The sequence below is a fragment of the Pseudomonas viridiflava genome (genome assembly GCF_003702045.1).
In the GTDB taxonomy this organism is placed as follows: Bacteria; Pseudomonadota; Gammaproteobacteria; order Pseudomonadales; family Pseudomonadaceae; genus Aquipseudomonas; species Aquipseudomonas viridiflava_C.
Genome location: NZ_RBTP01000073.1, coordinates 1 through 51,005, shown reverse-complemented (window position 1 = coordinate 51,005; position 51,005 = coordinate 1). Strand labels below are relative to the sequence as shown.

Annotated in this window: 41 protein-coding genes; 18 read left to right on the top strand and 23 right to left on the bottom strand. The window is 58.6% G+C overall.

Translation table 11 applies throughout. The features are described from left to right. The 3 genes from ALP40_RS22920 to ALP40_RS22910 form a co-directional block, all read right to left on the bottom strand. On the bottom strand, positions 1-1,710 hold a 1,710-nt coding region (locus tag ALP40_RS22920; RefSeq protein ID WP_147478355.1), incomplete at its 3' end, for an efflux RND transporter permease subunit. Then, positions 1,707-2,816 (bottom strand): efflux RND transporter periplasmic adaptor subunit, encoded by a 1,110-nt coding sequence (locus ALP40_RS22915; protein ID WP_122210436.1) that lies wholly within the window; start codon positions 2,814-2,816, stop codon positions 1,707-1,709. The genes ALP40_RS22915 and ALP40_RS22920, both read right to left, overlap by 4 nt. Beyond that, positions 2,813-4,246, bottom strand: a complete 1,434-nt coding sequence (locus ALP40_RS22910) for an efflux transporter outer membrane subunit (RefSeq protein ID WP_122210435.1) — start codon at positions 4,244-4,246, stop codon at positions 2,813-2,815. Before ALP40_RS22910 ends, ALP40_RS22915 begins: the two co-directional genes overlap by 4 nt. 222 nt (positions 4,247-4,468) lie before the next feature. Between ALP40_RS22910 and ALP40_RS22905 the strand changes: the two genes are divergently transcribed. Further along, positions 4,469-5,785 (top strand): diaminobutyrate--2-oxoglutarate transaminase family protein, encoded by a 1,317-nt coding sequence (locus ALP40_RS22905; protein WP_122210434.1) that lies wholly within the window; start codon positions 4,469-4,471, stop codon positions 5,783-5,785. A gap of 201 nt (positions 5,786-5,986) precedes the next feature. Here ALP40_RS22905 and ALP40_RS22900 read toward each other — a convergent pair whose 3' ends face one another. Together ALP40_RS22900 and ALP40_RS22895 are read right to left on the bottom strand one after the other, a co-directional pair. Beyond that, positions 5,987-7,681, bottom strand: coding sequence for a cyclic peptide export ABC transporter (locus ALP40_RS22900; RefSeq protein ID WP_122210433.1), 1,695 nt, complete (start codon positions 7,679-7,681; stop codon positions 5,987-5,989). A 172-nt stretch (positions 7,682-7,853) separates the two neighbouring features. Beyond that, a complete protein-coding gene (locus ALP40_RS22895) occupies positions 7,854-8,915 on the bottom strand; it encodes a TauD/TfdA family dioxygenase (protein WP_122210432.1) in 1,062 nt (353 codons plus the stop codon). Between the two features lie 331 nt (positions 8,916-9,246). Between ALP40_RS22895 and ALP40_RS22890 the strand changes: the two genes are divergently transcribed. The 5 genes from ALP40_RS22890 to ALP40_RS22870 all read left to right on the top strand — a co-directional run bounded on the left by ALP40_RS22890 (position 9,247) and on the right by ALP40_RS22870 (position 16,029). After that, complete coding sequence (locus ALP40_RS22890) at positions 9,247-11,109, top strand: amino acid adenylation domain-containing protein (RefSeq protein ID WP_122210431.1); 1,863 nt, start codon at positions 9,247-9,249, stop codon at positions 11,107-11,109. Positions 11,110-11,126: 17 nt separating this feature from the next. Continuing rightward, entirely contained in the window at positions 11,127-12,071 is a 945-nt protein-coding gene (syrB2, locus tag ALP40_RS22885; protein WP_122210430.1) for a syringomycin E biosynthesis L-threonyl-[L-threonyl-carrier protein] 4-chlorinase SyrB2, read from the top strand. Between the two features lie 58 nt (positions 12,072-12,129). Beyond that, a complete protein-coding gene (locus ALP40_RS22880; protein WP_122210429.1) occupies positions 12,130-13,338 on the top strand; it encodes an alpha/beta fold hydrolase in 1,209 nt (402 codons plus the stop codon). Between the two features lie 220 nt (positions 13,339-13,558). Further along, positions 13,559-15,568 (top strand): AMP-binding protein, encoded by a 2,010-nt coding sequence (locus ALP40_RS22875; protein ID WP_122210428.1) that lies wholly within the window; start codon positions 13,559-13,561, stop codon positions 15,566-15,568. Positions 15,569-15,645: 77 nt separating this feature from the next. After that, entirely contained in the window at positions 15,646-16,029 is a 384-nt protein-coding gene (locus ALP40_RS22870) for a cupin domain-containing protein (protein WP_122210427.1), read from the top strand. Positions 16,030-16,225: 196 nt separating this feature from the next. Here ALP40_RS22870 and ALP40_RS22865 read toward each other — a convergent pair whose 3' ends face one another. The 6 genes from ALP40_RS22865 to ALP40_RS22840 all read right to left on the bottom strand — a co-directional run bounded on the left by ALP40_RS22865 (position 16,226) and on the right by ALP40_RS22840 (position 24,603). Beyond that, the gene (locus ALP40_RS22865; protein ID WP_122210426.1) at positions 16,226-17,245 is read right to left on the bottom strand and encodes a hypothetical protein; all 1,020 of its coding nucleotides are present in this window, start codon (positions 17,243-17,245) and stop codon (positions 16,226-16,228) included. A 367-nt stretch (positions 17,246-17,612) separates the two neighbouring features. Then, positions 17,613-19,220 (bottom strand): hybrid sensor histidine kinase/response regulator, encoded by a 1,608-nt coding sequence (locus ALP40_RS22860; RefSeq protein WP_122210425.1) that lies wholly within the window; start codon positions 19,218-19,220, stop codon positions 17,613-17,615. Positions 19,221-19,352: 132 nt separating this feature from the next. Then, the gene (locus tag ALP40_RS22855) at positions 19,353-21,107 is read right to left on the bottom strand and encodes an ABC transporter ATP-binding protein (RefSeq protein ID WP_122210424.1); all 1,755 of its coding nucleotides are present in this window, start codon (positions 21,105-21,107) and stop codon (positions 19,353-19,355) included. A 3-nt stretch (positions 21,108-21,110) separates the two neighbouring features. Beyond that, positions 21,111-22,256, bottom strand: coding sequence for a family 1 glycosylhydrolase (locus ALP40_RS22850; protein ID WP_122210423.1), 1,146 nt, complete (start codon positions 22,254-22,256; stop codon positions 21,111-21,113). Between the two features lie 2 nt (positions 22,257-22,258). Next, positions 22,259-23,455: a UDP-galactopyranose mutase gene (gene glf, locus ALP40_RS22845; protein ID WP_122210422.1), complete on the bottom strand. Its 1,197-nt coding sequence runs from the start codon at positions 23,453-23,455 to the stop codon at positions 22,259-22,261. Beyond that, positions 23,443-24,603, bottom strand: coding sequence for a glycosyltransferase family 1 protein (locus ALP40_RS22840; RefSeq protein WP_122210421.1), 1,161 nt, complete (start codon positions 24,601-24,603; stop codon positions 23,443-23,445). Before ALP40_RS22840 ends, glf begins: the two co-directional genes overlap by 13 nt. Before the next feature lie 412 nt (positions 24,604-25,015). Between ALP40_RS22840 and galE the strand changes: the two genes are divergently transcribed. The 4 genes from galE (at position 25,016) to ALP40_RS22820 (ending at position 28,786) form a co-directional block, all read left to right on the top strand. Further along, on the top strand, positions 25,016-26,044 hold the full coding sequence (gene galE / locus ALP40_RS22835) for a UDP-glucose 4-epimerase GalE (RefSeq protein ID WP_122210420.1): 1,029 nt from the start codon (positions 25,016-25,018) through the stop codon (positions 26,042-26,044). A gap of 103 nt (positions 26,045-26,147) precedes the next feature. After that, positions 26,148-26,663: a ferritin-like domain-containing protein gene (locus tag ALP40_RS22830; protein WP_122210437.1), complete on the top strand. Its 516-nt coding sequence runs from the start codon at positions 26,148-26,150 to the stop codon at positions 26,661-26,663. 93 nt (positions 26,664-26,756) lie between these two features. Then, on the top strand, positions 26,757-27,617 hold the full coding sequence (locus tag ALP40_RS22825) for a YgaP-like transmembrane domain (protein WP_122210419.1): 861 nt from the start codon (positions 26,757-26,759) through the stop codon (positions 27,615-27,617). Continuing rightward, complete coding sequence (locus tag ALP40_RS22820; protein ID WP_122210418.1) at positions 27,617-28,786, top strand: zinc-dependent alcohol dehydrogenase; 1,170 nt, start codon at positions 27,617-27,619, stop codon at positions 28,784-28,786. Before ALP40_RS22825 ends, ALP40_RS22820 begins: the two co-directional genes overlap by 1 nt. A gap of 17 nt (positions 28,787-28,803) precedes the next feature. On the opposite strand, the gene ALP40_RS22815 is transcribed toward ALP40_RS22820, so the two are convergent. The 3 genes from ALP40_RS22815 to ALP40_RS22805 are packed head-to-tail and all read right to left on the bottom strand — an operon-like array spanning position 28,804 to position 30,527. Then, the gene (locus ALP40_RS22815; RefSeq protein WP_122210417.1) at positions 28,804-29,370 is read right to left on the bottom strand and encodes a cupin domain-containing protein; all 567 of its coding nucleotides are present in this window, start codon (positions 29,368-29,370) and stop codon (positions 28,804-28,806) included. Between the two features lie 39 nt (positions 29,371-29,409). Beyond that, positions 29,410-30,258 (bottom strand): OBAP family protein, encoded by an 849-nt coding sequence (locus ALP40_RS22810; protein WP_259640742.1) that lies wholly within the window; start codon positions 30,256-30,258, stop codon positions 29,410-29,412. Between the two features lie 44 nt (positions 30,259-30,302). After that, the gene (locus tag ALP40_RS22805; RefSeq protein ID WP_122210415.1) at positions 30,303-30,527 is read right to left on the bottom strand and encodes a metallothionein; all 225 of its coding nucleotides are present in this window, start codon (positions 30,525-30,527) and stop codon (positions 30,303-30,305) included. A gap of 240 nt (positions 30,528-30,767) precedes the next feature. On the opposite strand from ALP40_RS22805, the gene ALP40_RS22800 reads away from it, so the two are divergent. Continuing rightward, complete coding sequence (locus ALP40_RS22800) at positions 30,768-32,927, top strand: TonB-dependent receptor domain-containing protein (RefSeq protein ID WP_122210414.1); 2,160 nt, start codon at positions 30,768-30,770, stop codon at positions 32,925-32,927. 20 nt (positions 32,928-32,947) lie between these two features. On the opposite strand, the gene ALP40_RS22795 is transcribed toward ALP40_RS22800, so the two are convergent. Continuing rightward, positions 32,948-33,496, bottom strand: a complete 549-nt coding sequence (locus ALP40_RS22795; protein WP_122210413.1) for a cupin domain-containing protein — start codon at positions 33,494-33,496, stop codon at positions 32,948-32,950. 103 nt (positions 33,497-33,599) lie between these two features. Further along, positions 33,600-34,361 (bottom strand): gamma-glutamyl-gamma-aminobutyrate hydrolase family protein, encoded by a 762-nt coding sequence (locus ALP40_RS22790; protein ID WP_122210412.1) that lies wholly within the window; start codon positions 34,359-34,361, stop codon positions 33,600-33,602. A gap of 132 nt (positions 34,362-34,493) precedes the next feature. Between ALP40_RS22790 and ALP40_RS22785 the strand changes: the two genes are divergently transcribed. The 3 genes from ALP40_RS22785 (at position 34,494) to ALP40_RS22770 (ending at position 37,768) form a co-directional block, all read left to right on the top strand. Next, complete coding sequence (locus tag ALP40_RS22785) at positions 34,494-35,369, top strand: LysR family transcriptional regulator (RefSeq protein WP_122210411.1); 876 nt, start codon at positions 34,494-34,496, stop codon at positions 35,367-35,369. 358 nt (positions 35,370-35,727) lie between these two features. Further along, positions 35,728-36,735 (top strand): aromatic ring-hydroxylating dioxygenase subunit alpha, encoded by a 1,008-nt coding sequence (locus ALP40_RS22775; RefSeq protein ID WP_183136077.1) that lies wholly within the window; start codon positions 35,728-35,730, stop codon positions 36,733-36,735. An 82-nt stretch (positions 36,736-36,817) separates the two neighbouring features. Beyond that, the gene (locus tag ALP40_RS22770) at positions 36,818-37,768 is read left to right on the top strand and encodes a PDR/VanB family oxidoreductase (RefSeq protein WP_122210409.1); all 951 of its coding nucleotides are present in this window, start codon (positions 36,818-36,820) and stop codon (positions 37,766-37,768) included. Here ALP40_RS22770 and ALP40_RS22765 read toward each other — a convergent pair whose 3' ends face one another. Continuing rightward, positions 37,769-38,479: a GntR family transcriptional regulator gene (locus ALP40_RS22765; protein ID WP_122210408.1), complete on the bottom strand. Its 711-nt coding sequence runs from the start codon at positions 38,477-38,479 to the stop codon at positions 37,769-37,771. It lies immediately after the preceding gene. A 90-nt stretch (positions 38,480-38,569) separates the two neighbouring features. After that, on the bottom strand, positions 38,570-40,513 hold the full coding sequence (locus ALP40_RS22760; protein ID WP_122210407.1) for a bifunctional diguanylate cyclase/phosphodiesterase: 1,944 nt from the start codon (positions 40,511-40,513) through the stop codon (positions 38,570-38,572). Between the two features lie 300 nt (positions 40,514-40,813). On the opposite strand from ALP40_RS22760, the gene ALP40_RS22755 reads away from it, so the two are divergent. Then, positions 40,814-41,818: a nucleoside hydrolase gene (locus tag ALP40_RS22755; protein ID WP_122210406.1), complete on the top strand. Its 1,005-nt coding sequence runs from the start codon at positions 40,814-40,816 to the stop codon at positions 41,816-41,818. Between the two features lie 124 nt (positions 41,819-41,942). Continuing rightward, positions 41,943-43,706 carry a S8/S53 family peptidase gene (locus tag ALP40_RS22750; RefSeq protein WP_122210405.1) on the top strand — a complete coding sequence of 588 codons (1,764 nt, stop codon included), beginning with the start codon at positions 41,943-41,945 and terminating at the stop codon, positions 43,704-43,706. A gap of 8 nt (positions 43,707-43,714) precedes the next feature. Here ALP40_RS22750 and ALP40_RS22745 read toward each other — a convergent pair whose 3' ends face one another. Then, positions 43,715-44,398: an ATPase gene (locus ALP40_RS22745; protein ID WP_122210404.1), complete on the bottom strand. Its 684-nt coding sequence runs from the start codon at positions 44,396-44,398 to the stop codon at positions 43,715-43,717. 151 nt (positions 44,399-44,549) lie between these two features. Next, positions 44,550-45,452, bottom strand: a complete 903-nt coding sequence (locus ALP40_RS22740; RefSeq protein WP_122210403.1) for a LysR substrate-binding domain-containing protein — start codon at positions 45,450-45,452, stop codon at positions 44,550-44,552. 139 nt (positions 45,453-45,591) lie between these two features. On the opposite strand from ALP40_RS22740, the gene ALP40_RS22735 reads away from it, so the two are divergent. Both ALP40_RS22735 and ALP40_RS22730 read left to right on the top strand, forming a co-directional pair. Further along, positions 45,592-46,932 (top strand): MFS transporter, encoded by a 1,341-nt coding sequence (locus ALP40_RS22735; protein WP_183136078.1) that lies wholly within the window; start codon positions 45,592-45,594, stop codon positions 46,930-46,932. 19 nt (positions 46,933-46,951) lie between these two features. Then, positions 46,952-48,226 carry a glucarate dehydratase family protein gene (locus ALP40_RS22730; RefSeq protein WP_122210401.1) on the top strand — a complete coding sequence of 425 codons (1,275 nt, stop codon included), beginning with the start codon at positions 46,952-46,954 and terminating at the stop codon, positions 48,224-48,226. Between the two features lie 183 nt (positions 48,227-48,409). Here ALP40_RS22730 and ALP40_RS22725 read toward each other — a convergent pair whose 3' ends face one another. From ALP40_RS22725 to ALP40_RS22710, 3 genes are all read right to left on the bottom strand, one after another. Continuing rightward, on the bottom strand, positions 48,410-49,078 hold the full coding sequence (locus tag ALP40_RS22725) for a hypothetical protein (protein ID WP_122210400.1): 669 nt from the start codon (positions 49,076-49,078) through the stop codon (positions 48,410-48,412). A 546-nt stretch (positions 49,079-49,624) separates the two neighbouring features. Next, positions 49,625-50,677, bottom strand: coding sequence for a sel1 repeat family protein (locus ALP40_RS22715; protein WP_122210398.1), 1,053 nt, complete (start codon positions 50,675-50,677; stop codon positions 49,625-49,627). Beyond that, positions 50,677-51,005 (bottom strand): phospholipase D-like domain-containing protein (locus ALP40_RS22710; RefSeq protein ID WP_122210397.1); only part of this gene is annotated, 329 nt, incomplete at its 5' end. The genes ALP40_RS22710 and ALP40_RS22715, both read right to left, overlap by 1 nt.

Genomic DNA, 51,005 nt, shown 5'->3' with positions numbered 1-51,005 from the left:
CTGGCGTGCCACCTCGGCCGTCTGCTCCAGCGTGGTGCCGGGCGGCAATTCCAGGGTGATGGTTGATCGAGCGATGTCCTGGGCGGGCAAGAAGCTGGTGGGCAAAAAGCCGATCAACGCCAGCGAACCGGCAAAAAACAGCCCCGCCAGCGCGATACTGGTCTTACGCCACTTCAAACTGCTTCGAATACACGACAGGTAGCGCCGCATCAACCAGCCGTCCTGCTCGACATGTTTGATAGGCCTCAGAAAAGCGGCCGCCATCATCGGCGTGAGCAGTCGTGCAACTAGCAGTGAAAACAGCAATGCCGCCGAGGCTGTCACACCGAACTGCACGAACAGCTTGCCTGCCACTCCGCCCATGAACGCGGTGGGCAGAAAGACCGCTACCAGCGTCACGGTGGTGGCGATGACAGCCAGTCCGATCTCGTCGGCCGCCTCCATCGCCGCCTCGCGAGGGTTCTTGCCCATGCGCAAGTGACGGGCGATGTTTTCCACCTCGACGATGGCATCATCCACCAGAATGCCGATGATCAACGCCAGCGCGAGCAACGAAACGGTATTGAGGGAGAAACCTGCAAAGTACATCAGGCCGAAGGTCGGGATGATCGACAACGGCAGCGCCGTCGCGACGATCAACATGGCGCGAAAATCGCGCAGAAACCACCAGACCACGAGCACGGCCAGCAAAATGCCCTCGTATAGCAGATTCATCGAGTCGTGATAGTTCTCTTGAACCGACGCCGAGCTGTCGCTGATTTCCATCAAACTCACATCCGGATGGCTGGCGACAAAGCTGGCCACGGCTGCGCGTATGGCGGCGGCCATGTCGACATCGGAAAAACCCAGAGAGCGAATGACCTGAATCCCCACGATCGGCCGACCGTTGAGGAAGGCCAGCGACTGACGCTCGGCGTGATAGTCACGAATGCTGGCCAGCTGATTGAGCTTGAACGCACGCCCATCAGCCACCGGCACGTCGATGGCGCCCAGTTTTTGCGGGTCGTCGATACCGCCCAGGGTGCGCACCGCCATGCGGCCGCTGCCCAGCAGCGCCATGCCGCCGGAGTTGTCTATTTGCATCGCCTTGAGCGGTGCCTGAACATCGTCGACACCCAGGGCCAGCCCGGACATCATCATGGGGTTCAGGTCCACCTGGATTTCGCGCCGCACACCGCCCATCCGCAGTACTTCGCCAACCCCCTTGACCTCCTGCAAATGCTTGCTCAACTCATTATCGATAAACCAGGACAGCGCCTCTTCGTCCATGCCCGGGGCATCGATCATGTAGGTCAGCACCGGCTTTTCATAAGTCGTCACCCGGGCCACGCTCGGCGGGTCCAGACTGGCGGGCAACTGCGCCATCGTGCTGTCCACGGCGTTGCGGACTTCGTTGAGCGCTTCATTGCCATCCTTCTCGATGGCGAAACTGACGTTGATCTGGACGTTGCCCGACGTAATGGTCGTGGCCATGTGCTTGAGCAATCGAAGCGACGACAGCCGATCCTCCAGCTTGCGGGCAACCTCGGTTTCCAGCTGCTCAGGAGCCGCCCCTTCCAGCGAAGCGCTGATGGTCACGACCGGCAGGTCAAGATCCGGATAGTCCTGAATGCCCAGACGCTCAAGGCCGATGAAGCCCAGCACTCCCAGCAGGATAAACAGCATGAGCGCCGGAACCGGATAACGGATCGACAGGGACGAAAGCGTCATGGCGTTACGGTCCCCGTCTCCACGGGTGTGACATGGGCACCGTCACTGAGGAACGCGCCTCCGGAGCGCACGATCGACTCGTGTTGATCAAGACCGGAAACGATCTCCACTGCATTGTCGCGACGACGACCCACTTCTACCTGGCGCTGCAAGGCGCGGTCATCGGACCCGACGACAAACACCCAGGACCGACCGTCACGCAGAATCACGGCGCTGTCCGGCACCGTCATCGCCGGTGCGGGAAGCAGCTCGATACGACCGCTGGCGTACATGCCCGAACGTGCAGCGCTTTTGACATCGAGCGCCACGTAGACCAGCGCCCGCCCCGTGTTGTTATCAATAATCGGCGAAACCAGACGGACCTTACCCTCGACCGACTGACCGTCCGGCAGTGTCAGGTGCGCAGGCTGTCCCGCCTGGACCTGGGCCAATTGCCGCGCATCCAGCTCGGCCTGCCATTCGATCCGCCCTCCACGCACCAGGCGAAACAGTTCGGTTCCGGCGCTGACCACATTGCCCAACAAGGCGGCCCGCGACGAAACGATGCCGTCGTCCACCGCCACGATGCGCGTCTGGCCCATTCTGATGCGGATGCTTTGCATATCGGCAGTCGCCGTACCCAGCTCGGCTCGGGCCGTGTCTACCGCGATGTGGTATTGCTCGGTTTGCTGACCGGACAGCACGCCGGTCACACCAACCACCTCGGCGCGCCGCAGATCGGACTGGGCCTTGCGCAGGTTGACACTGGCCTGCGCCACCGTTGCCTGCTGTCTGCTCTGCTCGGCCAGGAGGCTGTCTTGGGCCAGCGTTGCCAGCACCTGTCCTTTGCGTACCCGGTCGCCGATGTCGGCATCGATGCTGGCAATACGCAGGCTCCCGGTTTCGGCGCTGATCACCGCTTCCTGCCAGGGCAGCAGGCGACCGTTTGCCGCCACCTCGTTAGGCCAGGTACGGGGCTGTGCGTGGGTGATTTCGACACTGAGGGCACTGGGAGGTGTGGCGGGCTCAGCGGCCGGGCCGGGCCTGCGATACACCATCACGATCAGCGCCAACGCGACGCCCATGACCGCGAGAATCCAGAGCAGCTTGCGCAGTCGCGGATTCATGATCGCCCCCCGATTGCGGACTGTGCGACGGGATAACCGGCATCGTCTTGCTGCCAGCCGCCACCCAGCGCCTTATAGAGTGCGATCCAGTAACGCACCTGCTCCTGCTGTAGGGTAATCAGCTCGATCTGTGCATCCAGGGCCGTGCGCCGGGCCGTTTCACGGTCCAGGATATTCACACCGCCGGCCTGCCAGGCTTTGTCCACCGCCAGAAAATAGGTTCGGTAACCTTCGGTGGCGCGCTCGACATCGGCCTCGCGACGCCGGGCAGCGTCCAGCCGGACCAGCGCCTGCTCGACCTCGCCCACCGAGGTGCGCAGCGTTTGCTTATAAGAAGCCAGCGCGGCTGCGTAGGCCGCCTCGGCACTGTTGACAGTCGCACGCCCCAGACCGCCATCCAGCAGCGGCAAGGACAACAGCGGGCCTATCGTCCACTGGCGCATTAGCTGACCTTTACTGGCACCCACAGCGAAAGAACCGGACAGACTCAGGCTGGGCCAGCGCTGGGCTTCAGCCACACCGATATCGGCACTTGCCGCAGCCAGTTCTCGCTCACGCGAGGCCAGATCGGGGCGCTGGCGAACCAGATCGGCCGGAATGGCGCGCACCTGCAACTGCGCGGGCACCGGCAATTGCGTAGCGCCCTGCCCCAACGCGTCACGCACCTGTCGCTCGTCAACGCCGGTCAGTTGGGTGAGCTGTTTGAGCAGCACGTCGCACTCGCTGCGCTGGTTGATCAGGGTTGACTGGCTGCTGGCGGCGGACGCCTCGGTCAGGGCCAGGTCCGCCGGCGCGGTGAAACCGGCCTTCAAGGACAGGGCGGTGAGACTGGCGGTCTGGTGTTGCGAATCGAGCTGTTGCTGATAAGCATCGACCAGCCGCTGACAGCCACGGTATTGAACATAGTCATCGGCGACTTCTGCGGCCAGCGATACCCGGGCATCGTGCCAGTCATCGACGCGGGCTTGAATGCGGTTGCGGGAGGCTTCCCGGTCGCGACGAAACTTGCCGAAGAGGTCTATTTCCCAGGCGGCATCAAGGCCTGCCGATGAACTGGAATACGCCTGGTTTGTGGAGTCATCGCGCTGGCCGGTGCGGTTGCGTGCAAGGTTGCCGTTCAGGGTGGGCGAGGCATTGGCCTCACTGACGGCAAGCGTCGAACGCGCCTGCTGAATATTGGCCCAGGCCTGATCCAGCGTCGGGCTGTCGGCTTCGGCCCATTGCAGCAGTTGTTCGAGCTGCGGGTCGTTGAATTGCTGCCACCAGCCGGACAAAGCCTTGATGCTGGCGCCGTGCGGCAGCGGCGCCTGCCACTGCTCGGGAACCTTGACCTGCGGGGGATGGTAATCGGGGCCCAGCACGCACCCGCTCACGATCAGCGCGTACAGGAGCGGCAGAGACCGTTGCGCTGTCGCTTTGAAGATATCCATGGCGTCCTCTTGATGCCCGGACATTGGGTCAGGCGCTCGACTGCATTTCACGGCGCTATTGAAGCGTTTGTCACCTGCACTGTCTGGCGCGGAAAGCGGGGACATTGCGGTACGGGAAATTGTCGCTGTATCCGCTGTGCAGCAGAATCGGACACTCATCACGCGAGTCGCGCACAGGCCTCGCCACCGATGCCATTTCTCAAGGCAAACGAGTACCCGACTATGCAAGAGCTGAGCTATCTGAAAAAAGTCGAATCCAATGCAAGGACCTACGCGGCGACGTTTCAGCGTTTGTTCGTCAGCGGAAGCGGCTCACGTTTGAAGGACGATCAGGGGCAGGAATACCTGGACTGTCTGGCCAATGCCGGTACGCTGGCGCTGGGTCACAACCCTGCGGTGGTGCGCGAGGCCGTCATGCGCTTTTTTGAGTCTGGACAATTGCAACAGGCGCTGGACCTGTCCACGCCAGCCAAGCATGAGTTCGTGCAGGCGCTGTTTTCAACGCTGCCTGAACCCATGCGCAACAACAGCAAGATTCTGTTCTGCGGCCCCAGTGGTTCGGACGCCGTGGAGGCTGCCATCAAACTGGCGCGTCATTACACCCAGCGCAGCACGCTGATGGCATTTCATGGCGGCTACCACGGCATGACCGCCGGGGCGTTGTCGGCGATGGGTAACCTCAAGCCGAAGATGAACGTCGGCGCGGTTAACCCTGGCACGCATTTCCTGCCCTTCCCTTACGCGCTGCGCTGTCCGTTTGGCACTGACGGCCAACATACCGATCAGTTGTCCATCGAGTACATCCGCACGGTGCTCACCGACCCCGAAGGCGGCGTGCAAAAACCGGCTGCGGTGATCGTGGAAGTGATTCAGGGTGAAGGTGGCTGTATTCCAGCATCGGCGGCCTGGCTGCGTGAACTGCGCGAGATCACCCGCGAGCAGGAAATCCTTCTGATCATCGACGAAGTGCAGACGGGCCTGGGGCGAACGGGCAGCACGTTTGCGCTCGATCATTCGGGCGTCGTGCCAGACATCCTGGTGTTGTCCAAGGCCATTGGCGGGGGCTATCCCTTGTCGGTGATCGTATTCGCCGAACACCTGGATACCTGGGGCGCCGGTATGCACGCCGGTACGTTCCGAGGCAACCAGATCGCAATGGTGGCCGGCGCCGCGACGATCCGTCATGTGCAGTCACACAACCTGGCAGCCCAGGCCGCTGCGCGTGGCGAGATCCTGGCCAGCGGCCTTAAAGACATCGCCAGTCGCTATCCGGCGCTGGTCGAGGTGCGCGGGCGCGGGCTGATGCTGGGGGTGGAGGTTGCGCACCCGCGTGAAAAAGGCCGCACCGGCCCAGGCCACGCAAAACTGGCCCGCACAATCAAACTCAACTGCTTCGAAAACGGTTTAATGGTCGAAACCGGCGGCCGACACAGCGCCGTTCTGCGGTTTCTGCCCGCACTGACCATTAGCGAGCAGGAAGTGGGCATGGTGCTGGAGCGCTTCGAGTCTTCTGTGGCATCGGCCTGTAACACACACTGACCCGCTTCCCCTTCAGCCGCCCACTGGGGCGGCTTTTTTTCTTCTGCTCGTAGGAGCCCCCGGAGGTTACGACGGCGGCGATGGACTGCGCAGCAGGCCTTTGGGCGTAGCAGGCGCACCGCGTTTACAGGTTTGCTGCCGGTTAAATGCAGCGCAAAAAAAACCCGACCTGAAGGCCGGGCAAAGTGATGAGGATACAGGTCAGGCTTGCTTGTCGCGGATCGTGCAATTGACGTCGGAGACGATCTGGCCGTCGGCAAGCTTGATGATACGGTCGGCCAACTGAAAGTATTGATCGTCGTGGGTGATGATCAGGATCGTTTTGCCACGGCGTTTGAGGTCTGGCAGCAGTTCTTCGTAAAAGAACCGTTTGAACGGTGGATCCTGGTCCGCAGCCCACTCGTCAAGCACATAGATCGGACGATCTTCCAGGTAGGCGCACACCAGCGCCAGGCGCTTCTGCTGACCGTAAGAGAGTGCCTTGAGTGTCGAATAACCGCTGCCTTCGATCTTGATCTTGTCGGCCAGGCCCAGCGTGGTCAGGTACTTCTGTGCAAGCTCGGTGCTGGCTTCCTTTTCGTCAGGGCCGATCAGGCGATTGAACAGGTGGAAGTCGGAAAACACCGCCGAGAACTGATCCCGATAAGCGCTGCGATTCTTGTCACACACGTCCACGCCATCCAGCTGCACCTGGCCTGACTGCGGAATGTAAAGACCACACAGCACCTTGGCCAGGGTGCTCTTTCCGCAACCATTGCCGCCGACGATGTAGATCAGCTCGCCGGCATGGATATCCAGATCGACCGGCCCCAGCGCAAAACCCGAACCCGACTCCGCATTCTGGTAATCCATCTTCACGCCTTTGAGGGAAATGCGATCCCAGGCCTTCTGTGGAAAATGCAACAGCTTGGGCGCATCAACCTCGACCACCTGCGGGTGATCGTCGTTGATGCCGAAACCGAACTGGGCCAGGCGGGTGCTCGCAACGCGCCCTTGAGCCAGAACCGGCATGGCGGCCACCAGCAGCGAGAGCGGGCCCATGATGTAGAGCACCGCCAGGACGCTGGCGGTCAGGACCGCAGGCTCCAGCGCAGCCACGGCAGGGGCGGCAAACAGCAGGCAGCCGATCATGATCGAGAGCGTCAGTTGCCCGACGTTATCACCCGCGGTAAACCACAGCCGCTCGATAAAGTTGTAGCGCGCCACCCGTGTCGAAGAGACACCAATGGCCGAATGGCTGAACCAGTCGCGGCGAATGCCGTTGAGCTTCAGTTCCTTGAGGCCGAAGACCAGCGCGTGGGTGTATTCGTTGAACGAGGTGAATTCATCCCGCACCCGACTCGACACCTTGACGCCACTGTTGAAACAGAACAGGTAAAGCACCACGCCCAAGACCATCAGGCTCAGCGTCAGGGCCAGCACCACCCACGACAGATAGGCCAAGTAGCCGATACCGAACAGAAATACCGTGGTTTCCACCAGCACTGTGGGCATCACGATCAACGTGGTATTGAGCTGCGGAATGTCGTTGGTCAGCATTGTCAGCACGTTGGCCGGTCCGCGCCGGTCAACCTCCTCCAGCGGCGTGCCGAGGATCTTGCGACACAGCGCAATGCGCAGGCGGGTCATGATGCGCATGCTGGCGTAAGCCGGGAAGAACGCCGCGGCGTTGCGGAATATCAAGGCGACCGCGCTCAGCCCGATGAACCAGTACAAAATGTGAGTGCGTGAACCTTCAACATGGATTGCCTGGTTGATGACACTGACCACTGCAATCGAAGCCACACCACTGATGACACCGGTAATCAGGGTAAACACCGTCAGCCAGGGATGGCTGCGCCACAACAGGCGCATGACTGACCCCGGACCGGGCGTTTTCTCTTGCTCGTTGCTCATTGATCACTATCCTTGCGTGGACCGCCCAGACGGCAACGCTGAACGCTGTTCGCTGTCTGGAGGTCGAGGCTCAATCGGGAAATACGGCTCGAATCGTTTTGAGCCAGTGTACGGACGAGGTGTCGCGTGACTGTCCCTGACTCCGAGTACAAGCCTGCAAAATCGCGGGCGCTCATGTGGGTTTCCAGACTGCGTCACGCTCAGTCATCTCGCCCATCGCAACCGCAATGAGCCTGGGCTCCTGATAGGGGTCGCGGGCATGAGCGACAAGCATGTTATCGAGCATGATCAGATCGCCCTTTTGCCAATCGAATCTGACCGCGCACGCCTCATAGGCTTCGCCCACCAACGCCATCACCTCGTCTTCGATAGGCGTGCCATCGCCATAACTGACCATGCGCGGCATGCGGTCCTCACCGAACATGTCCAACAAGTCTTCGCGCATTTCTTCGCCCAGGCAGAACGGATGATGCAGTTGCACCTGATTGAAAAATGCCGCCTGCCCGGTCACCGGATGATGGATCACCGCCGGGCAGTGGGTATAGATCTGCAGCGTGTCGGCATCGAGCCATTCGAAGGCGGTGCCCTGCTCGCGGCACCGTGCTTCGGCCTCGTGCGCAAGTTCGGTGCCGAAAAAGTCCTGCCAGCTCGGCTCGACGCCCATCGTGAACGTGCGGCTGTAGCGCAGGGCCTTGCGCTCGAACGTCTTGACCACTTCGTCAGGCAGTTGCAGCAACATCTGGCGGATGTCCACCAGAGGTGTGGCACCGCCAACCGTCGAGGGCAGCTCGCAGTAGAACCACTGCTTGCGCGGCCAGCTCTGAAGGTGCGAGCTTTCGTTGTGATACAGGATCATTTCCCGTTCAGGATAAGGCGTCGAACGGTACACATTACGTCCGCCCTCCTTTTTGGGAAGGTCGCCATAACCGCCATGCAGCCCCGGCGATAAGGCTTCGGCGAAATCTTCGAACCGGGAAACGGTGTCCAGTCCGAATCCGCGAAACAGAATCGCACCGTGCCGACACAGTAACGACTCGATACGGGCCCGATAACGGCTCGCCCAACTCAGCGGATCCAGACCTGCTTCAACCGGCTCGATCACCACCGGCAGACTGCCCGCAGGGTCGAGCAGAGACAGGCGTACCTGCGGGTCTACGTGATGATCGGGCCAGCTCAGTGGCTCGGCGTGTGTCACCTGCCCGCAGGCAGGCGAATCGATGGTTTCAGGGTTCATGCATCACTCCCGCACGTTAGGGATCGAGGGCGCGCCTGATCGAGAACCGTCCCCTACCAGCACGCTTTGCCTCCAGCATGTAAGCACCGCCCATGACGGCTGTCTGTCACCGCAATCGGGGACAATCCGGCTCCTTCCGCCCGCCTCGCACTCGTCCCGAACTGTCCCTATTTCCCTCGACAGACACCCTTCCGGAATCGGTGCTGAAATGCGATCGCTGCGCTGATACGAGCGGTTCGCAGGCACCTCACACTCTTCGTTATGGGCTGCGGAACCCGGTTTTGAATGCGTCGAGCGCACTGCAACTTGCGACCCAACAGGAGCTTTATTCATGCCGATTACCCCAACTGCCGCCGGGGCAAACACCCTCGCAGCCCCACTCAAGCCAGGCGTTTTGCTGCACGAACTGTTCAGTGCCAAGGCTCGCGAGTTTCCCGAAAGAACTGCGGTCTCCGATGAAACCCGAGCCATCAGCTATGCCGAGCTGGACGCTGCCTCATCCAGTCTGGCTGCCAGCCTGCGCGAACGCGGCGTCAAAAATGGCAGCCTCGTGGGCATGTGCCTCGACCGCGACGCCGACCTGGTCACCTGCCTGTTGGCGATCCTCAAGGCGGGTGGTGCCTACGTCCCGGTCGACCCGTCCTATCCTGCCAAGCGCATTGAGCACATCGTCAAAGACAGCGGCCTGCAACTGATCGTCTGTTCCGAAGCGTTGTGCAGCCTTCCCAAGGATCCCGCGCTGCAAGTGCTGCGTCTGACCGATCTGCTGGCCGAAAAGAGAACCGGCCTGGAGCCGACTCGCGGCCTCAACGCGGCCGATGCTGCGGCTTACGTGATCTACACCTCAGGCTCGACGGGCGAGCCCAAGGGCGTGCTGGTGACACACGCCAACGTGAGCAGCCTGCTGGAAAGCACCCAGCGCGCCTACGACTTCAAGCCCACCGATGTCTGGTCGATGTTCCATTCCATCGGTTTCGACTTCTCGGTCTGGGAAATCTGGGGCGCGCTGGCGCACGGCGCTCAAGTGGCCGTAGTGCCTTACGAGATTTCGCGCTCGCCGGAAACCTTCAGAAACTGGCTGGTCAGCAACAAGGTCACCGTGTTGAGCCAGACGCCGTCAGCGTTCCGCGTCCTGGACGAAACAGACCGTAACGCCACCCAGCGCCTTGCGCTGCGTTATGTGGTCTTTGGCGGTGAAGCCTTGCCAGCCACTGTCCTGCGCCATTGGGTCGAGCGTCACGGCGATGAACAGCCTGCGCTGGTGAACATGTACGGCATCACTGAAGCCACCGTACACACCACCCTCAAGCGGGTTCGTGGACAGGATCTGGAAACCTCGGCCACGGTGTCTGTCGGCAAGCCGCTGGACGGCTGGACGCTGCATCTGCTGGACGAGCATCAGCAACCGGTGGCCGAAGGCGTGACCGGCGAGCTGTACATCGAAGGTGCCGGGGTGACCCTGGGTTACCTGAATCGCCAGACCCTCACGGCCGAACGCTTCGTGACGCTGCCGGGTAGCGGCGTGCGTGCCTACCGGACGGGCGATCTCATGAAACGCGATGCGACCGGTGAGTACCATTACGCCGGGCGCAGCGACCAGCAGCTCAAGGTACGCGGTTTCCGTATCGAAGCCGGGGAAGTCGAAGCCTGTCTGCAACGTAGCGCGCAACTGTCAGCCAGCCATGTGACGGCCCACGACTACGGTCAGGGCGACCTGCGACTGGTGGCCTATGTCGTACCGGCCGACGGTTCTCAGACGTTGACCCCCGCACTGCGCGGTGAGTTGTCGGCACTGGCCGCTCAACACCTGCCGGACTTCATGCGCCCTTCAACCTACATCGCGCTGTCGGCCTTGCCGGTGACCGCCCACGGCAAGATCGACAAGCAGCAACTGCCCTCGCCTGTCGAGCATGACGCTGCTGTACGCGCCGCAACGGCAGCGGTCACGCCTGTCGACTTGTCGGAGCAGGAACGTTTTGTCCTCAAGGTCTGGAACGACGACATCGGCCTCAAGGGAATCGGCCTGAACGACGACTTCTTTGATCACGGCGGCACCTCGCTGGCGCTGATCCGCTCGCTGAGCCTGCTCAAAAACCACTATCGCGTCGACCTCAACCCAGGCGTTCTCGCCAACGGTGCCACTGCCAAAGTACTGGCCGACTGCATTCGTACTTCCCTCGCCAACGCTTCTTGATCGAAAGGAACCAGAACATGTCTGAAGTTGCGACCAAACAATTCCACCTCACCAAAGATGAGCGCGCCACGTTTGAAAAAAACGGCTTCATCGGCCCTTTCACCGCCTATGACCAGGACGAGATGAAGGAAATCTGGAAGCGCACCCGCCTGCGCCTTCTGGACCGCAGCCATGCCGCCTATCAGGATCTGGACGCGATCTCCGGTGCCACCAACATTGCCAACTACGACCGCCATCTGGACGACGACTTCCTCGCCGACCACATCGCCCGGGCAGAAATCTGCGACCGCGTGCAAAGCATCCTGGGCCCGGACGTACTCTGCTGGCGTACCGAGTTTTTCCCGAAATACCCAGGCGATGAAGGCACCGACTGGCACCAGGCGGATACCTTCGCCAACGCCTCGGGCAAGCCACAGATCATCTGGCCGGAAAACGAGGATTTTGGCGGCACCATCACCGTCTGGACCGCGTTCACCGACGTCAATATCGCCAACGGCTGCCTGCAGTTCATTCCCGGCACGCAGAACAGCATGAACTACGACGAAACCAAGCGCATGAGCTACTCGCCGGAAAACGCCAACTCGGTGGTCAAGGATGGCGTACGTCGCGGTTTCTTCGGCTACGACTACCGTCAGTTGCAGATCGATCAGGACTGGAAGCCGGACGAAGCCAGCGCCGTACCGATCCAGATGAAGGCCGGCCAGTTCGTCATTTTCTGGTCGACCCTGATGCACGCGTCCTACCCGCACAGTGGCGAGAGCCAGGACATGCGCATGGGCTTTGCATCCCGCTATGTGCCCTCCTTCGTGAAGATCTACCCGGACTCCGACCACATCGAAGAGTACGGCGGCAAGATCAGCCTCGAAAAATACGGCGCTGTGCAGGTCATTGGTAACCAGACCCCTGATTACAACCGCCTGGTCACCGAAACCACCCGCGGCAAGAAATTCCGCGAAGCGTGAGTCATCCGGTCGCCCGGCTGTCGGGCTATCTCACCTGTCTTGTAAGGAGCGTTTAACCATGTCCAATGTCACCGACGCGGCAACGCGACTGTGCGAGGCAGTCAGGATGCTCAGGCACCTGGCGACCAACCTTCCGGAACCCATTCACATCGGCCTGCTCAACGCCAGCGATGGCCCATCGGTCGTCTCTGGCGCAGGCGTTGCCGCGATACAGCAAACCGTCAGCCAGGCGTTTGCACGCATTGGCGTTCAACAGCTGGAGTACTGCCGGGAATCGACGCAGCAGCTGTCTTCGTTCGAGCTGTTCATCAGCCGCAAGATAAGCGCCGCGTTGAACTTCGATTACCAACCGCCTGCCAGCGCTGAACAGCAACAGGCGCAGCAGGCGATCATCGAACACTTCGAATTCGATGCCCAGATTCCGGGCATCGCCAGATCGAGCCTGATCACTCGCGACGGCGTACTGCTCAATACCTACGCCAGTGCCAACCGACGGTTGACGCCTCTGGTACTGGTATTGCCTTGCGGCCTACCGTTCGAGCTGTGTCGTGAGTGGTTCCTGGCGCTGGGCGAACGCTATTTTGTGATGACCTGGGAAACACGCGGGCTATTCGGCGCCTGCATCGATTTCGACCGGCTGGTCGTGGATGCCACTGCACAGACCGCTGATCTGTTCGCGATCATGGAGCATTTCGGTCATGAGAGCGCTCACGTAATGGGCATCTGCGGTGGCGCTGCCATCGCCTTATACGCTGCTGCAAAACACGATGATCGGGTGCGCTCGCTCAGCCTGTGGCATGGGGACTACAACCTGGACGATGACAGCCTGCGTACGGCGCACCAGCGCAATTTCGAATGGCTGATGGAAGCGGCCGCATCGGACCGCAGCGAGGCCCGTGACCTGCAAGCGCTGTTTGTCGATCAAGCCACACTGGTCACCACCCCGGAACCTATCGCTCACGTAGCGCTGTTTCCTTATGTGAATGTCGAGCTGTTTTATCGGTATTCACGGGTCAATGACGCGCTGAACAAGACGAATATCAATACCCTGCTGAGTGGCATCGATGTTCCAACGCTGGTCGTGGCGGGTGACAGCGACCAGACTACGCACATCGGTGGCTCTCGACACATCGCGCAGTCGGTCGAAGGCGCCCGGTTGCACATCGAAAAAAATGGCAGCCATCTGGCGTTCTTCGAACACTCGACTCGCTCCTGCGCCGCCGCGTTCGAATTCATGGACTCGCTTCTTGAGCCCGCACTGACCTGATTTCAAGGTGTTCTACGGAAACATCCGACCTGCAGCGCGGGATGGCTGGCTCCACCGAACAAGCCAACTGCGCACTGTCGGTTCTTCAGGGGCAATCCAAAGAATGACTGTTATCAATCCATTTCATGATTCGTCACGCCGATGGGCAATGTGCATTGCGCAACCTGCAAGCCCACCTGTAGACGAGCCTTTGCTGACTGCACGATACAGGTGACCCGTTATGGCCTCGTCCACTCCCGATGTGCTTGAACATACACCACATGCGCCCACGCTGTTTACTGAGGCACCACCGCCTCTGCTGCAACAGCGCTTCCCGACGCCCATCAACGGCGCTGCGCGCTATGCCCAAACGAAAGTGACGCTGCCGCGCCCGCTGTTCAGTGATCTGAGCGGCTTTTGCCAGAGCATGGACGTGCCGTTGGCGCACGCATTCGCAGCCGTCATCAGCACGTACTTCTGTCGCACCACGGGTGTCGACTCGATCGTCATTGCCCTGCCCGTGCCCGGCAGCGCCGAAACCATCGGTTCATCCTCTGTTGCAACACGGCTAAACCTCGACTTCGACGGCTCGTTCATGGAATTGATGCGCGACGTCGCCAGCCAGTTGCAAGCCCGCAACGTGCATCAGCGCTGCTCGGAGGCCGACGTGTCACTGGCCTTTGAAAGCCTGAACAGTGACGGGCCTGCGGGCGACAGCGAGAGGGAAGCGGTCTTGCGCAGGGCCGGCTACGAGCCGCCGCCGTTGGAAATCGTTGTCCACGACGCTCATTCGTTCGGTGATCTTTGCCTGGATTTCAACTTCGACACGACGTTTCTCTCCCGTGAAGAAGTCCGGCTCATCCAGCCCCGCCTGATAGCGATGCTTGAAGCCGCTCTCGAACATCACCCGACCTGCGTCGCGCAGTTCCCGATCATGCCGCAGGCCGAGCTGGCCCTTGTGCTGCATACGTTCAACGCCACGCAGCGCGATTACCCTGGCCATGAACTGATTCACGAATTGTTCGAACGACAGACCCAGGCTCGTCCCGACGCTATCGCGCTGGTGGATCTTCACCATGAGTTGACCTACGCCCAGCTCAACCGCCGCGCAAATCAGCTCAGCCAGCGCCTGCTGCTGCATGGCATACAACCCGAACAACGCGTGGCCATCTGCGCCGAGCCTGGTGCCGACATGATCGTCGCCCTGCTCGCCGTGCTCAAGGCTGGCGGCGCGTGTGTGCCCATCGACCCGGATCATCCGGCAGAGCGCATGGCGTTCATCCTCAAGGACAGCGCCGCCCGCCTGTTGCTGTGCCCGCAGGCGCTAACCGAACGCCTGCCGGCCGCTCGCTATCGTCCGGCCCTTATCCTGCTGGACGAGCGCGACGCCAGATTGATCGACAGCGACCCGGAGTACGACGACAACCTTGAGGTCGGCGCTCTGGATCTCACTGACGAGCATCTGGCCTGTGTGATGTATACCTCAGGCTTCAGCGGCCAGTCCAAGGGGGTGATGATCGAACATCGCTCGGTCGTCAATCTTGCCCGAACGCTGGCCCATACCACCCATGCCCACTGCCCGTCCGCTGCCAATGTGGCACTCAATGCAAAGCCCTGCTCCGACCTGTCCATCAAAGGCATTGCCCAATTGATCGTTGGACACAGGCTGGTCATCGTGCCGCCATCGACCCGGGCCGACGGCGCGAATTTTCTGGCGTTTCTGGCGCGCCATCAGGTGCATGTGTTCGATGCCACGCTCTCCCAACTCGACAGACTGCTGGCCGCGGGTCTTACAGAAAGCAGCAGCTATCAGCCGGTCAGTGTGCTGCTTGATGGACTGGCTCTCGACGATGCGACGTGGGAGCGCCTACGCCACTGCCAAAGCATCCGTTTCCACACCCAATACGGCTCACTCGAATGCGCGGCGGCCGCCACGGCAGGCCTGATCCGTGAGTTGGGCGAGAACCCCGGTATGGGCAAACCGCTGCCCAACGTGCACGTGTTGGTGCTCGACGCTCGCGGTCAGCCAATGCCGGTCGGTGTCACTGGCGAGCTCTATCTGGGAGGCATAGGGTTGGGCCGCGGCTACCAGAACGACCCGCAGTTGACAGCGCAACGCTTCGTGCCTAATCCGCTTTCGGCCGATCAGCAGACGAAACTCTACAAGTCCGGCGATTTGGGGCGCTGGCGAGCAGATGGCAGCCTTGAATACAGGGGGCGCGCTGCCTCGCGAGCATTTGACTGTCTATAACTGTTGAGTAAACGGGAGATCGTGCGACGAGCCCCTGATCGTTCCACCCCTGCCCTGATGAGCGCGAGGCATTTTTTATGAGTACACCCCCATCACGTCCCGAGAAGGCAATCAGTTTCAACGAAAAGCTTGCGTTGTTTTCCGAACACTGGACGCCAAAAGTCATTGCCCAGATGAACGACTACCAATTCAAACTGGTTAAGGTCCAGGGCGAGTTCTTATGGCACAGCCATGCCGATACCGATGAAGTGTTCATCGTTCTGGAGGGTGAACTCCAGATTCATTTTCGTGAGGGGTGCGTAACACTGGGTGCGGGGGAAATGTATGTGGTGGGCAAAGGCGTCGAACATAAGCCAAGCGCGAACAAAGAAGCAAAGATTTTATTAGTCGAACCCTGTGGCGTCACTAATACGGGTGAGCACACGAGTGCATTGACGGCAGAGAATGATGCCTGGATCTGAGGTCATGAACAGGCATATTTATAAAGCGACACAGTCGGGTTTATTGTTCGTGCGCAGACATTTACCAGAAGATAACGCAATAAAAATCCAACGTACTGTTTGATACTTCTCTGACTGAATAACCAGAAAGTGAACGATTGATCATAAAAAACGGGAGGCTCTTAAAGTCTCCCGTTTTACGCATCTGCGAATCGGATTAAACCGAAGCTACAACCTTGGCAGGTGGCTGAGTACGACGACCCAGTACGCCCGCACCCGCAGCAACCAGACCCGAGATCACCAGCGTAATCAGCAGAATCCAGGCACCTTGCGAGACGCGCTTGGCAGTGACTTCAGCGGCTTCACGGGCTTTCTGTTCAGCCTGAGCCTTCAATTCCTGATACTTGGCGTACGCCTGACGATAGCTGGCCTGAGCCTGATCGACGATCTGGTTGGCTTCTGCATCCGTCTTGTTGCCACGCGCCTTGATCAGATTGACCAGCGCCTGACGGTCAGCGGCATCCCAGGCCTGATCACCTTTGGCCTTGATGCGATCCATCAAGCCACCCAGTTGCTCATCAGCCTGCTGTGGGTTCTGCGCGCTGCGCTGAGCGGTGTTCTGCGCGTCCTGCTGGGCCGACTGGGCCTCTTGCTTGACGTTGTCCGGGTTCAACTCAGGCTTGCCGGTCTGACGCATGGCGGTTTCGATTTCGCCCTGAATATCGTTCAGGTTGAACTCGATGCCCTGCTGGCGCAGTTGATCCTGAATCTGGTTGCCCAATGCCGGCGCAGCTTGAGCGATACCGCTGCCCAGTGCGGACATGCCGCTGCCCGCCAGGTTCAGGCCGCCGCGCACCACGTCAGTCACTGCGCTGGTCACCAGATAGACCGTGATCAGCGAAACGCTTGCCCACACCAGCAGACCGTGGAAAGCGCCTTCACGCTGCGCCAGACGACCTGCAGCCCAACCGCCCACGAACAGAGAGATGACCGAGCTGACCACCACCCAGATCCCTGCACCCGTGCCAATCCCGGACATGGGGTTGGCTTCCTGCATAGGATCAATCGTGGAAGTACCAATGGCAGTGCCCAGAAGATTTAACAGCAATGAGACAACCATAGCCAGTACCACACCGGCCAGAATCGCGCTCCAGGAAATACGTTTGAGCAAGGGTGCCACGGTGTGGGTATCTGAATAGACAGATGCGCCCGGGGCGATGCGGTCATCGCGAATCATAATGATCATCCTTCGAGTCAGTGGCAGAACACGCTAACGCAGTTGGCGTACACTCCAATGACCTGAGGCGTGTTCAAGAAGTTTAATATTTTCTATAACTTTTTTTGCAGAGCAAATGCTCTACTTATCAAGACTTCAGAACAACGGAACGCAACGGCTCATTCATGTTCCAACTCGCTCGACATTAGGGCGGTTACTGCAAACAGTTTATGACACCGACATATTAAGTCATCGGACGACTGATAGCCTCACTGAATATCTAACTATGACGGTGTAGGACTTTTGCCACGAGTCTGTAGACGTCGCCTTCATACCGCGCATAAAAAAGCCTGATCGAGATCAGGCTTGATTGTTACGGGAGCGACCCTTACGCGATACCGTTCGGCCCGTCGAGCACTTGGCGGACTTTTCGGGCCAGGTCATGGGGCATGCAGGGCTTTGACACCACGTCGAATTCCGAACCACCGATGTCGGTGCGCTCTATCGAGCTTTCAGCGTAGCCGGTGGTCAGCAGCACTTTGATTTTCGGGTAGCGACGCTTTACTTCACGAGCCAGCATCACGCCGTTCATGCCGCCGGGCATGATCAGGTCGGTGAACAACAGGTCATAAGTGCTGCCAGACTCGAACTTTTTCAGCGCCTCACGCGCGTTGAGCACGATGTCCGAGCTGTAGCCGTAATCATCCAGCACCATTTTTGCCAGTTCTGCCACATCGGGCCTGTCTTCGACGATCAGAATCCGCTCGCTGCTACCAAGGCGCTGACGCTGCTCCAGCGCTTGAGGCGACTCGGAGGCAATCGTGGCTTCGTCAACAGGGAAGTAAAGGCGCAATGTAGTACCGACGCCCTCTTCCGTGTAAATGCGCGCCGCGCCGCCGGACTGCTTGGCAAAGCCATACACCATCGAAAGTCCGAGCCCCGAGCCCTTGCCTTCTTCTTTGGTGGTAAAGAACGGGTCCATCACACGATCACGAATACTGGACGGCATGCCAATACCGTTATCCGTAACGGCAATGCTTACATAACGTCCCGGCAACAGCCCGTCATAAGACATGTTGGCCAGTTCATCCACCACCAGGTTGCGTGTTTCGATAAACACCTTGGGATCAGGTCTGCCAATCAACGCGTCACGGGAGTTAATAAAAATATTCAGCAACGCAACTTCCGCCTGGGTCGGATCGATGCGGCAGTTTTTCAGAGCAGGATCAAGATCGGTTTCGATCGTCACTTCAGAGCCAAAGGTACGCTCTATAAGCGGTTCTGCCGTTGATATGAGCCCATTGAGATTGAGCACCCGGCCATGCAGTTTCTGTTTACGGGCAAAGGCCAACAGCTGCTTGGTCAACGTGCTGGCCCGTTCGACCGCCGACTTGGCGTGGTGAACACTGCGCTGAACGCGCGGTATATCAATCGTGGCCTTCTCCGCTGCACTGCCAATCAGGTCGATGTAACCGCCCATGACTTGCAGCAGGTTATTGAAATCATGAGCGATACCGCCTGTCAATTGCCCAAGCGCCTCCATTTTCTGCGCCTGGCGCAGCGCCTCCTCTGCGTCCCGACGGCGACTGATATCCAGCTGAGAGGCAAAGAAATAGATCAGATCGCCAGCGTCGTTATAAACCGGCGAAATGAACAAGGCGTTCCAGAACGAAGAGCCATCCTTACGGTAATTGAGGATCTCGGTCGAGATGTCGCTGCGCTCATGTATCGCGTTGCGAATGGCCTGTACCACCGCACGATCAGTCTCAGGCCCCTGCAGAAAGCGGCAGTTGGAGCCTATGATCTCTTCGGCCCCGTAACCGGTCATTTCCAGAAACGCTTTGTTGGCGAAGATGATCGGGTTGTCTTCGGTATTAGGGTCGGTCACGATCATCGGCATGCGCGTCGTTTCTACCGCAGCGAAGAAGATGTCCTTTCCCTTATGGGAGATGTTTCCGCTCGCCGTATTGTCGACACGGGTTTTGTTTTCCGACACGCCATGACTCCCAGAATAATGTCAGCGTGATTCCACGCGCTTATCCGACTACGACTGCATCACCCCCAAAAGGGTTCTGAGTTATCTCAAAAAATAGAATTATATGCATATGAATGGGCCAGCGAACTTAAATCATTCGCCGACCAGGGTTTGAGCGGCCCAGAGCGATTCATAGACACCGCCTTGTCTACGCAGTTGCGTGGGTGGACCTTCTTCTATGATCTGCCCGTCGTGCAGCACGATGACCCGATCAAAATTCGCCACGGTCGACAACCTGTGGGCCACGACCAGTACGGTTCTGCCCTGCATGAGCTTGGCCAATGCAGCCTGAATCACGGCCTCGGAGTGAGAATCCAGCGCTGAGGTGGCCTCGTCGAGGATCAGGATCGGCGCGTTCTTCAAAAACACCCTGGCCAACCCCAGGCGCTGACGCTGCCCCCCCGAGAGCTTGACGCCCCGCTCGCCGACCATCGTGTCATAACCTTCCGGCAGCGCCCGGATGAACTCATCGCAGTAAGCCTGGCGCGACGCCTGAATCACATCCTCATGTCGAGCGTCTGGCAGCCCATAGGCAATATTCTCGTAGATGGTGCGATTGAACAGCGTCGGTTCCTGGGGGACGACGGCGATCTGTTTCCTGAGACTGTCTTGGCTGACGGTACGAATATCGCGGTCGTCGATCAAAATCGCCCCGCTGCTTACATCATCCAGACGCTGAAACAGACTCAACAGTGTTGATTTGCCCGCACCGGACGAGCCGACAATGCCGACACGCTGCCCGGCAGGGATCTCAAGGTTCAAATGCTCGAAGATCTTGCGTCCCTCCGGGTAACGGTAAGACACGTCGATCACACGAATGGCCCCTCGGCTCGGTTTCAGCTCGGCCTTGGCATCCGTCAATGTGTAGGGCTGAACGATGATGCGCAGGGTTTCGGCAATGACGCCCAGTTGCTGGGAGGTATCGACCAGCGCCAGGGCAAGATCCCGCGAGCCGTGCAGAATCCGAAACGTCAGGGCACTGACCAGCACCACGTCGCCAGCCGTCACGGCCGAGTCGCGCCACAGCAGCAGCGCCCAGCCGAGCATTCCACCCGCCATCACAGACAGGCAGATATCGTGCAGCACCCGCGCCTTTTCCAGGTAAATCCAGCTGCGCCGCTGCGCGCTTGCCTCAACGCCGATGGACGCTTCGAGTCGCTGACGCTCCCGCTCGCGGGCTGAAAACGCCTTGATCGTCCAGATATTGGAAACCAGGTCCACCATCTCGCCTCCGACTCTGGCCGAGTGCGCGGCGAAATCGATGTGTTTCGAACGGCCACGTACACCGACCACTGTGATCAACGCCGCTACCAGCAATACACAGACAATCAGCACGTTCGCCATCGCGACCTTGACGGTATACAGCACGACCACGGCCCCCAGGAAATCGACGCACGGCGGAATGATCTTCCAGGCCAGCCCCCCGTAAATGGAGCCAGCGGCCGCGCCCGCAGCTGAAATGCGATTGGCGAGCGAGCCTGAAAAATGCTGAGAGAAAAAGCGCATCGGGTGGCCGGCCAAGTGGTTGAACAGGTCAACGCGCAGGTCGGCACAGCTGGCAACGACGGTTCTGCAACCCAGCCAGCCACCCAAACGCCAGAACACGTTTTCGACGACGATCAATCCGATGAACAACGCAAACGGAAACCAGATGTGTTCGCTCGCACGGTCACCCAGTGTCATCACATCGACCAGCATTTTCATGCCGTACTGAACCGCCACTGCACAACTGGCGGCGCCGATGATCAACGTCAGCATGGCGCCAAAGTGCCACGGCCTGAGTGCCACGTAACGTGCCAGGAATGCTACAGCGCGCCCAGGCAACGGCATCGATGAAGGTTTTGGCATGCGCTATCGGTCCCTTTCCGCACTCGCCACCAACGCCTGCAAGGCGTCGAACTCATCACGCTCCTTCTGTAGCGCGACCTGCAATGGATGGAACGCTGCGCGCTGCCCCTGACCATCGGCATACCCCAACAAGCCGGCCGGACAATAGCGGCCGTCGTCCCAGCCCGGATAATCCAGAATCGGATACCAGCAAATACCTTCGACAGGCACACCCGCCCGCATCGCCTTCTTGACCTGATCCGTCACGTAATGAAACCAAGGCAGGCGTTGATCGTCTTCGGCACCTGTTTCAGAAATCAGGATCGGCCTGCCATAGCGTGCATGCAGCTCCTTGAGCATGCCGTAGAACGGTCGATACTCATGCTCGCCGCGCATCACCCGAGGGCCGTTGAAGATCCACTGGTTATGGGGATAGAAGTTCGCGCCCAGAATATCCAGATAGTCCGCACGCCCTCCAAGCCCCGGCCATTGGCGTCCGCTCAGCAAATCCCAGGCTTCGAACTGCGCCAGTCGGTAGTTTTCCGCCGCTTCGATTTCGTCGATGCGACGGGTGGCCGGCATGACATGAATCAACGGATCAGCCTGCACAAAGCGGGCGCGGGGCTCGACCTCACGTATCGCCTCGATGGCTGCGATGCTGGCCCTGACCAACTGGTGCTTGAGTTCCATACCCCGGCGTTCTGCGCCGGGGTTGAAATACCCCACGTCTCCTCCCGCCCAGCTCCAGAACGACATCTCGTTGATGGGTGAGTAGAACGGAGCGGTTTCGCCCTCGTCCCGGACCACTTGCGCGACGGCCTTTGAAAACCGGGCGAAACGCTCGACGAATTGCGGTCGCCAGATGTCGAGTTCGTCGGGATAGCCATAATGACAAAGATCCCAGATAACCTGAGTGTTCTGCTGTCGGGCGGCGCGCAGCATGGGCAAAAAGCTGCCCCAGTCATAAACGCCGGGCCGGGGTTCGATCAAATGCCAGCGCAAGCCGCTGCGCACGGTGCGAATGCCGCACGCTGCCAGCGCCGAAAAGTCTTCTCCAGGCCAGCGTGCGTGCCCAGTGCTATGCAGCAGATCAAGCCTGACGCCATCACGTCGCCTGTGGCTTGAACATTCGAACCCGCCCACGAAAAAGCTTCTGAACAGACGCGACATGCTTAACCCCTCGCAGGCTGCTCTACGGCGACCGACTCCACTTGTCCGGGTGTTGCAGGTGCCTGTTCCTGAGCCAGACGCTGATACAACGCCAGCGCCTGCCCCACCACCTGATCCATGTTGTAGTACTTGTACGTACCCAGGCGTCCCAGAAAGGTGACGTTATCAGACTGATCGGCAAGGGCTTTGTAGCGCTTGTACAGGTCGACGTTCTCTTGACGAGGTATAGGGTAATAAGGGTCGCCATCGGCCGTTGGAAACTCATACGTCACGCTGGTTTTGGGGTGCTGCTGGCCGGTGAGGTGCTTGTATTCGGTAATGCGCGTGTAAGGCACCGTTTCATCCGGGTAGTTGACCACCGCCACGGGCTGCAATTGCACCTGATCCACCGTTTCGTGTTCGAAACGCAGCGATCGGTAAGGCAACCGCCCGTAGCAGTGCCCAAAAAATTCATCGATGGGGCCGCAGTAAACCAAGTGCTCATACCGCAGCGTGTCTCGCACTTTCGCAAAATCAATGCCCAGTACGATGTCGATTCGCTGATGGTCCAGCATGCGCTCGAACATCTTCGTGTAGCCGTGCAACGGCATTTTTTGAAAGGTATCGGTGAAGTAGCGACTGTCCGTACTGGTGCGCGTCGGCACTCGCGACGTCACCGACTTATCCAGTTGCGATGGGTCCAGTCCCCATTGCTTGCGTGTGTAACCCCGGAAGAACTTTTCGTACAGCTCACGCCCGATTTGATTGATCACCACGTCTTCGGAGGTCTTGATCACATCGACCGGCTCGGCACGTTCGGCGAGAAAGGCCTCGGCCTGCTGCTCGTTCATCTGCAAGCCGTACAGGCTGTTGAGCGTGTCCAGGTTGATCGGAATGGGCACCAGCTTGCCGTCCACGCTGGCCAGCACACGATGCTCGTAAGTGTGCCACTCGGTGAAACGCGATAAATACTCGACAATACGTTCGGCATTGGTATGAAAGATGTGCGGCCCATAGCGGTGCACCAACACACCTGCGCTGTCCAGATGATCGTATGCATTGCCGCCAATGTGAGCGCGGCGATCGATCAGCAATACACGTTTGCCAAGCCCCTCTGCCAATCGCTCTGCAAGCACGCTGCCGGCAAAGCCTGCGCCCACAATGAGAAAGTCATACGGCTGCGCGGTGTTGATCGCCGATTCGAGTGTTATTTCAGGCATGTGATCAGCTCCTTCATGGACGCGCAGGTTTTATCCCATGACATGTCCGCAAGCACCGCGTCGGCACGTCGGTTGAAATCCTCAGATTTGCCGTTGCCTTCCAGGGCCTGCTCGATGGCCGAGGCGAACGCCTCCGCATTGGCTGCGATGGCAACCAACCCGGTGTCGCCATAGGTCCTGACCACATCGGTGATCGGGGTCGACACCACAGGGCAACCGCCCGCCAGGTACTCGGGGGTTTTGGTGGGGCTTATGAACCGGGTCGATTCATTGAGCGCGAACGGCATCAGCGCCACGTCCCAGCCGGACAGGTAGGCTGGCAGTTCGTCGTAGGCTTTGCCGCCCAGGTAATGGAGGTTGGGTAATTGGGGCAGCGTCTGCGGGTCGATCTTGACCACCGGCCCGATCAACACAAATTGCCATTCTGGGTGAGCCGTTGCCAGTTGCCGAATCAGTTCGATGTCGAAGCGCTCATCGATGACGCCGAAAAAACCCAGTCTCGGATGCGCGAGCTTCTGTTGGTCCGACGGCTCAATCAGGCCCGTGCGTGCGGCGGAGAAATGCGTGATATCGACACTGCTGGGCATCGCGTGAACATTGCCATGTCTTTCTTTTTTTGCCTCCCACAAGCTGTAGCCGCCCGTGAACACGATATCGACCCGCTCCAGCAGGTCTTTTTCCAGTTCAAGCAATTCCGGTGGCGCGCCCTTGAACGCAGAGAGTTCATCCATGCAATCGTAAACAGTCGCCTGCGGCCACAAATGATCGGTGAACTTCAGGCTCATGGGCGTCAAGTACCACAACACCAGACCGTTGGCTGGATGCTCGTGAAACCACTCGTCCAGCAGCGTTCGCTGGAACTCGATCCGTTGATCTTCAAAAGCATCGTGGGGAATGCGGGGCACCAGCACGGTAACGCCACCGGCTTGCGGCAGGCACTCAAGCCAAGGCGTGGAAGCATCCGAGGGTACAGGTTCTTCGAAGAATATCACCTCGTAGTGCTGCGCCATGCGGGACATGATGTGCTGCGGCCGCTGATAGACGAACCCCCAGCGAAGGTGGGAAAGGCACAACAGCACGGGGCGTATTTCAGGCTGGATGTGCGTTGCAGTCGACAAGTCAGAATGAATCGCTTCTACACGGTTCATGGAGTTTCCCTTTTTATGGAAAAGTGCCGGACGAATCTGAAGGACGCCTCGCAAGGCTGGACTTCGACTGCATTCATGAAAAGACGGTAATGCCCAAAAAACAGGCGGCATTTGCGTTCTGAAATTATGGAGCGACCAGGCAGACCGACCGTTCATTTCTTCCGATGAAGTGCACGCACCGCTGGGAAAAATTCGTTGAACTCGTACGCTGCAAAGCGTCCCTATCCATAAGCGAATGCTGTTTTGGCACCTGCTGTGCGTCACGTTCAATGGGTCGATAGGTCCTGATTTTCGCTAGCAACCACTCCATGCGTGTCTCCCTCGTTGCCTCTCTGTAGGACGAGCAAGACGTCGCAGTGGAGTCGTCAGCCAGCCTCTGCCTGAGGCAGCGAAAACCAAAGGAAGGACAACCATGATCCTAGTGACCGGTGGTGCGGGATACATTGGCGCTCACATTGTGCTGGCGTTACTTGAGCACGGCAACGACGTGCTGGTGCTGGACAACCTGTGCAACAGTTCGCGAGAAACCCTTGATCGAGTGGTGAACATCACCGGGGGCCATTTCGACTTCATCCAGGGAGATATTCGCAGCAAGGCCACCTTGCAAGGGCTGTTTGCCGAATACCCCATAGACGCGGTGGTTCATTGCGCGGGCCTCAAGGCCGTGGGCGAAAGCGTTCGGGAGCCGTTGCGGTACTTCGAAACCAACGTCAGCGGCAGCGTCAATCTTTGTCAGGCGATGGCCGAAGCCGGCGTTTTCAATCTGCTGTTCAGCTCCTCAGCCACGGTGTACGGCGAATCCGAGCGCATGCCACTGGATGAAACCTGCGCACTGGGGTTGCCGACCAATCCATACGGGCACTCCAAGCTCATGGCCGAACACGTCATGAAAAGTGTTGCCAGTTCCGACCCGCGATGGACCATCGGTCTGCTGCGTTACTTCAATCCGATTGGCGCGCATCCATCCGGAATGCTCGGCGAGTCCCCTCGCAACACGCCGAACAACCTGCTGCCTTTTCTGTTGCAGGTCGCCAATCGGCAGCGCCCTGCCCTGCATGTATTCGGCAACGATTATCCGACGCCGGACGGTACTGGCGTGCGTGACTACCTGCATGTGGTGGATCTGGCCGAAGGTCATCTCAAAGCACTGAGGAGAATTCGCACTCAGCGAGGTGTGTCGGTCTGGAACCTGGGGACCGGTCGTGGCTACTCCGTGCTTGAGGTGGTGCGCACGTTCGAGCGCGTTTCCGGTGTGACGGTGCCGCTGGCCTTCGAACCGCGCCGCGCAGGCGATGTGGCGGCCTGCTGGTCGGATCCCGGAAAGGCTCGTCGCGAACTGCGCTGGCAGGCCAGGCATGATCTTGAAGCCATGTTGACCGATGCCTGGCGCTGGCAATGCATGAACCCACAAGGTGTTGAGCGACAGGTACTCGTCGGTTGAAGGTCGCTCAATGCCACTCGTCACCCTGCCGGGCAAACCTGGGAACCGGTCCGGCAAACCATTTTTCTACCCTTTTACCACTCACTTGGAAGAGGTAAGCGTCATGACTACGACTACAAAACAGGACAATCTGATTGACTGGCTGCGCGACGCCCACGCGATGGAACAGCAGGCGGAAAAGATGCTGACCGCACAGGCAGAAAGGCTGGAGCACTATCCGGTACTCAAAAAGCGGATTGAACAGCATATTGAAGAGACCCGGGGCCAACAGCAAAAGGTCGAAGCTTGCCTGACGCGCCTGGACAGCAGCCCGTCGACGATCAAGGACATTGGCGGAAAGCTGATGGCGCTTGGTCAGGGGTTAGGCGGCATGCTGATGTCCGATGAAGTCGTCAAAGGTGCGATGAGCGGCTATGTGTTCGAGAATATTGAAATTGCGACCTATACCGTACTCATCGAGGCTGCAGAGGCCGCGGGGGAAGCCCAGATTCGCAAGGATTGCGAGCAGATTTTGAAACAAGAGGTTGCGATGGCGGACTGGTTGAGGGAGCACCTGCCTGAAATCACCCGAGCGTTCCTGAACCGCTCGGAATCGCCCAACGTCGAAGCAAAACGCTGATAAGGATTCCTGAAACCAGACAGTGGTCGAGCGCGTATCACTGCAGTTGCCGCTCGACAGTTGCGCTGTCACTGATTCAACGAGGAGTGACTCATGAATCAATCTCCACTGGTGGCGGTCAAGTCCACGACTTGGCGCGTCAATCATCCTGACCTGAAAACCACTGAACGTGTCGTGTCCATCGCAGCCGGAAGTCTGCTGCTGGTCACCGCCCTGCGCCGCGGCGGTCTGATCGGCCTGTTGGGCGCTGCCGCAGGCGCTTATGGGGTGCTGCGGGGCGTGTCCGGGCGCTGTGCGGTGAAACGCAAACTGGCATCCACGCCCTTTGAACACCAATTTCAGAACGCCCACGGCTGGAAGGCCAGCGAGGCGATCTCCCGCAGTGTCACCATTGGCAAGCCGATGAGCGAGATACGTGCGTTCCTGGAGCAGCCGCAAAACATCGGCCCACTGATCCCTTGGGTCGACAGCATAGAAGCCATCGACACCGAAACCAGCAGATGGACCGTGCGAGGTCCACTGGGCCGCACTTTGAACTGGACGCTGCAACGCTCGCCCTCGTCTGAACACGACAGCCTGCACTGGCAAACCCTGCCTGCCGGAAAGTGGCAGCACAACATCTCGGCCTCTTTAAAGCCGGCCCCCGGCAACCGCGGCACAGAACTTAAAGTCATCGTCGTGTGCGAACCGTCCGGTGGCGACCTTGGTCATGCTCTGGCCAAAGCGATCAGCGCGTTCAGCGACAAGGCGTTGCTCAATCTGTTGAGCAATCTCAAGCAGCAGCTGGAAACCGGCGAAGTCAGTACCAATCAGATGCGCGCCAGCGAAGTGCGCGACTTCATGTTTCTCCACGGTCAGGCAACGGATGCCTCAGCGTCATCTCCTGAACATGAACAGCCGGATGTCATGGCAGTGCAACGTTCACAACCGCAACTGGAAAGGGGGAATGCCTGATGCGTGCTCTGACTTGGCAAGCGCCCAACAAACTGCAAGTCGATACGGTCCCGGACCCGACCATCCTCAATCCCAGGGACGCGATTATCCGCGTGACCTTGTCCTCGGTCTGCGGCTCGGACCTGCACCTGCTGGGCGGCTACGTTCCGGCCATGAAGCCTGGCGATATCATTGGCCATGAGTTTCTCGGCGAAGTCGTCGAAACAGGCTCACAGGTAAAAACCGTCAAGAAAGGCGACAGGGTCATCACCATTTCCATCATCGGCTGCGGCCAGTGTGAACCCTGTAAACGCAGCGACTTCTCGTGCTGCGACAACTCAAACCCCAATCCGTCGACCACCGACATTGCCTACGGCCAGCCTTGCTGCGGCATCATCGGCTACAGCCATGCCTTTGGCGGATACGCCGGCAGCCACGCCACGTACGTGCGGGTGCCCTTCGCCGACGTCAACCTGTTTACGGTGCCGGAAGGCGTCCGCGACGAACAGGCGTTGTTTGTCTCCGATGCAGCCCCGACCGGTTATTTTGCAGCGGATAACGCAGACATCGAGCCAGGCGACATCGTCGCGGTGTGGGGGTGCGGCGGCGTGGGCTTGATGGCGATTCGCAGTGCCTATCTGCTCGGCGCTGAACAGGTGATCGCCATTGATCGTTACCCTGATCGCTTGCGTCTCGCGCAGCAGAAGGCCGGGGCCAGCGTGATCAATTACGAAACCACTGATGTTCACGAAGCGTTGTTGGAACTGACCGGAGGCCGGGGGCCGGATCGCTGCATCGATTGCGTGGGCATGGAGGCTCATGGCACGGAAATCGATTACGCCTACGACAAGGCCAAGCAGATGCTGCGCCTGCACACAGAACGCGGCACCGTTCTGCGCCAGGCGATACGCGCCTGCCGCAAGGGTGGAACCGTGTCTGTGGTCGGCGTTTATGGCGGTCTGCTGGACAAGTTCCCAATGGGGGCCATCGTCAACAAGGCGCTGACGTTACGCTCCGGCCAGCAGCCCGGACAGCGCTATGCTCCCACGCTGTTCAACCACATCCTGAATGGCGAGCTGGATCCCTCCTACTTGCTGACGCACCGAATGAGTCTGGAGGACTCCCCGAAAGGCTACGCCCTGTTCAAGGAAAAATCCGATCAGTGCCTGAGGGCGGTGTTTGCGCCCTGATGAAAGATCGACGGGGCTCAGGCCCCGTCGTGTTCATCGACGATCCAGGTATTGATCAACGAACCGCCCTGCCCCGTGACCGGATCGATACGTGGCGTGGACACTCTGGCGATACGTTTGACTGCCCGATCATGAACCGCCGGGTCGACGCGCTGGATGTCGTAATCTTCCTGACCCCGGGGATAAGCCCCGACCACCAGAAAGTCGTCGCTCTGTTCACGCCGGCAATGGCCCGTTCCAGCAGGCAGAACCAACACATCGCCCGCCTTCACCTCAAGATCGCTGCCATTTTCTCCGCCCAGTCGAAGCGTAGCGTGACCAGTGGCGACACCTAGCACTTCATGAGCCGTTGAATGGTAATGGTGATAGTCGAAAACGCCATCTCGCCAAAGGGGTTTCCATTCGTTACGGTCAAACAAACGCTCGAAAGCGGTCGCCACGTCCAGGTTGGCGCGGACGGGAAGCTCATACACCAGCACCGGAAACGGGCTGTTGGGCGTGGCACCGTCGTCTTCGAAAAACAGAACATGGGGCACCAGTCCAACCATCTCTTCGTTCGTGAAATTTGTACTGAGGTTGCTCATTGCAACAACTCCTCCATCAAATTCAGGCTGTCGGTCATCTCAAGGCGACGGCGAGCGGCTGTTGACGCCTTTATCACCTTCCTGCGCAGGACGGGCAGCCGGGTGGTGTGACGCGGTTCCGCTCGGATCGGGAACCTGGATGACTTTGCCGTTCATCCATGCATTGGCGCCCGGTAGCACCGGCTGGGGCTTGATGTCCTTGCGAGAGTCACGCTCGGCAGCACTGTCCACGCCCATACGCTCGTCACGCGCGTTGACCATGTCCGGATCTGCCTGGCCGTCGCGGGTGAACCCCATCATCAATTGCGGAACGCCCAACGGCAGCGATTTATCCTTGTCGGTGTGCCAGGTATGCCACGTCTTGCCATAGGTATTGACGAGTTTTTCCATCAACGCATGTTCGGCAGGTTCCGGAATGCCCGGCGCAATCAGTTGACCAGAGGTGACCTCGTGGGAATGGCTGTGCCAGTAGGCCTTTTCTCCAGGCGGCAGGCCTTCGAACAGCTTGGCACTGATGATGTACTCGACGCCCATCAGATGCGCCTCTTTGACGTTGCCGTCGTAGATCACGCACTGGATGACCTCCTCGTTGAGAATCGAGCAGTAGTGATGAGCTTCCATTTGTGAGTGCATCATGCCGTTATAAAAATGAAAGCCATCCAGGTAGGTATTCAATGCGTCGAGCGGCGGACGGGACTGCAGCACTGCGGCACCGGTTTCCAATACTGCCGTCGACGTCTGCTTCTCGGCGCCTGGGGACGAAACCGGCGGACGTGTGTCGGTGCCATTGCAGGCTGAAAGCGCTGCCAGCGTGGCCAGCAGCGCTAATTGTTTAGGCGTCGGCGCGTGAATCTTGCGCAAACGGCGGTGGAGCGTTGTAAATATCACTGTCATATCCTTTGGACATTGATGTTGAAATGAAACGAGTGACCTCAAGGCGAAATCGGATCGCTTGCCGGAAAGGTTTCCTCCACGGCCTCGTCCAGTCTCTTCTCCGCTGCCTCTTCGCAGTGACATCCAGACGACTGGCAGTGCTGATGATTGACGTGGTGCTCGGCGCAGGCTTCGCAGCAAAAGCGTTGGCCATCGCGCTCGACCGCCTGATCGCCGGTGGTTGCGCATTCACAGTGTGGGCACGCACAGATTTGTTCAGTCATAAAGCTCTCCTGAGATGGAAACGCGCCAGACTCGACGCCTTCAGTTTCGAAGCAGAGCCACGCCGATAGTTGTCGGAATCTGTCCCGGCACCGACCAGCGGTGGCCTTTGCGTATCCCTACGTGACGCGTCGGACACATCCGGCATCGAACATTCTTTCCCCAGAACACGCATGGCCCCGGCTCTGCGATAGCCGTTGCCTCATGAATGTGTAACGGCCCAAGCCAAGAGGCCCTTGCACGTGCAACACACCCCGCCTTTCCCGCTTTCTGCTTTCAATCGCTCGTTGCAACTGATCGGTTTGACCACCGCCTTCGTCTGCGCAGGTCAGGTCAAGGCGGACCAGACCGTCAACCTGTCCAGCATCGAAGTCGGCGCAAACACCGTCCAAAGTCCGGCCGCCGTTGCCCGGGAGTCCTTACACAGCGTGCCCGGCGCTATCAATGTCGTGGACCTGAACCGGGTCGATCAAGGCCGTGTCGCCACCAACGAAGATGTATTTCGCTATCAGGCGGGCGTCTACGCGAAGGCAGCCAATAATGAAGGCGCGAAGATTTCGATTCGCGGTTCAGGCCTTAATCGAGCACCGGGAGCGCACGCGTCAGGATTGTTTGAAATGCTCGATGGCTTGCCGCTGACCGGCCCGGGTGGCACGCCCTACGAACTCAAGGAGCCGCTGTGGTTGAGTCATGTCGAGGTGCGGCGTGGCGCGAACGGGTTTGAACTGGGCTCATTGGCCTTGGGCGGTGCGGTCAACTACGTCACCCACACCGGGTACGATGCGCCGCGCTTGCAGGTGCGTTACGAAGCCGGAAGTCACGGCTACGCCAAGCGCCAGATCAGCGCCGGCGACGTGCAGGGCAACCTGGACTACTACGTCGCGCTGACAGATTCGAACGACGACGGCTTTCAGGATCAGAGTTCGGGCGGCAGCAAAGGCATGACCGCCAACGTTGGCTATCGCTTCAGCCCCGACCTGGAAACCCGCTTCTTCTTTCGTTACCGCGAAACGGACAACGATTCCCCCGGCCGACTGACCCGCGATCAGATTCGTCATGATCCGCGCGCCGCCAATGCGCTCAATGTCGCTCGAGACTCCAAACGCCTGCAACCGGGCAGCACCTGGCTGGGCAATAAAACCACGTTTTACCTGGACGACAGCTCCCGGATCGAAACCGGACTGGTTTACCACGACTATCCGATGGACCTGCGCGAAGGCACCAATCGCTTGAAGGTTGCGTACACGGACATCAGCGGCACCTTGAATTACATCCGACAAGACACGCTGTCTGGACATCAAAGCAATACGACACTGGGCCTGCGCACGACCAAAGGCCTGCCGAATAACGGCGCCTCTGAATTCGTGCGCGTTCCGGCCGGCAACACCGCCAGTTACGCACCGGGCACACGAACTCGGGATTACAGCTACCTGGGTTCGGACAGCGTTCTGCAGTTGAGCAACGACCTGGAGCTGGTGCCGGACCTGTGGCTCACCACAGGCGTGGCGGCCATCTATACCCGACGCGAAACAGAGGTCACCTACCCCACCAACCAGCAAGCCGTCAGCACCCATGCCTGGGACTATGCCTCGCGCCTCGGCCTGCGCTACGACTTCACACCGCAGTTGCAGGTCTATGGCAACCTGAGCCGTTCGGTCGAGCCACCGCACGCCTGGTCGATGATCTGGGGTTCGAATCGCTTTTTTCCCGCGGGAAGCGGCCCGGCGACGGGGTTACAACAGGTTGGCGTGAAACTTGAAAATCAGACCGCGACTACCCTGGAACTCGGAGGGCGCGGCCAGGGATGGATGGGTCAATGGGAATTGGGGTGGTATTACTCGCAGGTCAGGCATGAGCTGCTCAGCGTCGAAACCCAAGCTGCGAGCGCAACCGCGTCGCAGGTGATCGCCGAATCCAATGCCAGCCCTACCGTTCACACCGGTGTCGAACTGAGTCTCGACAGTCCGCTGTGGCAAGGCGGCGCGGCAGGCAAGGTAGACCTGCGCCAGGCCTATACCTTCAGCGACTTTCACTACCGGGACGATGACCGCTTTGGCGGCAACGCCCTGCCCGGTATCCCAAGGCATTACTACCAGGCGGAGCTGCGGTACAGCCATCCGACGGGTTTTTATGCAGGGCTGAACACTGAGCATGCGTCGAGAACGGCAGTGGATTACGCCAATTCGTTCTACGCCGATGCCTACACCTTGCTGGGAGCAACGTTCGGCTACGCTTCGCCCAAAGACGACTGGCAAACCTGGCTGGACCTGCGCAATCTGACCAATCGGCGTTATGCCAATACGGTCACGCCGGGTTATGACGACAATGGGCGCGACGTGGCACGTTCCACGCCCGGTGATGGCATGGGCGTGTATGCGGGTGTGTCCTGGAGCCTGCGCTGACGAACAGGCTGGGTGGCTGATCAAAAATTGGCGGGGGTGTTGGCGCTGATGATTTCGGCTTCGTCCTGACCGATGTTGCGAAAGCGATGCGGCAAAGTGGTGGGGAAATAATAGCCATCACCGGGACCGAGAATGTTGATCTGGCCATTGATGGTCAGCTCGACCGTCCCGCGCGTCACCAGGCCACACTCCTCGCCTTCGCTGTGTACGATCGGCTCCTCACCGGAGTCGGCGCCGGGCGCGTATTGCTCACGCAAAAAGCGCATCTGACGGCTCGGCAGTGTCGCGCCCACCAGTAGCAGACGAACACCATTGCGGCCCAGATCGGGCTGATCGTTGCCTCGAAAAACGTACTGATCCTGACCCGGGGGCTGGTCGAAGGTAAAAAAGTCGGCCAGTGACATGGGGATGCCTTCCAGCAGCTTTTTCAGGGAGCTGATCGAGGGGCTGACGCGATTCTGTTCTATCAGGGAAATCGTGGCATTGGTCACACCACTGCGTCTGGCCAGTTCGCGTTGCGACAGTTTGTAGCTTTCACGCACCAGCTTGAGTCGTGCTCCCGTATCCATTAGCGGCCTTATGCGAAATATATCCGGTGAAGAGGCTGGACCCCGCGCCCTTACACGCGAGGAACCTCAAAGCCGGTTATTAAATCACGTTTGCCCGTGCTGCTCAGCAGTTGATAGAGGGCCGGCTTCGGGCATAGACCTGACATGCCTGGCGAAAGGCGTCGAATAGTGCAAGTGACACAGGGTTGTCCAGAAACGCCCACTCAGGATGCCATTGCACGCCCAACACAAAGCCTGGCGCGCCTGGCAATGAAACGGCCTCTATCAGACCGTCAGGCGCCAGGGCTTCTGCGCGCAAGTCGGACGCCAGGCGATCAATGCCTTGGCTGTGCAGACTGTTGACCTCAAAATCCGGTGCCAGTCCCAATGCGTCCAGCACGCCACCCTTTTGAACAGACACCGAATGCTGTGGAGCGTACTGCTCAGCCAGCGACTCACTTTGTGGTTCTCGATGGTCCAGATAGCCCGGCAGCTCCTGGACTCGCTGGTGAAGACTGCCGCCCAATGCAACGTTCAGCTCCTGAAACCCGCGGCAGATGCAAATTACCGGTACGCCTTGAGCGATGGCTGCCCTCAACAATGGCAACGTAGTGCGGTCACGAAACACGTCATGTGCGGTGCCTTCGGCGCTTGGCGTACCGTTGTAATGGTGCGGCTCTACATTAGAAGGCGAGCCGGTGAACAGCAACCCGTCAAGGTGCGCCAGAAGCTGCGCGGGTTCCACTGGTGTATCCAGCGCGGGCAGGATCATCGGAATACCGGCATACCCCGCAGCCTCAACGTATTTGTCGCCTGCCGTGTGCGACGAATACTTACCCAATTGCTGGCGACACGCAGTGACACCAATTAACGGAAGTCGGGACATGGGTGGGCTCCTGCAATGACGTCATGAATAACCAGGCGGCCGCTACGACCGCTGTTCGGTTTGGATGAAAGCAGTTTAGGATAGTCATTTACGCAATCGACATGGGCATTTTGACAAAGGAACTGTGCATCGATGCACTATGAAGTCACCTACGCTGATCTTTCTCTGGTACTTGCATTAGTGAGAGGTCGCACGCTGGCGCGAGCGGCCGAACTCATGCAGGTCGACATTTCCACCGCGTTTCGCTCGATCAAACGCCTGGAAGCTGCGTTAGGCCTGGCGTTGTTTGAAAAAAACCGACGCGGTTACATTCCGACCGATACCGCGACCGCAATGGCCGAGCAGGCCGAACGTGCCGAGCTTGCGTTGAATGCTGCACGTGTCGCCTTGCAGCAAGGGGAAGCGGTCGTAAGCGGAACAGTCAGACTGACCTGCACCGACGCCGTGTTGCACAACCTGTTACTGCCCGCCCTCGCCCGTTTCATGCCCGAGTATCCGGCTTTGACACTGGAACTGGCCACGTCGAACTCGTTTGCCAATCTGAGTCGCCGCGACGCCGACATCGCTCTGCGTTTGACTAACACCCCGCCAGAGCATCTGGTGGGCCGCCGTATTGGCACCGCCGACTACGTTATCTGTGGCGTGCCCGGGTTTCGCGACGCTCTGGAAACGTCGCCAAGCTCCGTGCCGTGGATCAGCCCCGACGAATCGATGCCCGACCATACCTCCGTGATCTGGCGCAGCCAGGCATTCCCGGATGCGGTGCCCCGTTACCGTTGCAGCAGCATGTCGGCCGTTTCGCAATTGGTGGCTGCCGGACTGGGGGTTGCGGCCCTGACTGACTTCACCGCGCGCGGCTTGCCAGGGGTTGAGCGACTCAGCGCGCCATTGGAAGGCTGTAGCACCGACCTCTGGCTACTGACTCGCCCCGATAGCCGAGCCCTGCGCTCTGTCCAGACCCTCCTGGATGAACTGGCCCCCTTGCTGCGCGAAGCATTGCAGCCGTGACTCGGCGTTCATAGTGCAGGAGCGCGCTTGCCCCGCGACCTGCCGGGCACCGGCAGCAAAACCTGCGCATGCGGTGCATCAGTTACAGCCAAAGGGCCTGCTGCACAGCACATCGTCGCCGTCGTAACCTCCGGGGGCTCCTGCACCCTGCAGACAGACGCAAACCTTAACGGTCGATCAGCCGCATTTTGCCTGATGAAAAATCAGCGACCGGAGCACCTCAATGGATCCACTAAATAATAGTTAATTAATTTAATCATTTTATTTTCCCTTATCCTGTGGCATTAATATCGACAGCCACCGTTATGGCCAAACCTGATGGATCCATAAGAACAAAACCGGACCGTGGAGAACCCTCATGCATCCGAAAAATACCTGGTACGTCGCCTGCAGCGCAGATGAAGTGAGTGACAAACCCCTCGGCAGGCAAATCTGCAACGAGAAAATGGTGTTTTACCGCGATCAGAATCAGCAGGTCGTGGCCCTTGAGGACTTCTGTCCGCACCGGGGTGCCCCGCTTTCTCTGGGCTTTGTCGAGAACGGACAACTGGTGTGCGGCTACCACGGCCTGGTGATGGGTGGCGATGGCAAGACCGTTGCCATGCCCGGTCAGCGGGTCAGAGGCTTTCCCTGCAACAAGACCTTTGCAGCCGTGGAGCGCTATGGCTTCGTCTGGGTCTGGCCGGGTGAGCATGAAAAGGCCGATGCTGCGCTCATTCCTCATCTGGAATGGGCCGTGAGTGATGACTGGGCGTATGGCGGCGGGCTGTTTCATATTCAGTGTGACTACCGCCTGATGATCGACAACCTGATGGACCTCACCCACGAAACCTACGTACACGCCTCCAGTATCGGTCAGAAGGAAATTGACGAAGCCCCGCCTGTCACCACAGTCGAGGGCGAAGAAGTCGTGACGGCCCGCCACATGGAAAACATCATGCCGCCGCCGTTCTGGAAGATGGCGCTGCGGGGCAACAACCTGGCCGATGACGTCCCAGTGGACCGCTGGCAGATCTGCCGCTTCACCCCGCCCAGCCATGTGCATATTGAAGTCGGTGTGGCCCACGCAGGGAAAGGCGGCTATCACGCCCCCCAAGAATTCAAAGCCTCAAGCATCGTCGTCGACTTCATTACCCCTGAAACCGACACCTCGATCTGGTACTTCTGGGGCATGGCGCGCAACTTCAATCCGCATGACGAAGCACTGACCGCCAGCATTCGCGAGGGCCAGGGCAAAATCTTCACAGAAGACCTGGAAATGCTTGAGCGCCAGCAACAGAACCTGCTTCAACACCCACATCGCAACCTGCTCAAGCTCAATATCGACGCGGGTGGCGTGCAGTCACGCAAGATTCTGGAGCCCTGATCGCCAGTGAACAGGCAGCAAGCGACAGCCAGATTTCCGTGACCCACGTGCAGTAAATCAACAGTACGACTTGAGGTGCGACATGATTGACGTAACCGTGCTATCGCGTACTGACGAGGCGCTGGGCATCTGTAGCTATGAGCTGGTTCGATCCGACGGCGGCCTGTTGCCGCCCTTCTCGGCCGGTTCACATATCGATGTGCACCTGCCTGACGGCCTGATTCGGCAATACTCGTTGTGCAACCCGCCCAACGAACGCCATCGCTACCTCATTGGCGTGCTCAACGATCCTGCCTCGCGAGGCGGATCCCTGAGCCTTCACCGGCAGGTTCATCCCGGCACTCATTTGCAAATCAGCGAGCCAAGGAACCTTTTTCCGCTGGCGGAAAATGCCGGCCGAACTCTGTTATTCGGGGGTGGTATTGGGATCACGCCTGTGATCTGCATGGCTGAACAACTCACCGAGGACGATCAGCCATTCGAATTGCACTATTGCGCCCGCTCTGCCGAACATGCCGCCTTTTCCAAGCGCCTGCAGCAATCGGAATTCGCCGACCGTGTGCATCTGCACTGGGATGACCAACCCGATACCCGGCTGGATGCACTCGCCGTTCTGGCCAACCCGCAGAGCGACGCCCACCTGTACGTCTGCGGGCCGCCTGGCTTCATGCAGCATATTCTGGACAGCGCCCGCGCCCAGGGCTGGACGGAAGAGCAACTGCATCGCGAATACTTCACCGCAGCGCCGATGGACACCAGCAACGACGGCAGCTTTTCCGTCGAAATCGGCAGCACCGGCCAAGTGTTTGCGGTGCCGGCAGACAAGACGGTTGCGCAGATACTGGAAAGCAATGGCATCGACATACCGCTGTCATGCGAACAGGGCGTATGCGGCACCTGCCTGACGCGCGTCTTGAAAGGTGTCCCCGACCACCGCGATCTGTTTCTGACCGAGGCCGAGCAAGCGCTCAACGATCAGTTCACGCCTTGCTGCTCACGCTCGAAAACACCCGTGCTGGTGCTCGACATCTGATCAGTCAGGGCGGTGAATGACCTTCATGCGCTCATGCGCACCAGCGCCGAAAATCTCGGCGTAACGCAGCGTTGCATTGGCATGCTCGCGCATGATCGCTTCGGCCCGAGCCCCCTGGCCGTTGACCAGCGCGTCCACCACCGCATGGTGCTGCATGTGCGCAAAATTGAAACGTCGGAATTCACGCACCAGGTCATTGCGGTCCACCGCGAGCGCGGTGACTGAAGCAAACGGAAGATGGTCGTTACGGGCCAGGGCATCGGCGATGGCGGGGTTGCAACTGCCTTCGACGATGACCCGGTGCAGGCGCATGTTCATGTCGTGATAGGCCTCAAGGTCATCCTCGGTCAAGAAGCCTTTGGCGAACAGGGCATCCCCTTGAATCAGACAGGCCTGGAGCTCTTCGGAGGCCTGCGGGGTGACGCCGCGCTCGGCCATCTGGCGGGCCGCCAAGCCCTCGAGCACACCCCGGACCTCGACAGCCCCGGCGATATCATCAGCGCTGATGGAACGCACCTGAAAGCCGCGCCCGCCGAACGGCACCAGAAGCCCCTCCTGCTCCAGCGTACGAAACGCCATGCGCACCGGCATCCGCGACACACCAAACCGCTCGGCAGTCGGCACTTCCATCAAACGCTCCCCCGCTGGCAGCTCGCCGGAGGCGATCATTTTGCGCAGTGCGACGAGTACGGTCTGGCCGGGTCTACTCATGTAAGGCGTTCCGCAAGGTTAAGGCGTGCATCATAACCTTGCAGAGGCGCTTTTCGTTACCACCGTCTCCACAAGACCGATCACGTTCGCTCAACCGAAACTGCGCTCCTCGTCAGGCGTTTCAAGCCACTTCAAGGTGGCTTCAAAGCTGATCGGCGGGCTGTAGAAATAGCCTTGAACCAAGGTACAACCCAACGTTGCAAGCGCGTCGAGCTCTTCCTGAGTTTCGACCCCTTCAATAACGCAGCCCAGCGACATGTCCAGGCTGAGGGCCACCAGTGACTTCACGATCTTGTAACTGGCCGGGTTGTCATGAACGCCTGTGACAAAGCTGCGATCGATCTTGAGCTTGGTCAGCGCCAGTGCGTGCAGTTGGCTGAGACTCGAATACCCGGTGCCGAAGTCATCCAGCGAAATTCCGCAGCCTAACTGACGGAATTGGGTAATCGCCTGCTGCACCTGGGCGATATCCTGCATGACGGCCGTCTCCGTGATTTCCAGATCCAGTCGCGATGGGTCGAAACCACTGTTTTCAATGATCCCGACGATCAGGTTCACCGTCTCGCAGGTGGCGAAGTCGTGGGCCGAAAGATTGAATGACAGCCTGATCGGTGCCGGCCATGACCGCGCTTTCTGCAACGCGAGCGCCAACAACGGTACTGTCAGCCTGTTGATCATGCCAATGCGTTCGGCAATCGGAATGAAACGGGCCGGCGAAACAGCGCCCAGCTCAGGGCTGTTCCAGCGGGCAAGGGCTTCAAACGCGACGGTTTCACGGCTGCAGCTCTCCATGATGGGTTGAAACAGCACGTAAAACTCGGTGTCCAGATTGGCCCGCCGCAGCGCTTGCTCCGTGACCCCATCGGCATGCAGCTGTTCGCGATGGGCGGTGGAGAACAGGCAGGCAGTGCCCGGATTGTGATTCTTGCCCTGATAAAGCGCGTAATCTGCGTACTCGAACAACTGAGTGGCATTGTCGGCCGTCGCCGGGTAAGTGGCGATGCCAAACGTAGCGCCGATCTGGATCGGCATGTCGAGCAGTTCGAAATTCTCGTGCATCTGCTCGCACAACTGCCTGCCAAACGACAGCAATGCTTCGTTACTGATGTCGCCCTTGATCACCAGTGCAAACTCATCACCACCCAGCCGGGAGACATGCACGGTGTCGCTCACCACCGTCATCAAACGCTCGGCGACCAGAATCAATAACTGGTCACCCGTACGATGGCCGTACAGGTCGTTGACCGGCTTGAAGCCATCCAGATCCAGAACGCCAACCGCAAGCCCGGAGCCCTTTTCCAGCGCTTCGGTCATGGCCATGTCCAGCGTCTGGAAGAACCGACGCCGGTTGGGCAGCCCGGTGAGGCTGTCCTGGTTGGCCAGCAGCAGATTTTCGTTGCTCAATCGTTCGGTCTGTACCTGAACGCTCACAAGGCTGACGAAGTCGCGGTACTGGTGACGCAAGATGATGAGCATGCCAATCGACACCAACACGATGTTGGCCGCCGTGGCGATGAAGGTCATGTTGTGGGTCGAGGCAAAGAACACCACGAAGGCGGCGTTGACCACCACCGTTGTCGTCAGGGCTGCGGGCTGCAAATGCATCATGCAGAAAATGCACACGATCACGGTGATGCCCATGAAAAACGCGACGTGCGCCTGCGCATACGCATCCCCATAGGGGTATAGCGCCAGTGACCACCCGGCAAAGGTGGCCGCGATGATGCCTGCCAGAGCATTGGTGCTGCGCAGCGTGGCCAGAATCATTGATTCGGAGGGGATTCGGTTGACGGTGCGCAACCACATGCGCGCGCGGATACCGCACACCAGTGTCAGCAAGCCGGGCACTAACAGCGTCAGCCACATCGGCGCGGAACGGTGGGTAAACGCCAGCGCCCAGGTGTTGACCAGCAAGACGAAATACATCAACGGTAGCTGACGCGACAGGGCGACGTATTGGGCCTGGAGTAGCCTGGGGTTATCGGTGGGAACTGACATCAGGGTGCGCATGGCGCCCAACAGTTTTTTCAGCATCGCAAGGCTTCTCTGTTACCACAGTCAAAGCGCACATGGCTTGCTGTCTATCATGCGTGCCGGGCAACGTTCGGCTCGCTTGTCATGCTCTCGGCCAGTGCGGCTGTTTCTTTAACGCAAATTCTGTTTCTCGTTTTTTTAAATCAAATAATTCTCCCGTAGCTACAGGGCACTCCCTCGACGGACACTGACAGCTGTTGTATATATCAGCCCTGCTTTTAGAACACGTTATTTAATGAACCCCGGCCAAGAAGAACGGTCGCTTGACAACTTCGTTGTCCTGCCTCACGGAGAAGTTACATGAACAGGAAAGTTATCATCGATACCGACATGGGATGGGACGACGTACTGTCCATCGCCTACCTGATGAAAAGGCCGGACATCGACATCATCGGCGTCACCGTCACCGGCTGTGGTGAGACGGATCTGGGCTGGGGTGTGATCATTGCCCAGCATCTATTGGGTATTGGGGGCCGACTCGATACCGTCGTCGCGCGCGGCACCGACACACCGCTGGAACACGACTACCGCTTTCCTCAAGACTTCAAGAACGACATGAACGACGTCATGGGTCTGCTGGGGTCGTTGAACCCTTTGCAGTTACCACCGTTGTCGGATACCCCGGCCTGGGTGTTTCTATTTGAAACAATCAAGAACAGCCCCGACCCGATCACGGTTCTTTCACTGGGTGGTTTTACAAACATCGCAAAGATGCTGTCACTGAGCACGGTTGAAGATGATTTTGCAAAGCTCGATGGTATCTACGCGATGGCGGGCGCGGTGTATGTAGACGGCAACGTGGCCGCTTTGAACAATGCACAAGCCATTTGGGATCAAGGCCCTGCGTATAGCAGTAACGTTTATGCAGAGTGGAATGTGTTCGTGGATTCGGTCGCCGCCAATACCGTATTCGGCTCGGCGCTGCCACTGACACTGGTGCCATTGGATGCGTGCAATCAGGTCGTGCTCGATCCGTCGTACTCGGCACTGATCACCGCCACAGACCCGGTGGCGACCCTGGTGCGCCAAGTGCTCGAAATCAAATCCGGCAGTCATGCCGAAGGCAGCCTGCCAGTACCCATCTTCGACCCGCTGGCAACGTTGCTGATGGCGGGTGGTATTAGCGCCACGAAAGTCAATGCCGAGTACCTTGCGGTCGACACGACCGGTTCCGAACGCGACAACCACTGCGGGCAGATTCTGGAAAAGGACAGCGGCTCGCGACGTATCTCGTTTGTCACGGGCGTTTCGCAAACCGCTTTCGCCAGAAACTTTGCCCAGGTCGTGAACCGTCCGCTGAATTGACGTTGCACCCCGTGCCCGAGCGATGCGCCCGGGCATGGCCAAAGGCAGGGTCCCTGCCTCATGAACCATGTGCGGCATGCGGCAGTCAGAAGCGTACTTCACGCCCCCTGTTCAGGATTCCCGCATGTTCAGCCGTACCCTGCTTGTCGCTGCCGCCCTGGCCTGTTCCTCTTTCGCTTTTGCTGACGACACGTTGCGAATCGAACGGCTGCAGCGTTGCGACGACCGGCTCGATCGCCAGCAGCAGACGTTCTGCCTGCGTGCGGAAGGCATGGACAACGGCCCGGTTGAAATCAGATTGAGCGGCAAACTGCTGCCTGACTCAACCATACAGCGCGACGGGGACCGCCTTCGCGTGCAACTGAATGACGCCGACTGGAAAAGCGGCCCGCTGTGGTTGCAGCAGGCAGGCAACAGCAGCAATCCGGTCTGGCTGAGCATGGCAGGCAGTTACGTCCAGGCCGCCACGCCGGATGAAGTCGCGAAAAACATGGATGGGCTGACCACCTACGTCAACCTGATCAGCCTGATCATTGAGGAGCGCTTCGACGGACGCAAAGAGGCAGAGCGTATTGCACAGAAATTTGGCGCAACCGTTGTGGGTTCGATCGCCCCGCTCAACACTTGGCAACTGCGTTTGCCCGCCAAGAACCTCATAGAGCGCGACGCCACGGTACTGCGCATGGGCAGCGAAGTCAGCGTCGACGCAGTGGTCATCGAAGAGTCCCAGGCTGAAGCCGCTGAAGGCGAGGCACCGCCGTCAGACGGCAAGCAGGAAAAACCGACCCGAGAGCAGTGGACCGCCAACCGTTTCATGGACGCGGTCAATTACTACCAGCGCCGAATACCCGGCAAAGTCTCACCAATCACGCCCGCCCCTATTCGCGTGGGTATCATCGAGCGCAACGTTGATTTCGACACCCCGGACTTTGCCGATTATCGTGGCGACTGTCACAGCGGCGCGCCACGCACCTGCGTATTCGCCCGGGACGCCCGCAAACCTGACGGACATGGCACCACGGTGACCGGCATTCTGGCGGCCAATACCGCAGAAGGCGGCAATACCGGGTTTCTGAGATCACTGGATGGCGCAAGTCAGGGTTTCGACGTAATCGTCGAGCGTAACTCCGACGCAGGCATCACTGCCAACGTGGCAGCCTCGGTCAACCTAGTCGAGGACGGCGTCAGGGTGTTGAACTGGAGCTGGGGCATTCACCGGATCGGCGCCAAGAACATTCAGGGCGACGATGTCGACTCACTGGTGCGATCAGGGCTTGCGATGTCCGGCTATGAGGAACTGCTGGAGGAGTTTTTCCTGTGGTTGCGCGAAAAACACCCGGACGTGCTGGTGGTCAATTCGGCAGGTAATGGCGCGTCGTTCTCGAGCACCGATGAATACCGGCTGCCCTCCTCCTTTATTACCGACCAGTTGCTGGTGGTGGGCGGCCACCAGCGTACCGAACGCGACGACGTCGCCGTGGACGACCCGGACTACGTTGAAAAACGCGCATCGTCCAACGTCGACATGCGTGTAGACATCATGGCCTCTGCCTGTACCCGAGCGTCCACCGTCAAGGCGGGCGAACAGGGTGACGTCCACTGTGGCACGTCCTACGCAACCCCTATGGTGACAGGTCTGGTCGCCGCCATGCTGTCAATCAACCCCACGCTCACACCTGAACAGATCCGCATGCTGCTGCGCCGCAGCGCCATGACCATCGGCAGCAACTATGATTTCGAACCCGTAGGGGCAGACGACCTGACCGCGCCGATACTGCCGTCAGAGCGTGAATTCAAACTGCACAACAAAGATGTGGGCCGCTCGGCGCGGCTGGACATGCAGAAGGCTCTGGACCTTTCAGTGCAGAGCCGGGACCGCGTGAGGTAAAAACGCTTTCAGTTGGCTGCGACTTGATCCCGTGCCGCCTGCATGACCAATGCCTTGAGCGATGCATCGAACTGTTTCAAGGCAGTGACTTGCAGGTCGCGCTGCTGATCGATCTGCGCAGCGATTTCCGGCGCCGCCTTACCCTGAACCCAGACCGAAGGTAGTTGCTTGCCGGTCGCGCCTTCTGCCTTACCGATGTATTGCAGATCGGCGTCGTAGAACCGCGCCAAATAGCGCGCCTCGACCTGGTTGTTGCGCTTGCTCACCAACTGGTTGTACGTGTCCAGCATCACCACCACGTCAGGCCGCGCCTGAATGACCGCGTCCAGATTTTCATAGACCGTCACCGACGCGAACTCCTTCTGCAGAGAGCCGGTCAGCCAGTCGATGGCCAGCTTCGGATCGGAGCTGTTGATGAACGCATCACGGATGCGCGAGTCCAGCGCGTTATTGCGAGCGGTGCGCTGGGCAACGGCGTGATAGTCAGTCAGGTATTGGAGGTTATTGAGCGTGTTCTCGCTGTACAGCACGCCGACTGACTGTGAATGCTGAAGACTGGCGGGGCTTTGCGCGACCGGCTGTAAGTGACAAGCCTGTGCGTCATTGAGCGAAGTGGCAGCGGAAACGGACGATGTCGCCAAAGGCGTACTGATCAAGACAGCGACGAGAGTCAGCAGGTTGAATATTTTCATCGTTCGTTTCCTTCTGTGTGGAGCAAGTGGCTATGACGCCATCCTCCTCCTTTGCCGAAAAAACAGAACTTGCCTTTCTTGATGGTGACTATCGATTGAACGAATGATAGTACACGGCCACGATCCGCCTACCTTTTCGGCACCCATGACTTCAATTATTCATATCAACCTTCACCGCTGCTCGAATGGCTTCGAGCAGCATCATGCACGCCGGATTGTCGTTGTCGGTCCGCCAGACCAGATGCAACTCACTCTGCACGCCCTCGCCCAGATCGATCTCGCGAAACACCACATCCTTGAACACCACATTAGTCGCGCAGCGGGGCACCAGCGCCAAGCCCATTCCGGCATTGACCAGCGCCAGAATGGTCAGCGACGAGCCCAGCCATTGCACGTATTCGGGTGCCACGCGTGCCGAGCGAAACATCCCCGTCAGCAATTCGTTGAACGGCGGATAAGCCGAGTGGGAGTACATCAAGAACGGCGCACCATCCAGATCCTCGACGGCTACCGATGAGGCATGTGCCAGCGGATGATTGCCAGGCACCGCCAGAACGAACGGCTCGCGCACCAGACATTCAGTCTCATAGCCCGGCTGAAATAACGGCGCACGCACGATGCCCAAATCAATGCGCCGCGCCCTGAGCGCTTCGTGCTGTTGATAGGTATTCATCTCGGTCAGGGAGATCTTCACCTGCGGCTGATTGAGGCGGGCCTCAGCGATGACTTTGGGAAGAAATTCGTAGACCGCGCTGCCGACGAAACTGATGGTCACCGAGCCAATATCGCCCTCGGCAAAGCGTCGCGCGGAAATGGCCGCCTGCTGGGCACGCTCCAGCAGTGTCTGGGCCTCAATGAAAAACGCGCGCCCTGCTGCGGTCAAGGCCACGCTGCGCGTGCTGCGTGTAAACAGTTCGACACCCAAATTGTGCTCAAGCAACTGAATCTGTCGGCTCAGCGGTGGCTGGGTCATGTTCAGGCGTTCGGCAGCCCGACGAAAATTCAATTCCGTGGCCACGGTGGTAAAGCAGCGAAGTTGTGCCAGCTCGAACATTGATTCATTCCAGGTATCAATCAAATCAATGACTAGATTAGACGGGAATAATCCCAGCGTCCATGATCGGCCCATCCCCAAAAAAACAATGAATGGGAGTTGCCTCTTGAATACCGTCCCCCACGCTTCGGACGCCACGGTGCTTGCCCGTGCGGCCAGCAAGGTGAAGCGCCACGTATTGCCGCTGTTCGTGGTGATGTTCATCGTCAATTACATCGACCGGGTCAACATCGGCTTCGTGCGCAGCCACCTGGAAACCGATCTGGGCATCGGCGCCGCTGCTTATGGATTGGGCGCGGGCCTGTTCTTTGTCGGCTATGCACTATTCGAAGTGCCCTCCAACATGCTGTTGCAACGCTACGGTGCCCGCGCCTGGCTGACCCGCATCATGTTTACATGGGGCGCGGCGGCGATGGCGATGGCCTTCGTTCAGGGTGAAACCAGTTTCTATGTACTGCGTTTCATACTCGGCGCGGCTGAGGCCGGGTTCTTTCCCGGCATCATTTATTATTTCACCCAATGGCTACCCGCCAGTGATCGCGGCAAGGCAATGGCGCTGTTTCTAAGCGGTTCAGCCATCGCGTCGGTGATTTCCGGGCCGTTGTCCGGCGCACTGCTGGGCATCAGCGGCTTGAGCCTGCATGGCTGGCAGTGGATGTTTCTGATCGAAGGTTTTGCCTCGATTGTGCTGTGCGGTTTCGTCTGGTTCTGGCTGCAGTCTCATCCCCATGAAGCCAGATGGCTCACTGAGGAAGAGAAAACCACGCTGGTAAATGCCATCGCCGAAGAACAACGCGCTCGGGAGGCCACACAGACCGTCCGCCCTTCAGTGTTCAAGCTGCTGGCCGACCGGCAGATCATGCTGTTCTGTTTCATTTACTTCTCCGTTGCGCTGACCATCTACGGTGCGACCTTCTGGCTGCCAAGCATGATCCGCAAAATGGGCAGCCTCAGCGACTTTGAAGTCGGGCTGTTCAACTCGGTGCCCTGGCTCATCTCGATTGTCGCCATGTATGGATTCGCGGCGCTGGCCGCGCGCTTCAAGCACCAACAGGCGTGGGTCGCCGTCACGCTGGTGATCGCCGCGTTCGGTATGTTCATGTCCACCACGGGCGGGCCGATCTTCGCGTTCGTCGCCATCTGCTTTGCCGCCATCGGCTTCAAGGCAGCCTCGGCGCTGTTCTGGCCCATCCCACAGGGCTACCTGGATGCGCGTATCGCGGCGGCAGTGATCGCGCTGATCAACTCCATCGGCAACCTCGGCGGCTTCGTGGCGCCGACCGCGTTCGGATTTCTGGAGCAGACCACGGGCTCCATTCAAGGCGGCCTGTACGGACTCGCAGCGACCTCGTTGCTGGCAGCCGTGGTGATCTTCTTTGCCCGCACCACCCCGCGAGGTGATGCACACCGCCCGTCCAAGGCTGAGCCGGCACCGCATGCCACTGCCCCGCTCAGCCCCCACTCCAGCCTCAAACCCTGATCATCCGGGAGACAGTCCTTTGAAAATCATCCGAGTTACGGTAACCCCTATCGCCTTCCGCGATCCGCCACTGCTCAATGCCAGTGGCATCCACGAACCTTTCGCCCTACGCTCGATTATCGAAATAGAGAGCGATAACGGCTACATCGGTTTGGGTGAAAGCTACGGTGATGCGCCAGCACTGGCCATCCAGCAGCAGGTGCAGCACCAACTGATCGGCGTCGATCCGTTCAACCTCAGCCAATTGCGCAGCATCGTTCAAGCCACCGTAGCCGCCCATAAACCGGCCAGCCTGGACGGTGCGGAACTGGCTCCCGGCTCACATGCCAGCAAGGCTGTGAGCAACGCGTATTCAGCCTTCGAAGTGGCGTTCCTTGATTTGCAGGCACGCTCGATCAACGTGCCTCTGGTGGACCTGCTCGGCGGTGCGGTACGCGATCAAGTGCCCTTCAGCGCCTATCTGTTCTTCAAATACGGCCAGCATGCGGAGTCACCCTACCCGCCGGACAGCTGGGGCGAGGCGCTGAGCGAAGAACAGATCGTGGCTCAGGCGCGACGGATGATCGAGGCGTATGGTTTCAAGAGCATCAAGCTCAAGGCCGGCGCACTGAATCCGGAACACGAAGTGTCCTGCATCAAAGCCCTGAAGAAAGCGTTCCCAGGCTATCCGCTGCGCATCGACCCCAACGGCAACTGGTCGCTGGAAACCTCCATCAGAATGGCCGAGCTGCTGGGCGATGACCTGCAATATTACGAAGACCCGACCCCAGGCCTGGACGGCATGTCTGAACTGCACAAACGCACCGGGCTGCCACTGGCAACCAACATGGTGGTGACCGACTTCGACGAATTCCGCCGCAGCGTCGCCTTAAACAGCGTGCAGATCGTGCTTGCCGATCATCACTACTGGGGCGGTCTGCGCGACACCCAGGCACTGGCAAAGATGTGCGACACCTTCGGCCTGGGCGTATCGATGCACTCCAACTCTCACCTGGGTATCAGCCTCATGGCCATGACCCACGTCGCCGCCTCCGTGCCCAACCTTGATTACGCCTGCGACACCCACTATCCGTGGCAGGAGCCGGATGAAGAAGTCATCAAGGGCGGCAAACTGCCCATTGTCGACGGCTGCGTCCAACTCACCCGCGCACCGGGCCTGGGGCTTGAACTGGACTACGACCAGCTCGGCAAACTGAACGATCAGTACCTGAGTTGCGGCATCCGTCAGCGTGATGATGTGAGGCAGATGCAGAAATACAAGCCGGAGTGGACGGCGGTGAAGCCGAGGTATTGAGGCAGATTCGGGCGCGGCTCAGACGGAGTGCTCCCCGAACAGGTTCACATCCTGAGGGCTGCCCCAGGCTGTATCCAGCGAGGCGCAGTCCGTCAGACATTACAACTTTTTCATTGAATGGTGAGCGCACAGTTATTCCAACCAAGAGAGGATTCTCAGCGCAATCATCCATCCAGGTCCGATTCACTGCTTATCCGTAGAAAGGTCGGTAACCCTGTTAATCTTTTTAATAGGATTCTCAAAACTGCCAGATACATGATCTATCAGCGTTTTGAGCGAAGGTATGGAGGTGATGAAAGATTGACCCCCCGTACTTTCAAGATCTTCAACCTGCTTTTTTACTCTGATACTGATGCTTTTGTCGTCCACTACTTTAGCGACCGCAATAAACCCATTTTCCAACGGATGAACGCGCTCTTTTGAACCTACACCAGGATAAAGCTCTGCAGGTTGAAAATCACTCAACACAGCAACAAGTCTTACCGAAGAGTACACCCACGGCTGAAAGTTTGTTATCAACATGACGTACGTCTTTATCAAAATATAACCTGCGAATGTCGCCCCTACCGAGTGCCCAAGCACCTCTGTAAAGTCAAGTTCCCCTAGCACCACCCTGCTCCAAAGCCTTCGAAGATAGGGCAGCAAACCGACCATATTCATTAGTGCTGCAGCGTAGCCGAGCGGGATGATTAGGAAAGATGCCATCGCCGCAACGACTAAAAAAACAAATCCTAACAACGATAAAATCAGCGCTATTATCAATATCCATGCAGGAATGTAGAAAAGCAAAGCCAGAAATCCTACGGTGACATCGAATGACTGGGGTGGCAGTCCTAATGCTACGGCGACCATCTATCGTGCGTGCACCGTTGAAACCAGCAGAACCGTCAAGTTAAGGATGACTATCGGTGTTTTGCCAAATGGCTTGTCCCACATGGAGGCCATCCACTTTACGCCCCGCCAGAACCACACCGAAAATCCTGCGATGAACCCCAATGATGCCAGTAAAATTGCAAATTGGAAAACCGCCATCCCATGAACATCGACACCATCAGTCCAATGAACGACACCAGTACCGAAAACCAATAGAAACGTCCTGACCAACTCAGTGCTGTGTAGGTATTTTTAAGCCGTCCAACCATTAACATACTGCCTTTCTCCACATTCAATATTGTACCAATAAAGTCTTTTCAAACACCCGGCATCGATTTTCCTAATGAGCCAGCGGCATTGAAGCTGTTTTCGGCAATCACCAATACCGTAGAACGCCCATTCATGGACACGTATCTCCGTCAGCCATAAGCCCAAATAACGGGTTTGCGCCGACGTTATATGCGTCAATGCCCAATGGCACATGCAAACCTTGAATCCGTGCAGAGACCGCTGACTTTTAATGGGTCAGTCTTTCTCGTACAGCGGCGACTTCGGTAACGGCTTGCCGGTCTTCGGATTGAGGAGCTTGGCTTTGGCCAGTTGCTCGATCAGGGCTTCGGTTGGTTTTGGTGGCTGCACGTTGGCCTTGCGTTCCTCGATCCATTTCAGCTTGCAGTCCCAAGCGGGAAGTTTGGCGGGAGGCAAGGGAACGATATCGTTGACTTCCGGGACGGCGGGGTTGGCGTATGACCAGTCTGCTAAGAGGCTCCAGATTTTTTTGTAACGCTCTGCACGCTCAAGGTCTTCCTGCTGCCCAAGATAGTACAAGCGATCATCCGGTTTCGGCCCACGAAACCCCTTCCCTAAAAAGGATGCCGAAGTATCATCTCCAGCAGCAACGCCTAATTGAAAAGCTTCTAGCGCTTCCCTGTAGTATCCAGCTGTTGATAAGTGGACACCTAGCGCCTTGGCTGCCAAGCCATTACCTTGTTTTGCTGCACAACGCCGCATGTCTCGCGCAACATCCGGAGCGATGTCAATAGGTGCTAGCTTATCAGCCACGTATGCCTGAGCTAGCGCATTACCCTCATCAGCCGCTTTTCGGTAGTAACGCAAAGCCATTTCCGGATCCTGCTGCAAGCCAGCAACTCCCCGTTGCAGGTAGGTAGCTATGAAGTAGTAACCTGTCGCGACCTTTGCATCGATTAATTGCTGGCTCAGACGCAGTAACTCTTCGCCGCTCAGCTTGAATTGTCCTCGCATCGTACCGTTCTGCAGATTGACATTAGCCTTATAGTGTTGGTTTTCAGCGGCAATCCGATAAAGCCGTTCTATCTCTGTATCAACAGTATTGTCCTGCTTGAGCTGATTATTCTTTTGTAGCCACCGAGCATATTGGAAAAGTACATCTGTATTATCGAGCGCTGCAGGGATTTTTTCATGTGCGCACGTAAACGCTAATTTTGCATCGACTTCTTTTAAATTTTCCAAGTGAGCGTCCTTAGTTCTTAAAAAGTTTGCGTTAGCGGTACTGCACAAAAATAATAGCAGGCCCGAGATCAGAAAAGTTGTGCGCATTAATCAAGATCCTTGTAAATCGCATCGCCGTAATGGAATTGAACAAGTGACGCATATGGTGAGGCTTTGGCCTCGCGTAATTCATTATTCCGGTCAACTATTTCCTGCCACGCTGAGTAAGCATCTTTCGGATCATCCTGCGCCCCCTTATTCCCCTTATGCAGCCCCCACAACCTGCGCCTCAACTGTTGTGTCGTGTCCGCATGCTCATGACAAATATTCAGCTCACTGTCACCCATCATGCTGCGGGTGTTGATGTTGGCAGAACCCTGCGTGGTGTACACGTCGTTGACGATCATCAGCTTGGAGTGGATGTACACCGACATCC

What these genes read in the sequence shown, in the direction of transcription:
- ALP40_RS22840 (WP_122210421.1), bottom strand. Translation starts at nt 24,603, where the DNA reads ATGAACCGTGTAGAAGCGATTCATTCTGACTTGTCGACTGCAACGCAC.
- ALP40_RS22745 (WP_122210404.1), bottom strand. Translation starts at nt 44,398, where the DNA reads ATGAAAATATTCAACCTGCTGACTCTCGTCGCTGTCTTGATCAGTACG.
- ALP40_RS22790 (WP_122210412.1), bottom strand. Translation starts at nt 34,361, where the DNA reads ATGTCCCGACTTCCGTTAATTGGTGTCACTGCGTGTCGCCAGCAATTG.
- ALP40_RS22765 (WP_122210408.1), bottom strand. Translation starts at nt 38,479, where the DNA reads ATGAGTAGACCCGGCCAGACCGTACTCGTCGCACTGCGCAAAATGATC.
- ALP40_RS22815 (WP_122210417.1), bottom strand. Translation starts at nt 29,370, where the DNA reads ATGAGCAACCTCAGTACAAATTTCACGAACGAAGAGATGGTTGGACTG.
- ALP40_RS22910 (WP_122210435.1), bottom strand. Translation starts at nt 4,246, where the DNA reads ATGGATATCTTCAAAGCGACAGCGCAACGGTCTCTGCCGCTCCTGTAC.
- ALP40_RS22715 (WP_122210398.1), bottom strand. Translation starts at nt 50,677, where the DNA reads ATGCGCACAACTTTTCTGATCTCGGGCCTGCTATTATTTTTGTGCAGT.
- ALP40_RS22900 (WP_122210433.1), bottom strand. Translation starts at nt 7,681, where the DNA reads ATGAGCAACGAGCAAGAGAAAACGCCCGGTCCGGGGTCAGTCATGCGC.
- ALP40_RS22905 (WP_122210434.1), top strand. Translation starts at nt 4,469, where the DNA reads ATGCAAGAGCTGAGCTATCTGAAAAAAGTCGAATCCAATGCAAGGACC.
- ALP40_RS22725 (WP_122210400.1), bottom strand. Translation starts at nt 49,078, where the DNA reads ATGGTCGCCGTAGCATTAGGACTGCCACCCCAGTCATTCGATGTCACC.
- ALP40_RS22890 (WP_122210431.1), top strand. Translation starts at nt 9,247, where the DNA reads ATGCCGATTACCCCAACTGCCGCCGGGGCAAACACCCTCGCAGCCCCA.
- ALP40_RS22820 (WP_122210418.1), top strand. Translation starts at nt 27,617, where the DNA reads ATGCGTGCTCTGACTTGGCAAGCGCCCAACAAACTGCAAGTCGATACG.
- galE (WP_122210420.1), top strand. Translation starts at nt 25,016, where the DNA reads ATGATCCTAGTGACCGGTGGTGCGGGATACATTGGCGCTCACATTGTG.
- ALP40_RS22805 (WP_122210415.1), bottom strand. Translation starts at nt 30,527, where the DNA reads ATGACTGAACAAATCTGTGCGTGCCCACACTGTGAATGCGCAACCACC.
- ALP40_RS22830 (WP_122210437.1), top strand. Translation starts at nt 26,148, where the DNA reads ATGACTACGACTACAAAACAGGACAATCTGATTGACTGGCTGCGCGAC.
- ALP40_RS22855 (WP_122210424.1), bottom strand. Translation starts at nt 21,107, where the DNA reads ATGCCAAAACCTTCATCGATGCCGTTGCCTGGGCGCGCTGTAGCATTC.
- ALP40_RS22755 (WP_122210406.1), top strand. Translation starts at nt 40,814, where the DNA reads ATGAACAGGAAAGTTATCATCGATACCGACATGGGATGGGACGACGTA.
- ALP40_RS22865 (WP_122210426.1), bottom strand. Translation starts at nt 17,245, where the DNA reads ATGATTCGCGATGACCGCATCGCCCCGGGCGCATCTGTCTATTCAGAT.
- ALP40_RS22750 (WP_122210405.1), top strand. Translation starts at nt 41,943, where the DNA reads ATGTTCAGCCGTACCCTGCTTGTCGCTGCCGCCCTGGCCTGTTCCTCT.
- syrB2 (WP_122210430.1), top strand. Translation starts at nt 11,127, where the DNA reads ATGTCTGAAGTTGCGACCAAACAATTCCACCTCACCAAAGATGAGCGC.
- ALP40_RS22775 (WP_183136077.1), top strand. Translation starts at nt 35,728, where the DNA reads ATGCATCCGAAAAATACCTGGTACGTCGCCTGCAGCGCAGATGAAGTG.
- ALP40_RS22875 (WP_122210428.1), top strand. Translation starts at nt 13,559, where the DNA reads ATGGCCTCGTCCACTCCCGATGTGCTTGAACATACACCACATGCGCCC.
- ALP40_RS22760 (WP_122210407.1), bottom strand. Translation starts at nt 40,513, where the DNA reads ATGCTGAAAAAACTGTTGGGCGCCATGCGCACCCTGATGTCAGTTCCC.
- ALP40_RS22915 (WP_122210436.1), bottom strand. Translation starts at nt 2,816, where the DNA reads ATGAATCCGCGACTGCGCAAGCTGCTCTGGATTCTCGCGGTCATGGGC.
- ALP40_RS22770 (WP_122210409.1), top strand. Translation starts at nt 36,818, where the DNA reads ATGATTGACGTAACCGTGCTATCGCGTACTGACGAGGCGCTGGGCATC.
- ALP40_RS22785 (WP_122210411.1), top strand. Translation starts at nt 34,494, where the DNA reads ATGCACTATGAAGTCACCTACGCTGATCTTTCTCTGGTACTTGCATTA.
- ALP40_RS22740 (WP_122210403.1), bottom strand. Translation starts at nt 45,452, where the DNA reads ATGTTCGAGCTGGCACAACTTCGCTGCTTTACCACCGTGGCCACGGAA.
- ALP40_RS22870 (WP_122210427.1), top strand. Translation starts at nt 15,646, where the DNA reads ATGAGTACACCCCCATCACGTCCCGAGAAGGCAATCAGTTTCAACGAA.
- glf (WP_122210422.1), bottom strand. Translation starts at nt 23,455, where the DNA reads ATGCCTGAAATAACACTCGAATCGGCGATCAACACCGCGCAGCCGTAT.
- ALP40_RS22895 (WP_122210432.1), bottom strand. Translation starts at nt 8,915, where the DNA reads ATGAACCCTGAAACCATCGATTCGCCTGCCTGCGGGCAGGTGACACAC.
- ALP40_RS22825 (WP_122210419.1), top strand. Translation starts at nt 26,757, where the DNA reads ATGAATCAATCTCCACTGGTGGCGGTCAAGTCCACGACTTGGCGCGTC.
- ALP40_RS22850 (WP_122210423.1), bottom strand. Translation starts at nt 22,256, where the DNA reads ATGTCGCGTCTGTTCAGAAGCTTTTTCGTGGGCGGGTTCGAATGTTCA.
- ALP40_RS22795 (WP_122210413.1), bottom strand. Translation starts at nt 33,496, where the DNA reads ATGGATACGGGAGCACGACTCAAGCTGGTGCGTGAAAGCTACAAACTG.
- ALP40_RS22880 (WP_122210429.1), top strand. Translation starts at nt 12,130, where the DNA reads ATGTCCAATGTCACCGACGCGGCAACGCGACTGTGCGAGGCAGTCAGG.